Below are 57,274 nucleotides of genomic sequence, written 5' to 3' on the forward strand. Positions count from 1 at the left end.
TGATGACCGTGTACAGGAAGACGGCAGCCTGATTATTGAAACCTGTCACCGTCAGCATGCGCATTTGCCGGAACGTTTCCAGAACTGGCGGCTGAAAGAAATCACCCCGGAAGGTGAGCGCATCTTTTATCAGGACGGTGAACCGTGTGACCTGCCGGAATCCACCCGCCTTGATGTGCGTGTTGAAATGCCGCAGGGCTCTGTGTGGAATGTGAAGCAGCGTGAACTGGCTGAACAGATGGAGCGGGAACGGGCAGAGCGTGAAGCGCAGGAAGCAGCAGAGCAGGCCGGAGACACAGAGGAATAAAACAAAGCCGCGCTGATGGATATCATGCGCGGGTATTCCTGATTTATTATGCTGAATAACATATTCGATTTGACGAATGTGTTATACCGGAGTAGATTAAGCCTCAATAATCATACAGGAGCAGATATGGAATCCTTACAGCTATTTAAAATATTAAGTGATCAGACACGACTGGATATCATATTACTGCTTAAAGCATCAGGTGAATTGTGTGTCTGTGATATTTATACGGCACTAAATTTGTCACAACCAAAAACATCAAGACACCTCGCAATGCTCAGAGAGTCTGGACTACTTCTGGATTCTAAACACGGGAAATGGGTTCATTACAGGTTGTCTCCGGCATTGTTACCATGGATTAAAAATATCATCGAGGTGACATATTCCACCGAGAAAAACAGAGTTTCACAGTTACTCGCTGCCATAAACAACAAAAATACAGCAGGTAACTGTCCGGCATAAAATTTTTTAAATTAACATATTCGATTAATCATATGTGAGGTGTGAATATGAAGAAGCTGGAAGTGTTTGATCCTGCCTTATGTTGCAGTACCGGCGTCTGCGGAACAGATGTCGATCAGGCGTTAGTGGATTTTGCCACTGATTTTGATTGGCTGAAAAAACAGGGTGCAAATGTCCGCCGTTTTAATCTGGGACAAGAGCCGATGGAATTTGTAAATAACGCAAAAGCTAAAGTATTTATCGAAACTGCCGGTGCAGATGCATTGCCATTACTGCTTCTTGATGGTGAGGTTGTTCTGACAGGACGTTACCCGAAACGGCATGAATTAGCCCGCTGGTTTGGTATTAGCATTTCTGATGAAAAATCAGCCCCGTCAGCCGCTTGCTGCGGAAACAATAAGACATGCTGTTGAGGAGATAAAAATGAAATTTCTGGATAACGCACCTGATTACTTATTTTTTACTGGTAAGGGCGGTGTAGGTAAAACATCAATTTCATGCGCAACTGCGATTAAACTGGCGGAAAACGGGAAAAAAGTTCTGTTAGTCAGCACAGATCCGGCGTCCAATGTCGGACAGGTATTTTCACAAACTATTGGTAATACGATTACACTGATTTCTGCCGTACCTAATCTGTCCGCCATCGAGATAGACCCGCAGGCCGCTGCGGAAGAATACCGGAAAAAAATCATAGATCCGATAAAAGACAGTTTACCGGCAGCCGTAATTCAGAGTATCACCGAGCAACTTTCCGGTGCCTGTACAACCGAAATTGCTGCATTTGATGAATTTACCGGCTTACTGACAGATGCAAAAATCACAAACCAGTTTGACCACATTATTTTTGATACGGCACCGACCGGTCATACTATCCGGTTATTACAGTTACCGGGTGCCTGGAGTGATTTCATCAGTGATAATCCGGACGGTGCTTCCTGTCTCGGCCCGATGTCCGGACTTGAAAAGCAACGTGAACAATACAGCATGGCAGTTGACGCACTGAGCAATAAACAATTAACCCGCTTAATGCTGGTTTCCCGCCCTCAGTCAGCCGCATTGCGTGAAGTTGCCCGTACTTATGACGAGCTTTCAGCATTAGGTGTAAAAAATCAGCAGCTGATAATTAATGGTGTGTTCCCTGAATCAGCGGTAACAGCCGGAGACAAATTATCGCAGGCACTCCGTAACCGTGAACAGACTGCAATACAGAATATGCCGGATATACTCCGCAGTCTGCCGGCAGACACGCTGATGTTACGTGTCCGTAATATGGTCGGGATTGATGCACTGAAAGAATTATTATCTGACAAAGAACAAACATTGCCGGCTATTCACAATACTAAGCCCGACATGTCGTTGCTGCCGTTATCGTCTCTTGTTGACGAGATTGCAGTCCAGAAGCACGGACTGGTAATGCTGATGGGTAAAGGCGGTGTCGGGAAAACCACAATTGCTGCATCAATTGCAGTAAAACTCGCAGAACAGGGCGCTGATGTTCACCTGACTACCTCAGATCCGGCTGCACACCTGGAAAATACATTAAACGGGAGTCTGCCTAATCTGCAGGTCAGCAGGATTGATCCTGTTGCAGAAACCGAACGCTACCGCAACTATGTACTTGAGACAAAAGGAAAATCTCTGGATACGGAAGGCCGGGCATTGCTTGAGGAAGATTTGCGTTCTCCATGTACAGAGGAAATTGCTGTATTCCAGGCATTCTCACGCATCATCCGTGAAGCCGGGAATCGTTTTGTTATTATGGATACAGCACCAACCGGGCATACTCTGCTTCTGCTCGATGCTACCGGTGCCTATCACAAAGAAATCGCAAAAAAAATGGGCGAAAAAGGCCATTTCCTGACACCTATGATGCAACTGCAGGATCCGGAAAGAACCAAGGTCATCATTACGACCCTGGCAGAAACAACCCCGGTACTTGAAGCCGAAAACTTACAGAGTGATCTTATGAGAGCTGGTATTCATCCGTGGGCCTGGGTCATTAATAACAGCCTTTCTGTCACTGAAACAACATCTCCGTTATTACTTTCCAGAGCAGAGCATGAAATTCCGCAGATCAAAAAAGTGACATCATCGCTGGCAAAACGAACAGCAATCGTACCGCTGCTTGAAAACGAGCCTGTTGGTATCGTGGCACTGAGCCGGTTGGCTGACTGAGTTTTATCATTAGCAGAAGGTGCTTCCTGCACCTTCTGAAAGAGGTTGCTATGCTTGTTGCTGCATTAATATTTGTTCTGACCATTACCTTTGTTATCTGGCAGCCCAAAGGGCTGAGTATAGGCTGGAGCGCGACCCTGGGTGCGTTAGCTGCACTCTTATCCGGAGTAATTACTGTTCAGGATATCCCTGTTGTCTGGGATATCGTCTGGAATGCGACAGGGACTTTTGTCGCCGTTATTATCATCAGCCTTATTCTGGATGAGAGTGGTTTTTTTGAATGGGCTGCACTCCACGTAGCAAAATGGGGGGGCGGAAAAGGGAAACTATTATTCAGTTATATTATCTTGCTGGGCGCGAGTGTGGCCGCCTTATTTGCCAATGATGGTGCAGCACTCATATTAACACCTATCGTTATTGCAATGTTACTGGCACTGGGATTCAGTAAAGGGACAACATTGGCGTTTGTTATGGCTGCAGGATTCATCGCCGATACAGCCAGTTTGCCGCTGATAGTCTCAAACCTGGTAAATATTGTCTCTGCTGATTTCTTTAATATCGGATTTACAGAATATGCTTCTGTCATGGTGCCGATAGATATTGTTGCTATTATTGCAACACTTTTTATGCTGCACTGGTTTTTCCGCAGGGATATTCCAAAGTACTACGATACGTCAAAGCTGGTTATTCCGGCATCGGCTATCAAAGATCTGAAAACATTTAAGGCGGGATGGTTTGTCCTGATTTTACTGCTCATTGGTTTCTTTGTTCTCGAACCGCTGGGTATTCCGGTCAGTGCTATTGCGGCAGTGGGTGCATCTGTTTTATGGCTTGTTGCGTCACATGGCAAAATAATTAATACACGGAAAGTGTTACGTGGTGCTCCGTGGCAGATTGTTATTTTCTCACTGGGTATGTATCTTGTCGTCTATGGTCTGAGAAATGCCGGGCTCACAAATTACCTGTCAGAAATACTTAATTACCTCGCTGACAAGGGAATATGGGCAGCAACACTGGGAACAGGCTATATCATTGCTTTTTTATCTTCTGTTATGAATAACATGCCAACCGTCCTTGTCGGGGCATTATCGATTGATGGTAGCAATGCAACCGGTCTTATTCAGGAAACCATGGTCTATGCCAATGTTATCGGTGCAGATTTAGGTCCGAAAATTACGCCTATCGGAAGCCTTGCAACATTATTATGGCTTCATGTCTTATCTCAGAAAAATATGACTATCACATGGTGGTATTACTTTAAAACAGGCATTATTATGACTGTTCCGGTCTTAACCATTACTCTAATCACTTTAGTCATAAGGCTTTCGTATCTCAATTAATGGTGACTACATGAGCAATATAACGATTTATCATAATCCGGATTGCGGAACATCCCGGAATACACTTGCTATGATCCGAAGTAGCGGTATTGAACCTAATATTATCCATTATTTGGATATACCACCAGACAGAGATGTTTTGATAAAACTCATTGCAAAAATGAAGATTACAGTAAGAGATCTGCTGCGTAAAAATGTTGAACCTTACAAAAAACTGGAACTTGATAGTGGTCGATTCACAGATACACAGCTTATCTATTTCATGCTGAAGTATCCTCTTCTGATTAACAGACCAATAGTTGTCACTCCATTGGGTGTAAAGCTCTGTCGTCCATCTGAATTAGTGTTGGATATTTTACCGAGTAAATTACAGAGTGAATTTGTGAAAGAGGATGGAGAAGTGATTACTATCAGTACAGTAAAAAAGTAAGGTAACTTAATTATCTGATACTTTATAAATTTAGTAATTATACAACTCTGTATATTTGCCGGAAAGGTGTTGGCAGCGGGTATAAGATGAAGAGCGAAATACTATCACCGGCATACACAACAAATTTTAGTCAGTTACCGGTGGTGAAAAGTTAATGTGGCACCAGTGAGATAAAGAGTTGTTGCAAATATGCAGTTTGTTTAAAAGATGGGTGTATAGCTGTTTGTAGGAGTGGTGGGACATATTTGGGACACAAATGGTTTTAGATGTGCTTTATACCTTTTCAATCTTTTTAATTGTTGGGACGTGAAAGCGTGATTTAATGCGGTATCTAATTGATTAAAAAACAAAACTACTGACTTGTAATCAGTAGGTCACCAGTTCGACTCCGGTAGCCGGCACCATATAAAGACCCGTTAACTCTCAACCAGTTAGCGGGTTTTTTTTGTATATGATGCATAACCAGACTGCCTTTATTAGTGCGCATGCCCTATTAGTGCCATGAATCCCCATGGCATCATGACTCATCTCAGCGTTACCCTTGTCCATTTCTTCTTTTGCCTGATGATCACAGTACAAGATGTACTTTCAGCACCCTACTTTTTACAAAAATGCCCCGTAATGGGGCTATTCATTGATAGCGATATAGCCGGGATATGCGAGTGTATCATTTTCACACGCAGGAGAGTTTAATTATGCCGGTATCAGCATCGCAGCACAGAGTGTCAACCGGGACTTACCAGAATAAGTTTCACAATACTTTCAGACTAAACTCCGCAACACAAACTCAGGGCATCAATCCGGACTGCCCCGGTATTCCGGATGAAATATACCGCTTAGGACGCAGTATTGACAGCGTCGTCAATTCTCGCGGAGAACTGAGCGCACCATCGAACCCGGCCACATCTGCGCGACAAGGCGCAGTTGCACCGCTGTTAATGCTGTTAAGCCAGGTCAGATTTGATGATATTTTACCCGCAGCAACCACCAATATATCGGTATTTACCTCAGAGAGACGTGTATTTCCGTCAGTTTCCCGGGATAGCGCGTATCCGGATAACCGTGATACCGGATTCACTGCTGTGCTAAATCCGGTTATGAATGCACTGCATGAAACAGGCCGGTTTATCGCCCGTCATGATCCACTGCAATTTCCGCCGGCGAATGCATCACCCGTACCACAGGCCGGAACAGAATCGGCAATAACGCCGGCTATCACACGGAATTTGAAAAGCGACAGTTATATCATTACAGGTGAGCAGAAGAAGAATGAACTGATTTCCGGCGTGGTGCAGTATCTGGTATCTGACGGGCAGCTGACTGCAGATGAAGGTAGTAACGTTGAACTGTGGCTGCGGGCGGAAGCTGCCGGCATGCCAATGGTTGCTGCCCGTCTGGATAATAACGGTTCGGGCACAAACCGAACGAAGCGGGCACTGATGCCGGAGTTGGATCCCCGAACCGGAGAACATATAAAAGAACACTGCGCTTTTGAAGAAGAGGTGCTGGATGCGCAGGGTGAAAATCAGGGCAAATTGCTTTTATTCGAGGCCCAGAGAGCCGAAAATCCATTCCGTATGATTTATGATAATCGTCCGGATAGCCGGCCTTCTCCGGAGGAACGGGGAGCGGCTGATGGCCTCAATATAGCGACTGACATTCTTACGCTGGGGATTAAGCCTTTAATCGGGAATCTTATCGCGCATGCCAAACGACGGGCATATTATCAAAATCAGGGGGATAAGATATGTGCTGAACGATTCAGAAGGCTGTTTATAGCGGAGGTGTTAACCTCACTTGATGATGGTAGTTTGTCGTATCAATCTGCATCACGTGCAGCCTCCCGGCGTATAAGGCCCATGGAACTCCTTCATATCTCACCGGCACAGGACAGAGCCGCTTTTTACACCAGAAATCCGCATACCGGCATCAAAAATGAAATTCTGCTGAAGCTGAAAGGCGCGGTAAATGATAATGGACGGGAGGTTTATCTCAAACCGACTGAAAAATCGAATGAATTTTTTACGTATTATCCAGATGCGGTAAAACCGGAACGGCTGGAAAGAAGAGTTATTGTTGATGAGAGTAACCTTTCATGGCGTTATGCCGACAGTTTTGACTCATCAAAACTCAATGTTGAAATCAGTGAGGGAAAACGGCAAATAAGGCTGCATGGTACTAATTTTGATCTTCATCAGAATGGTGCCGGTAAATATGAAATTGTTGTGAATAAAGTCTCAGGGATAAAAGAATTTATCCCGGTTTATATGGAGCCCTTATCACGAACATGGCATCTCAGTACGCATAATGAACATGCTGTCTTCAGTAATCAGCAGATTGATATTATAAAGGAAATAAAAGTAAGTAAAAAAGAGGGATTCTATTATACACCAATGGGAAATAATAATCCGGACTACTATGGAAGTGGTAATATATATTCACAGGAAAAGATAGGTGAATCAGGTCATTATTCCTGGAGACAATATGTTGAAATGAACGGTGAACTGGTTCCGGTTAAAACAGTCGTAACACCAAAACATGGCATCCATTATGAAGTTTATGACCCGGCGTTCTCGAAAAAAAAAGGTTATCCGATTGAATGGGATGGTAATCGCTGGTTATTTGAGCGGGAAACGTCTGTCCATGTATCTAAAGATTTGGAAGTATTGATTGACCCGGCAATGATTGCTGAAAAAATGGATACAAGAAAGCTCTCAGCACCTGACCACCAGGGACTAAGGTATGATGCTGATGATAATCGGTATATAAAAATTAAAAATGAATATATGAAATTAGAACAAAAAGAAGATCGGTTATTTATCAAGGTAGATAATGACAATGAAATACATGTTAATTATGCAGAAGGTAAGTTTATACCTGCAGAAATAAACAAATATAATGGGATTGTATTATTAAGCGCTGATGAAATGCTTAAGGACTCTAAAATAAATTCCCTGACGGGACTGGATGCCCGCGGAGTCGTTAATCTAAACGATGCCTGGTCTCTCAAAAGGGTAAACATCAAAAATAAAAATTTTAATAGTGATAGCGCTATAGGTTCTGGTATTGATGTGAAATTTACAATGGAGTATAACAAATTAAAAAACAACAGATATATAGAAATGCCTCCATTGCAATGGAAAGAAAAAATTGATTTCAGAGAAAGTGATTCTAAATGGCATTTCCAGACCGACATGTACGAACACAATCCAAAAAGTAAGACCTTTTTCCCCTGGGTAAACAGATATACAGAAGCATATCATTTTGCCAAGGCTAAAGATAAAACATTATTTAATGGTAATGTGAAAATTTACAAAAAAAATATGGAGCCAGTTGGTGTGAATGATATAAAGAGTGCGGACACTCCAATTGAAAAAGTCAAAAATATACAAGATTTTCTGTCAAGGAATGGGGGGATTATAGAAATCACCATCACTGACCTCCCACAAATCGTAAAAAGAGATGATGTGAAAAATAAGGAGAGAAAGGTTACCTTTGATATAGGGTTTAATAATAAAGTTGAAGCTCACTTTAACCAGGGAATACGTTTAGACACTAATGGTGAAGCAAATGTATTTGTTACAACCAGTGACAATATTGCATTAGCCAGAGGTGATGCTAACGTTCAACCACCTGAAATAGTGAAAAAAGTCCGGGAGAGGCATTTTTCACCTGGTGAGGTTTATTGATTTTAGCCGGAAGTACCTGTTTTTTGTCTTTGCATGAGAGCGCAGAGGATTATTGCTCAGGATACTATCCTGAGCAATATATCATTATTAAAGTTCGTTTCTGATTATGGTATGTGTGTCTGAAACAAATTTATCGACAGAATGATAGGTCTTGATATATTCCACTGCCTCAACCGATAATTTTTTCCGGTTTTCTTCACCGGTGATCAGTTTATCAATAGCATCAACAAATAAATCAACTTTATCAAATCCATCACCAAGCACTTCACCGACATCAATACCAAATTTAGAGGTTAATTCGTCAGGATTACGGTTGCTGACCAGTAACGTTCCGAATGATAACGCTTCGAGGAAGGAAACCGGCAATGCCTCATGAATCGAGGTATTTACGAGAATTTTTGCCTCACGAAGGTATTTATTTTTCTCTTCACCTTCGACATGACCTGTAAAGTGAAGATTTGGAATATTTTCATATTTCTTCATGATCTCATGATTTTTATCATCATCACGGAATATTTTACCTAAAACAAAAAAGTTGTACTGTGGCATTTTTTTTGCTATTTCACAGAACATCCATCCGCGTTTCACTGATGCAATACGGCCTAAGAAAACGATATTATCCTTTTTATGAAAAGTCGTGACATCGAAATTATAATCAATATCAATAGGGTTTGGTAAAAAAGTAATATCAACATCCGGATCCAGATTGTAGAGGTCAATGGCTTTTTGATTCAGACATCTTGCTTGTGTAACAAATTTAACCCGATCTTGTTTATACCAGTCATGAACAAGATCATAAATACGCTGATTGTAATATGACGTTTCAGAAATAAGCTTAACGGTAAAAATTTCATCCCATTCATACATCGGGCGGGGATCCTGTACCCACAAAATCAGTTTTTTATTCGGATCAGGCTCATTTTTTATCACATGTTCGTATGTCAGCTCCACACTGAAATACAGGTCATAATTTTTTTTCTTTAACCATTGTTTTGCAAACCAATTTCTTCGTGGTAATTTATACAAATTAACCCCGTCCGCAGTATATTTTTCTGCAAAAAAATGGCTTTTACCTTTACCCAGTAAAATGTCAAACTCAAATTCTTCATTCGGAAGGTATTTCGCCATATAGTATCTGGCCAGGTACCCATAACCACCAAACCGGGTATTCAATGCCCCGAAAAATTCGTCAACAATCAATCCAACCTTTATTTTTTTCCCAGTCATGGTGGTGACCTCCGCCATTTAACACTTTTCTGAAAGACAGTCTGAAACTACGTTGTTTTGTGTAAAACTATCGTAACATCATACCATTCTTGTGCTATGTACTTAGATACAAAGCATAATTTGTTACATTATATTGCCAAAACAGGGAGAAATACATTGAAATAAGTAGTGTCAGAACCCTCTCTGTTGTCAGACAACTAAGAGTTGACACTAAGAAATGTAATATATTGATATCATTGATTTTTGTTAACACCAATCTGACCTGAGGCCGGGGAGGGCATTCACCCCGGAACCGAATTGCGGTAAAGGCAGGCTGACCGATGGTATTATTCCGGATACAGACAGCGTCATTTTTACCTTTTTTAATCATCAGATGCGTAACCGGTGAATTTCGCTGCAGGTGAAAATATGATGCCAGAGAAACAGGGTGTAATATTTCTCTCAGGCCGAAGGTGCGGGGGCAATCGTGCGGGTAAAACGCTATAATCGGTGTCCGGTATATTGCAGATAAGGGTAATCTTTTTTATGACTGACAACGACGATATGCGGGAATATTCAGAATTTGATTCTGAAGCTATTGCGCAATGTAATCAAATCAGGGATATGCTGATGGCCGCACTGGAAAGGCGAAATAAAGAGATGCAGCGTCTGCGGATAAAAACACAGCAAATTCAGCGGGAGTTTCCCGGCGATCTGAAAAAACTCCAGGCGCATATGCGGGAAATGAAAGATTCCAATAATGAAGTGATGGCGCTGGTCAGAGAATATAATGTCTGGGCGGAACGGGCCGGGCAGGATAAGCTGGTGCTGGAATAATGCCGGTAATTTTCTGATATGACGGTGCAGAGCCCGGCAGGTGTTTTACCCGGCTATTTTACCCCGCTGCCGGGGGCTGACAGGGTGCTGGCTATTATATTTCTGCAGCGCATGACGGTGTATTTTTCTGTCTTCTTTCTGTTTTTTCTTCTTATTTTTTTTCCGGCACTGAAACCCGTTGCTGCTGAGGCAAGGTGCTGTAGCTTCTCCGGAAAATATTATCTTTTATCCGGCATTACACTGCGGAATTTTTACCGGGAAATGTATTCCGGTAATACGGCGGAACGGAAAGCATTACTAAAGCACACATCTGATGAGCTGATACTACAATATGCCGTAAACCGGCTGGCATTGTTTGACTGTGCTCTGGATAAAGATCCTTCCGGGCTGCGTTATTTCAGTTTTATTTATCCGGCAGAGCCGGATACCGGAACCCGAATTAATCTTTCTCCCGTAAAAAAAACGGCGCCGGATTTATCTCCGGCAGAAACTGACGCATTATATCTCAGCATCTTTCTCCGGTTGCGCTATACCTATGGTCGTTTGCTCGATGCAGAAGAAGCGGAAACGCTGGAAAAAGACGCCATTCTGGCCTGTGAAATAAAAACAGCGCTGTACCAGAGTATATTACAGCTCAGTCCGCAGGATGCTGCCGGGGTATTACGCTATATCTGGGGTAACAACGGGATTTTCTGAGTCATTGCGGAGGAAAGAATGCGCAACACGATTACCGCAGTATGCACGGCTTTGCTGTTTACTGTGATAATACCTGCCGGTTACAGTGCGGAATCCCTGAATCAGGCTGCTCAGCAGCTTGACAGGCTGGTATTGTATGATCCGTCCTATGAAAAAATTGCCTATCCCGGCGGCGATGTTTCCCCCCTGAAAGGGGTCTGTTCGGATGTGGTGATCCGCAGTTACCGGAAAATGGGTATCGATTTGCAAAAAGAGGTTCACGAAGATATCAAAACAGCGTTTTCCCGCTATCCGGGTCGTAAATTATGGGGACAAACACGGCCGGATACCAATATTGATCACCGCCGGGTGCCCAACCTGATGGTTTTTTTCAGCCGGAAAGGGGAAACCAAACCGGTCACACGCAATGCAACGGATTATGTGCCCGGTGATATTGTGACCTGGCAGCTGGATAACGGCCGTCCGCACATTGGCATTGTGACTGATAAAACAGCAGAACGCAGCGGAAACCCGCTGATCATGCACAATATCGGCGGCGGACAGGTCAGTGAGGATGTGTTGTTCAGCTGGAAAATCACCGGGCATTACCGGTATAAAGCAGGGAAGGAATGAAAAAGCCGGCGGTATGCCGGCTCCGGAAACTATTTTTTACCCACCTGGTGGCCGATGAGTCCGCCGATTGCCGCGCCGCCGACGGTTCCCAGCGCACTGCCGTCAGTCAGGACAGCACCACCGACAGCACCGACACCCGCGCCGATAGCCGTATTCCGGTCACGCTTTGACATATTGGCGCAGCCGGCCACAGCAAGCAGCAGAACGGCAGACAACGTCACTGTGCTGACTCTCTTAATATTCATCTTCATCTTATAAACTCCTGAACAATAGGCGTGTTACAACATAGTCCTGTTCGGGATCCGCCTGTATCAGAATAATCGGGAAATACGTAACAATCCCGGTATACCATCTCAGATTTTTATACTGTCAGTGTTTTAAAAGAAAGATGGCAATATAAAATTCCGTAAGTGGAATTTATCGCATTACTGAGATGTTCAATCCGCTCATTATGCGCCGTGATTTCGACTTCATCCGCAATAGCGGCATCCGCGACAGAAACAGCAGCGAAAGGATGTGTCGGCAGCAATGCGATTTGTGCACTATCTTTCAGCAGATACCAGGGGGATGGGGCACCGGCAGGCAGTATTTCATACTTGCGCAACCGCCAGCCGCCCAGCATCTGCTTATCAGTCAGTTCTTTTAGCAGCGGCAGCAGCGCTTCTTCCGCATCGCACTGAATGTGCGCTGTAATGATATGTTCTGCATATGATGACATTGGTTACCTCCGTAAATCAGAAGATACTCTTTTTCATAGTAACCGGTTCATGTGTAAAAAACAGAAAATAAATAACAGTCAATTCCTAATTTTGTTATTTTAAGACGATTATCAGAATAATGTACGGGTGAATAAGATAAACTACGATTGGAATATAATCAGGGGAGTTACCATTATGGGAAACTACGTATACATATCAGGGGTGGTTATTTCGGCGGCTCTGATTATTTATATTTTAATCAGTAAACGGGTGCCGTCAAAACGAAAGGTCGTCTACGGATTTGTATTGTTTACTTTTATTCTCGGATTTAATGATACCCGGCAACAAACTGTTACTGCACAGAAGACCGCAGAGCAGAATAGCCATAACAGTATGACGCTGGCAGAGAATGATCACCAGCCTGCGGTATCAGTCATTACCGGAATGTAATAATTAATTGCCCGGACCGCCAGTTTCGGGTTTTCCGGGCTTAATTCTGTGATGTTGTCCTGAAGTACGTATTCTTCCGTATCCGGATGCCCGGGATGGCGGATAATATTCAGTTCCGGCAGAATATTATTATAGATATCGTAAGTAATATCCTGAAAATCAATACCTGAAAAATCACCGGCAAAAATAATTTTTAAGTAATGGGCATGGCCGGGCGTATAAATAAGATCCTGCGGTGTGGTATTTTTCAGGCAATGTGTTTCGGCCAGGGTGGCATAATACATTGAGAACGTATCCCCTGCCGATTTACTGACACCGTGTATGGCATAAACCGTATCCGGTAATGCAGCAAGCCGCTGTACAAAAGGCTGCCAGTAATATTTGCGCAACTGCGGCAGGCGCATATTCCAGGTATCGGATGCTGCCTGGTAAATATGTGCGGTTCCGGTCAGTACTTTTTCCGGCAGTGTTGTCATTTCAACTGATGAGTGCAGTTTTCCGGCATAGCGTTTCGGCAGAACGAATCCGCCCGGCTGCCAGCCGTTTTTTTTACGGTAGCCTGACGGGGTAATACCAAAATGCTGTTTAAAGGCACGGCAGAATGTTTGCTGTGAATCAAAACGGTATTTCATGGACAAATGCATCAGGTTGAGCGGCAGCAGGCGCAGGGCAATGGCCGCGCAGGACAGGCGCCGGGCACGGACATAACTTGCCAGGGTATAACCGGTCTGCTGTTTGAAAATACGCTGAAAATGCCATTTGGAATACCCGGCTTTCCCGGCAACGGCCTCTAATGAAAGATCAGACTCAAGATTGTTTTCTATCCAGTTTAAAATTTCATCAACAACACATTCGTTAAACATAGCTTTTCCGTGTATTTCTCAGACGAAAGTATTATATCGGCACAAATACTGAAAAACAGCGGATTTACAATAACGAATTATACGCTTCTGAACTGTGCTTTTACCATCAGGGATTATATGACACACCGGGTAAACATATTACCTGATCCCATGAAGATTTAGCATCATTGACTCTTATAGGTCCATGATAAACTGACACAATATCGTCTCCCTTTTTATCGGTAATACGGTAAAAACATTTTTCTGACGAAATGTTTCCCTCCACGGTAAAGTGGTTTTTATATCCTGGTGCCGCCAATCTTTTGAGCTGAAAAATAGGTCTTCAAGGGCATCTCTGGATATTTTCGGGTCAGGATAGCAAAATCCCATAAGGCAGGATATTACATCATCATGATGATTTTCAAAGAAAAAACCCTCCAATCTTTCCCATGGGCTCTGTGACGGGGAAGCATCAGAAAAGTGAGTCTTAATTCTTGTTTGACTACTGATACCCGCGGATAAAGGACTTGAACCAAAACAACCAGCCATAACATTACTCCATTAAATAATTTACCGGCTATTAAAATACGTTTCTGTCATTTCATGAATAAGGTGAAAGGTTGGGTTTCGGATAGTTATCACCAGCCACCATAACACAAATGAATAACGGCACTTTCAGTAACCGGTATCCGGAAGGCATTCTGATACTGAAGGCTGATAAACGATGAACTCCGCCTGTAATAAACATGGTTTTATCTGTACGGCAATGTAAAATACCGCAGATATTATTAACGAGGTGGAAAATGAAAAAATTACTGGCAGTTATCACGCTCTCTTTTGCACTCACCGCTTGCGGCGATGCAACACTGGATATGTCTTCTCAGCAAACAGCGCAGGAATCCATTGCTAAAATGGAAAAAGATTTGAGTCCGGAACAATCCCGTGAACTGAAAGGCGCTATTACTAAAATCAGCTTCCAGGTGGCATTTGCCAGCGGTGGTGATGAAGAAAAAATGATGGCGGGACTGAAAGAGAAATTACAGGGTAAAACAGCAAAAGAAATTATTGAGATGGCGAAATAACCCTATTCAGCCTGCCGGCTTATCTGCTGCCGGCAGGTGCTGTTTTATGGTTAACTGTTTCTGACCGCATCACGGTGGAATTTAAGACGTTCCCGGAACCACGGGCGTAAACGCGCCGGACGCTGTTGCTCGACTTCTCTGTCAATCTTCGGCAGTTTCATTTTATCCCGCATGACCAGACCTTTTGTCAGGGTCTCTATTTCGTCCTCTTCTTCCTGTGTCATACGCGGTTTTTTCATACTCTCTGACATAGATCCTCCTTTTTCTGCCAGTCTACTGTATTTTACGGCCGGGCGTGAGACCGTGCTTTTGCGTAAGTAATTTAACGTATCAGGGGGTGCGGGTGTCCGGATAAACATCCGCCAGCGCATCCTGCACTGCAGTAATAACCCGGTCAGTACTGATCGCTGTCATTTCATGGTTTCCGGGAGGTGTTAACAGCGGGCTGGTAAAACCGGAGATCACCCGGTGAAGCGACGGATCCTGATAAGGACCGGTAGCGTGAGCGGCGGCACTGACAAACAGACTGACCGTCCGGACTTTCAGCGCGATAGCAATATGCATGGTACCCGTATCTCCGGTGACCAGCACATCAATATTATTCACCGCCTGAGTCAGCTCTGTCATGGAGGTTTTGCCGATCAGGGATTCCGTACGGTGATGAAACCCGGCGGGAAGTAACGTCATAAACTGCTCTGAAAGATACACTTCCCCCGGCGCGCCGAACAGGGTTATCCGGATTTTATCATCTGCGGACATCAGGGCGGTGGCAAGCTGCACAAAGTAAGATACCGGCCAGCAGCGTTCTTCACTGGATGCCCCCATCTGAAAGCCCACGTTGTGCCACGGGGAAGGTTCTGCGGTGACCTCACAGGGGACACGCATCTCAATGCTTTTGCCGGTGAACTGACATTGCAGCGGTGCTATCAGATCGAGGCGGGACTGAATAGCATGACGATGACCGGGGCCATTATAATTGGTCAGCCAGGGTTCAATAAGTGAACACGGACTTGCCGGATGGTTACAGCGGAAAACAAACGGTGCGCCGGTCATAACCGCACTCAGATAATCATACGGGTTATGTGAGTGCATAATCAGAATCAGATCCGGTGTTCCGTGTGCTTTCAAATCTCTGACCAGTTTAGTCACTGTATTGACTTTACTGTTCCAGCAGACGACGTCATCCCAGTCTTTACCGATGCCGGTACGAATATAGGCGGCCATTTTATTGCCGGCAACAACGGTAATTCTGGCGTCGGGAAACCGCTTCCGGACTTCATGGATAGCCGGGGTGTTCATCAGAAAATCCCCGAGTGCCGTTGTCGAATAAATGACAATATTGCGGAAGTCGATGGTCTCCAGCTGTTTAAAAGCCGTGACGGAGTGTGAAAAATCACGGCGGCGGGTATAAAGCCGTAAGAATAAATTAACCAGTTTATGTTTAAATTTTTTGGACATCACATTTCCTGACAGGCAACCAATAATAGCATGGCGTTAATTTAGCATATTCCGCCGGAAAGCTGCCGGTTCATTTTTGTGTTATTTCCGGCGGGTGGCGAGCCAGCATAATAAAGAACCGCCGGTGACCATCAGCACGCCCTGCCAGAATGCAAAGGAGAGGGCGGTGCTGAGTAATAATGCGGAAAACGCGGTGGAAAGTACCGGGGTAAAATAAGAGAGTGTGCCTATCAGAGCGACATTACCGCGCAGAACCGCGATGGTCCAGAGTGCATTAGCCGCACAGGACAAGGCAGCGGCGGCAATCAGAAAACCAACGGTCGAAACGGAAAATTCAGCGGGCAGTGTGATGCCGTCAAAGGCGGTCACCACCCATAACATTACGGCGGTGATGATAAAAAACAGAGTAATGCCGTTATTACCGTCCGCCAGCCTGCGTGATAAATTACTGTAGAAGGCCCAGATCACCGCACCGGCAAACGCGAGGCCGTAACTCAGCGGGTTAAGTGCAACGTTTGCGGCGACAGAGCTGAGTGATAACCCGTTCTCACCGCCGATCACCCGGCTGATACCGAGTATTGCCAGCACCAGACCGGCTATCAGCGGCAGACGCAGACGTTGTCCGCCCATGAGTACAGCCAGCCCGACGGTCAGGGAAGGCCAAAGATAGTTCACCATACCCAGTTCAATTGCCTGCTGACGGTTCTGCGAAAAACCGAGCGCCAGAATAAAGCAGATCTCATAACTGACGAACAACAGCGTGCCCCAGATAAGATAGCGGCGCGGCCAGCGGCGGATGGCCGGGAAACCGGTCACCAGCAGTAACATCACTGACCCGAGGGTGTATATCAGCGCCGCACCGAAGGCAGGCCCGAAATCCTCACTGACCCGTTTGATTAATCCGACAATGGTGATCCAGAACAGAATGGCCAGAACGCCGTAGAATGTGGCGGTGTGTGCGGACAGTTTTCCCATGAATATCGGCCTGTGATAAATAATTGACAATATATGCGTTAAACTAATAATGGTTTCCCAGCATACCGTGATATGACCGCCGGGCAAAGGGAGAGATCCTCATGGCCGGACTGATAAGGAGCCTGACGATGGAAGCACAACAGATTCTGGATTTCTGGTTTAATGAAGCCACACCGGAACAATGGTTTAAGAAAGATACACAATTTGATGATCTGATCCGCCGCCGTTTTCTCAGCGTGTGGGAGCAGGCGGCCGCCGGAGAGTGTTTCAGCTGGCGGGCGCATATCGGCGGACGTCTGGCGGAGATCCTCGTGCTGGATCAGTTCTCCCGTAACCTGTGGCGCGGTGACGCGCGGTCGTTTGCACAGGACCCGATGGCACTGGTGCTGGCGCAGGAAGCGGTGAAAACACCGGATTATCTGCAGCTGCCTCCGGTGCAGCGCAAATTTGTGCTGATGCCGTATATGCATTCGGAATCTGCGCTGATCCATCAGCAGGCAGAATTACTGTTTAAAGGGCTCGATGAGAGCACAGAGGATTTTGAGCGGCGGCACAAAGCGATCATTGACCGCTTCGGCCGCTACCCGCACCGCAATGAGATTCTGGGGCGGAACTCCACCCCGGAAGAGGCGGAATTTCTGTTACAACCCGGTTCGGCGTTCTGATTCACACTCACGGGCAAAATGGGCGGCAATCCCGCGCATATCAAAGCCCGTTGGTGTCTGATGCACCCGCAGCCAGAATTGCGGCAGGATCGCGAACAGGTGATCAAAAATATCGGACTGGATTTGCTCATAGCTTATCCACGCCGTCACATTGGTGAACGCGTAGATTTCCACCGGCAGCCCGTCCGGTGTCGGTGCCAGCTGGCGCACCATGGTGGTCATTTTTTTGTGAATATGCGGACTGGCTTTGATGTACGCCTCCGCATAGGCACGGAATGTCCCGATATTGGTCAGCCGCCGCTGGTTGAGCAGCGTGTCATCCGGCTCCTGCGCATTGTATTCTGCGATTTCCTGTAATTTGGCATCGATATAACCGGCAATCAGGTTTGATTTACGCAGCTGACTGATTTCCTCATCCGTCAGAAAGCGGATGCTGGTGGTATCCAGATTCATGCTGCGTTTGATACGCCGTCCGCCGGATGCCGTCATTCCCCGCCAGTTTTTAAAGGAGTCGGAAATCAGGGCGTAAGTCGGAATGGTGGTGATGGTGTTATCCCAGTTCTGCACTTTGACCGTGGTCAGCCCGATATCTGTTACTGCACCGTCCGCGCCGTATTTCGGCATCTCCAGCCAGTCCCCGACATTCAGCATGTCATTGACCGACAACTGAATACCGGCCACCAGCCCCATGATCGGGTCTTTAAAGACCAGCATCAGGACGGCGGTCATGGCACCGAGTCCGCTCAGTAAAATCAGCGGGGATTTTCCGATCAGCAGTGAAATTATCAGGATGCTGAAAAGTACCGCGACAATCAGTTTCAGGCTCTGCATGACACCGCGCAGTGGAAGCCGGCTCAGCGACGGCGTATGGCGGGAGAGGTTCAGAAGAATGTCCATCACTGAAAACAGCAGCAGCATGCCGAACAGCAGGCACCAGGCCTGTGCGCCGGTGGTGAGAATTTCCTGTGCGGCAGAGCCGCGCCCCAGCCAGACCAGTGCCTGAATATTAAAGACAATACCCTGAATCAGAAACGCAAAGCGGTTAAACAGTTTGGTGCGGGTGATCAATGCCCCCCACGGACGCTGATCGCCGCCGGTACGGCGTTCAATATACGGCAGCAGGCCTTTGTGCAGGACAAGATGCAGAATAACAGCGATAGCCAGAATCAGAACAATTACGCCGGTAATGGCTGCCCATGAGGCGTAGTCATTACTGAGTTCAAATTGTTGTTGCAGCCATAGTCGCAGTTGTTGCTCCATAAAAAATATCTCCTGTGACGTGGTTTTACAGACTCCTTCGTGAGCAGCAAAAGGTTAAAAAATAGGATCACATTGAATACTGTACCATTTTTCAGGCACGGGTACTGAAAGGGTATGTAAAGTTGCGATAAAAGCGGAAAAAAAGGAAAAAAGGGGATGTGGCGCGGCAAATTATGTGCCCGCGCCACCGGATGCGGTTAATTATTCTTTTTCAGGACAGAGGCGGCGGCGATCAGCCCGAAAGAACTGAACAGCAGTTCAATACCGACCAGCGTCGCTATCAGGGTGACAGACACAATCGGGCCGTTACCGACCAGCAGATAAGCGATAAACAGATCAAGCAGGCCGATAATAATGTTCAGCCAGCCGCGGGCCTGAGACATCTGACGCAGACCTGAACCCAGGCGCAGGATCCCGCCGGCAATAAACAGGATAGCGAGCAGAATAGCGAGACTGAGCATCCCGGTGAGCGGCTCGGTCAGGAAAACATAGCCAAGAAGGAGATAGGCCACCGCAACCAGAACGGAAAACAGCTTACTGCCGCCGCTGTAAAGCCGGCTGCTGAGTGTCACAAACAACATGGAGAGCCCGTTTATCACGAGCAGTCCCCCGATGATATAGCTGAGTGTGACACCGGAGATCAGCGGATTCATCAGACAGGCCACACCACCGGCCAGCAGAAAAATGGCGACGATCCACAAATAGCCCCGTTGTTTTTTCAGGGCACCGGCTGTCATATGAGTTAAATTCTGACGGTTAAAATCAAGCATGGTTTTTCCTTAGTAAGCCCGTTGTACCGGTATCAGTGCAGGCAAAGCAGTCTGATACCGGATGCGGAATATACCCGAAATGATAAACTTCACTTTACATTATTTGCGATAAGTAAGCATTTGTGAATAGCAAATACGTAAAATCAGTGCTCAATAATCATGACCGCTGTGGTATCGGGCTCCAGCGCTTTGAAAATATGCGGGACATCACCGGGGTAGGAAATATAGTCACCTGGCAGGAGTGTGGCGGGCTCATCAAGGGTACCGACAACGGCGCTGCCGGTCATCAGCAGGATATGTTCAGTGACTTGTGCCATATGCGGCTCGGACACGCGGTCTTTGCCGGGCTGTGCGGTGATGGTGTAGAGGTCGCGCCGGTTAACCGCAGAGGCGGAGGAGAGCAGAAAAGCGTGATAATAGGCATTCTCGGCGCTGACCTGAATACCTTCACCGCGCCGCAGCACGGTCACCCGGCTTTTCGGGGTTTCAAACAGACTGGCAAACGGGATATTCAGTGCCACGCAGAGTGACCACAGTGTTTCGATTCCCGGATTTCCCTGTGCTGACTCCAGCTGCGACAGTGTGGATTTGGCAATACCGGCACTGCGCGCGACATCAGCGATAGAACGCCCCTGACGCTGACGCTCTTCAGTCAGCCTGACAGCCATAATCTGCAGGGGCGGGGTGATAGGTGAATCCATAAAATACACTCTCTGCTGGTTAACGGAAATAACCCGGAATTAACACTTGCGTAATTTAAATCGTTCGACATAATGAACGTATCGTTCAATTTATAAGTCTATCGCAATGAAACTCGCTATTCCACTCGATAATGCCATGATCCGCAATATTTTGCTGGTTTGTGTGGCGGATTTAATTGTCGGCGTTTCCTACGGGGCGCTGGCGCATGCCAACGGTTTTCCGCTCTGGGTACCGCTGACACTGTCCCTGGTTGTATTGGCAGGGGCGTCAGAGTTTCTGTTTATCGGCGTTGTGGCGGCCGGCGGCAGTCCGGTGTCTGCGGCGCTGGCCGGGTTACTGGTCAATGCCCGTCATGTGCCGTTCAGCCTCGCGGTGCATGATCTTGCCGGTCAGGGCCCGAAAAAACTGCTGGGCTTCCATATTCTTAATGATGAGAGTGTGGTGTTCGGTCTGGCGGAAAAACAAAAAGACAAACAGAAAGCCGCCTTCTGGCTGTGCGGGCTGGGGATTTTTCTGTGCTGGCCGCTGGGGACGATTATCGGCGAGTTTCTCGGCACCTTTATTGTCGATACCAAAGCGCTGGGGCTGGATGCCATGTTCCCGGCGATTATCCTGGCATTGTGTCTGCCTGCACTGCGTGAGGCGAAAACACGCCGTGCTGCTCTGCTGGGGGCAATTATTGCTCTGGCGGCCACGCCATTTTTACCGCCGGGGATCCCGGTGCTGTTATCACTGCTGGGGCTGGTGGTCAGCCTGAGGAGAGCGTAATGCCGGATACATTATCCATTCTGACAGGGATCGCGCTGCTGGCGGTCGGTACGTATGCTATGCGGGCTTCCGGGGCGTTGCTCAGCGGGCGTTTCTCGGTGTCATCACACGTTAAAAATCTGCTTTCCATGGGCGCAATTGTCATTCTGTTTGCTGTCGCGGTAACGATGACGATTTTCAGCGGGCAGGAATTATCTGACTGGCCGAAAATGGCCGGTGTGGCAGTCGCAGGGCTGCTGACGTGGTATAAAAAGCCGTTCCTGGTGATTGTGCTGGCTGCCGCGATTGTGACTGCGCTGCTGCGTTATCTGCTGTCGCTGTGGTAAGCAGAGAAAACCGCGCAGCATCACTGCGCGGATTAATGAAACGTTATTGTGCCAGCCAGGCGGCGGATGTGGTGATAGTTGCCATCGGGCGGAGCATCTCCAGGCTTATCTGATGCAGTTCCGCTGTCGGGGCGGCACACAGATCCTCCGCCACCGAGACATAAAACCCGCTGTCGTGGGCATAACGCGCGGTGCTCTGAATGGCCATCACCGTACTGACGCCAGCCAGAACAAGGTGTCCGATTCCGGCTTTACGCAGCCAGACCAGCAAATCATTTCCCGCAAAGGCACTGACACCTTTTTTCACAAAGCAGATATCCTCTTTTTGCACATCGGTACCGTCTGCCCAGTCACAACCGCTGCCGCTCAGTTTCAGGGCACCAATCTCTTTTGCCCGCTGAAACATCGGTGATCCGGCAGGGATATCATGCCAGTCATCCGCAAACCCGACCCGCACCCATACCACGGGGATCGCCCGCTGCCGTGCCTGACGGGCGGTTTCCCGTGTGGCTGCAATCAGGTTACGGGCGGCGGTCTGCTCATGGCAGGCGTTTGACAGCCCGTGTTTCCCGGTAATATCATTAATAAGATCGATAATAATCAGAGCCTGTTTCATCTGTCCCTCCTGTTCCGGCTTTTTTCAGCATAGTCTTATGTTTCAGAACTGTCATGGGAAGCAGCCGGTAATTCACGGTTTTTTACCGGAATGTGGATCACAAACCCGATACCGCGCTGCTGCAATCCTTCCGTTACTGAGAGATAGCCGCCGATTTTTTCCGCCAGATTCTGTGCAATGGCAAGGCCGAGGCCGCTACCGTTTTCACTGCAGCCCGGCACCCGGAAAAAGCGTGAAAACAGGCGGTGACGGTACTGCTCACTGATACCGTTGCCGTTATCGCGGATAATAATCTGCACTTCCTCCGGATTGCCGGTGTCCAGCGAAACTTCTGCCTGACTGTCCGGCGGGCAGTATTTCACCGCATTATTCAGAATATTGTTGATAATGGAGAACAGCGCCTGTTTATCGCTGACAACAATGCAGCTGTCCGGGCCGTCGAAAGAAAACTCAATATTTTTGCGCAGGGCGTAGGGCACCAGCATGGCAATGGCGTGGCTCAGCGCCTGGGTCAGGTCGATCTCTTCCATTTTCAGCGGATAATCTTCCGTTTCCAGCCGGGCGAGATCAATCAGCTGCCGTGACAGCGATACCGCGCGATCCAGACTGATTTCCATATCCGCGGTAATTTCGTTGCGTTCTGCCGGGTCATCAATCTGTTTGAGCAGATGAATTTGTGCCAGTACAGCAGCAATCGGGGTGCGCAGCTCATGGGCGGCATCTGCCATAAACTGTTTTTCCCGCATATTGGCGGCATCCACCCGCTGCATCAGCTGGTTGATGGCATGCAGCACAGGACGCATTTCATTGTACTGATACTTCATACTGATAGGTGTCAGGTTGCCGGGATTACGGGTGGCGATACTGCGGGTGGTTTCACGCAGCGGACGCAGGCTGAGGTAGGTGGTGATAATCGTGGACGAAAGCATAGTGCCGAGAATAAACAGCAGCGGGACAGCGGTGCCGGTTGCCGGGTCGCCGATCAGCATATGGCGGTCAGTGCCGGATTCTCCGATAACTGAAGTGCGCTGCATATCCGGGTCGGTATGGTAAGCGAGATACCAGGTTTCACCGTTCTCGCTGAAACGCTCAATGCCGTCCGGTTTCAGCGGAATATGAACATCCGGCTTATTACTGTATAACACCTCACCGGTTGTGCTGTGCAGAATCGCGACCAGCGGATCATAATTCTCCTCTTCCAGCCCGCTTTTCATCGCGTTGGCGTACATACTCTCCAGGGCGCGGGCAATCTGCGGAAAAGTGGCGGAATCTGTGGGGGTTTCCCGCAGCGTGTCAGATACACCGCGGGCAATCACCATCTGCTGGGCATTAAAATCTTCACTTAAACCGGGCAGATATGCGTATTTCAGCCAGGCTATCCAGACGCCCCACAGCAGGAGCATCGAAAAGGTCTGAAGGAGGACGGTATAAACAAAGAATGAGCGGATTCTCACTTATTCGCTGTCCTTTTTCAGCAGATAGCCGATTCCGCGGACGGTAATCACTTTTTCTTTGCCGATCTTGCGGCGCAGATTATGGATATGCACCTCCAGGGAATTGCTTTCGATTTTATCGTCCAGCCCGAATAATCGTTGTTCCAGCTCATGTTTACGCACCACATTGCCGGTATTGCGCATTAATTCATATAACAGCTGATATTCTTTGCCGGAGAGCAGTAATAACTCGTCGTTCAGTGTCACCTGATGGTTCATCGGGTTCAGGGTGATATTATCCACTTTCCATAACTGCGAGGAAAAACCGGCAATACGCCGGGAAACCGCTTTTACCCGGGAGATTAATTCCGGCAGTTCAACCGGTTTGGAAATAAAATCGTCCGCCCCTGAATCGAGGGAATTCACCAGATGATCGCGCTGATTGCGGGCCGTCATAATAATAATCGGGATTTGTTCTCCGTTGTTACGCCACTCCACCAGAGAGTCAAAACCATCGCCGTCCGGTAATCCCAGATCCAGCAGCATCAGGTCAAAATGCTGTTCTGTCAGTCGCTTACGGGCATCGGCCAGTAAACGCAGCCAGCACACCCGGAAACCGGCCAGTTCCAGTCCCCGGCACAGCGCTTTGCCTAATTGTAAATCGTCTTCGACTAATAGAATTTGCACGTTTTTTTCTCTCTCTGTAAAAGCGGATTGCAGTATAGCATTGACGATTACTGTGACAACGCAGGCAAATTAGTGTGGCAACGGGGCTTAATCTACCCTTAATTAATCCCGGTTACTGTGATATCCGGTTTATAAAATCATCAATCAGATGCCCGGCATATTTTTCGGTCTGCCTTTGCAGAAAATAAAAATAAAAAATGGTACCGAACAATACAGCAGCATAAATAAACACGGCCCAGATATAAGTCAGGCTGTAATCCAGCAGGGCCAGTGAGAAATAGCTGATATCAATATTCAGTGACAGGGTATCAGCAATCTTCTGTGAGAACAGCAGCAGAGAGAAAAATAATACCGGCAGGGCGAGTAACCCGGTCAGAATATTGACCTTTTTACGGCGTGCCGCGAGGGCGGGATAATGTTCATCGTGCATATAGGCGGCGATATCGGTGAGCTGATCATCCAGATCGTCACGGCAGGCTACCGGTGCGTCCTGTTTTTCTATTTGCTGATGCAAAAGGCGTAAGAGCTGGCTGTTATCGATGCTTTTTGCAAAAGCGGTAATAATTCCCATGCGGAACTCCTGAAAGTCTGTGCCGGTGGCTATTATTTAACAATTTTACAGCCCGGTCATGCTGATTTATTAACATTAACTGAATTAAATCATAATCTGCGCTCTGCGGTACAATACTGATACGTTATAGCGGAAAGTACTGTGTTATATATAACGGCAGAATACATTTATCTTTCAGGATTATCATCCATGTTACGTATCACCGCACTGCTGGAAAATACGAATACTGACCCGAAACTGGATTCTCACGCCGGTCTCAGCCTGCTGCTGGAGGACGGGGAAACCTCGCTGCTGTTTGATACCGGAGCGGATGATACCTATATCCGTAACGCGCAGGCACTGGGAATTTCACTGGACAATATTGATGCCGTGGTGTTGTCGCACGGTCATTATGACCACTTCGGCGGATTAACCCGCACAGAACGGCATAATCTGCCGTCACCGCTGAAAGTGATTGCACACCCGCATATTTTCGAGCCGCGCCGGGCGGCATTGTGGCTGGGTAGTTACCCGCTGAAATTTAAGCGGTTATCACCGCCGTTTTGTGAAGAAACATTACGCCGTGACTATCAGTTTGTGCTGACGGAAAAACCGTATGCTATCTCACCGCGTTTTCTGTTCGCCGGAGAAATCACGCAGCGGGCAGTGGTGCGCCGCTACGGGGTTCTGCTCAGTAACGGAGAGGCGGACTATGTCCGTGATGACAGTTTTCTGATCTGGCACGGGGAGGAGGGTATTGTGATTATCACCGGTTGCAGTCATTCAGGCATTGAGTCAGTGATACAGCATGCGCGGGCTCTGACAGATAATGCGCCGGTGCAGGCGGTGGTCGGCGGGCTGCATCTGCGCCGGGCAACACCGGCAGCACTGCGCCGGGCACAGAAGGCAGTGGATCCGCAAACCCGGGTGTACGGCTGTCACTGTACCGGTGCCAGAGGGCGTCATGCCCTGAATGCGGACGATTTTAATACCGGGCAGCAGCTGACATTCCGCTGAATCTGCCCGCCGGTTTTATTCGTGGTGTGCTTCCAGGAAACGGACATAGGCATCTGCCCATTTCTGCACAAACGCACCGGTTTTTTCACTGAATTTACCGTTTTCACCGATCATGCCGTCATACCACTGCAGGTACATTTCCGGCTGATTGAGTGTCGGCATATTCAGGAATGCCAGCACATTGCGCAGATGCTGCTGTGACATTGCAGTACCCATCGCGCCGGCAGAAGTACCGATTACAGCGGCCGGTTTGTTATCCCAGCTGTTTTGTCCCCACGGACGGGAGCCCTGATCCAGTGCGTTTTTCAGCACACCCGGGATAGAACGGTTATATTCCGGTGTAACAAAAATCACACCGTCAGCCTGTGAAATCTGCTGTTTGAATGCCAGCACCTCAGCAGGCGGTTGCGCATCACAGTCCTGATTATAGAGCGGCAGTGAGCCGATACTGACAAATTCACACTGAATGTGTGCAGGGAAAAGAGAGACAAGAGCATGCGCCAGCTGACGGTTGTAACTCTGCTCACGCAGCGAACCGACAACAACAGCAACGCGGTACTGTTTCATTGTAACCTCCTGAACCGGTGATAATCCGGCGATAAATAAGCAATAAAACAAATAAAAACGTTATTATCATAGTGCGGAATCGCAGAACAGAGAGCAACATTTAGTAAATTTTTATGACATCACAACAAAAAAAGATCTTATCAGGAGCCGGAATGACTATCCCGCACGCCCCGGAACGCCCGGTACAGTTCACTGCTCACGGTGAAACCCGGACGGATAACTATTACTGGCTGCGGGATGATACCCGCAGTGATCCGCAGGTGATTCAGTATCTGACGGATGAAAACTGCTATGCACAGCAGAAATTGCAGGCGGCAGCGCCGCTGCGCGAAGCGCTGTATGAGGAGATGGTCGCCCGCATGCCGCAGGCGGATGAATCCGCGCCATACACTTACAATGGCTATATTTACCGCACCCGGTTTGAAGCGGGCAAAGAGTATCCGCTGTATGAGCGGTGCAACATAAACAGCGACCAGTGGGAAGTGCTGGCGGACGGCAATGAACGGGCACAGGGGCTGGCCTATTATGAGCTGGTCTCTCTGGTGGTCAGTGCGGATAACCGCCGCATCGCGATTGCCGAGGATAAAGTCGGCCGCCGTGAATATCAGGTGGCTTATCGTGATCTGACCGATAATCACTGGCAGGAATCCGTGCTGACTGAAGTGGCTGACGATCTGGTCTGGTCTGCTGACGGTTCGGTGCTGTTCTACGTCCGTCAGGATCCGCAGACATTGCTGCCGTTTGAGGTATATCGCCACCGTTTCGGCACAGATAGCACACTGGATGAACTGGTATACCGCGAGGACGATGACCGTTTTTATACCGGGTTATCCCTGTCATCCTCCCGTGAATGGATTTTTATCGGCTGTCACAGCCCGGTAACGTCTGAAGTTCATCTGATCAATGCTAATGACCCGCTACAGTCACCGGTCTGTTTCTCACCGCGTCAGGACGGGCGTGAGTATCACGTCGATCATCTGGATGGTCAGTTTTATATCCGCTCTGATCATGAAAACGAACTGTTTGGTCTCTATCAGACGAATGCACCGGAAAAGCCGTGGCAAACCCTGATTGCGCCGCAGCCGGATACCGATCTGGAAGATTTCACACTGTTCTGTGACTGGCTGGTGTTACAGGAACGGCACGCCGCACTGCCGCAGATCCGCATTATTCACCGGCAGAGCGGGAAAGAAACACACGTTGCATTTGATGATGGTGCTTACTGTGCGTGGCTCGGGCTGAATCCGGAGCCGGACAGTCAGTTGCTGCGCTACGGTTATACCTCGATGACGACACCGGTATCGGTGTATGAGCTGGATATGGTCAGCGGCGAACGGGTACTGCTGAAACAGGCGCAGGTAAACGGTTTTCAGCGGGATAATTATCACAGTGAACGGATTTGGATCACCGCCCGTGATGGCGTACAGGTACCGGTTTCACTGGTCTGGCATAAAGGTCACTATCAGCCGGGATTCAATCCGCTGCTGATTGAAGGTTATGGTGCGTACGGTGCCAGTATGGATCCGGATTTTGACGCTAACCGGCTGAGCCTGCTTGATCGCGGTTTTGTTTATGCTCAGGCGCATATCCGCGGCGGCGGTGAACTGGGTAAACGCTGGTACAATGCCGGAAAGATGCAGCATAAAATCAACAGCTTTAATGATTTTGTTGATGTGACACGCGAACTGATTGCCCGGCGTTACGGCGCGGAAAACCGGATCTACGCCACCGGCGGCAGTGCAGGCGGGTTGCTGATGGGCGCGGTGATTAATCAGGCGCCGGAGCTGTATCGCGGTATCGTGACACAGGTGCCGTTTGTGGATGCACTGACTACCATGTCGGATCCGTCCATTCCTCTGACCACCGGCGAATATGACGAGTGGGGTAATCCGGAAAATGAATCAGCTTACCGCGATATCCGTGCCTACAGCCCCTATGACAACATTGAGGCGAAAGCCTATCCGAATATGCTGGTGACCAGCGGCCTGCATGATTCTCAGGTCCAGTACTGGGAACCGGCAAAATGGGTGGCAAAACTGCGGAAACTGAAGACGGATGACAATCTGCTGCTGCTCTATACCGATATGGAAGCGGGGCACGGTGGTAAGTCAGGGCGGTTCAACTATTTGTGGGATGTGGCACTCGGTTATGTGTTCCTGCTGATGGTGGATGAGCAAGAGCCTTCGTGACACTGTCACCAAATGTGTGACAGTGTCACCGATAAAATCGTATATTACTCAGCGGCTTTCCGTTTACGGGCAGCCGCTTTTTTGTGTACGGCGATAATTTCACTCTCCACACTGCCATCCTGTAACAGCGTGGTGATTTTCTGCCCGACTTTTACCTGACGGGTTTTGTTCAGCACCTCACCGCTGTCCGTCTGGCTGATACTGAAGCCCCGGCTGAGCGTTGCCAGCGGGCTGACACCCTCGAGGGTTGAACAGAGACGGGCAAACCGCTCGCGCTGCTGACTGAGCTGTTCACGCATAGCGGAGGAGAGACGGTACTGCAACTGCTGAACATGGCGCTGCTGCTGTTGCAGTTGCGGGCGCGGATCCCGGCGCATCAGACGCTGTTCAGCGTGTGAAAGCTGACGGGACTTTTGTGTCAGCATAAGCTGTCCGGCCTGAACCAGCCGTTGCTCCAGACGCTGAATCAGCTGTTGCTGCCGCGCCAGACGCAGTTGCGGATGCTGTTGCTGCAACCGGTGATGTAACTGGCTGAACAGCCGCTGTTTTCTGGCAATAAAATAATCCATCGCCATTTCCAGCCGTTGTTGTACGGATTGGATCTGCCGCAGGCGCTCTGTCAGGTCACGGCTGACCAGTTCTGCCGCCGCAGACGGCGTTGGTGCCCGTAAATCCGCGACAAAATCGGCAATAGTGATATCGGTTTCATGACCGACGGCACTGATCACCGGCAGACGGCTGGCAAAAATCGCCCGTGCCACCCGTTCATCATTGAAACTCCATAAATCTTCCAGTGAACCGCCGCCGCGCCCGACAATCAGCACATCACATTCATTACGGCGGTTGGCGGTTTCAATCGCGCGGACAATCTGTGCCGGTGCATCAGCACCCTGAACCTGAGCGGGGTAGATAATCACCGGCAGTGACGGATCACGGCGGCGCAGAATATTCAGAATATCGTGAAGGGCGGCCCCGGTGGCAGATGTCACGACACCGACACAGGTGGCCGGCACCGGCAGCGGTTTTTTCAGATGGGTATCAAACAGTCCTTCGGCTTTCAGTTTCTCTTTCAGCAACTCAAACTGCTGCTGAAGCAGACCTTCACCGGCGGGCTGCATAGATTCAACAATCAGCTGATAATCCCCGCGCGGCTCATAGAGTGTGATCGCGGCGCGTACCAGCACCTGTTGCCCGTTCTGCGGCGCAAATGTCACACGGCTGTTATTGCCGCGGAACATGGCTGCCCGCACCTGGGATTTTTCATCTTTCAGGGTAAAATACCAGTGACCGGAAGACGGACGCGAAAAGTTGGAGATCTCCGCGCTGATCCAAATCCGGCCCATCTCCAGCTCGAGTAACTGCCGGACAGTTGTATTTAACCGGGTAACAGTAAAAATTGCGGTATTTTCAGGTAGCAACATGTGAGCCAGATCAAATAATAAAACAAGGACTTAATTGTCCGATACTACCGCCTTCTGACAGATTAGCAACGAATTTTTGAAAAAAAGGCTAGGCGCAACCGATTACCACCTGTATAATGCCGCGGCAATATTTTATCTTCTTTCAATCCTGCTGCCTGGTGAGATATTGCACATGTTACGTATTAAAAAAGAAGCTTTAACCTTTGATGATGTTCTCTTAGTTCCTGCTCACTCCACTGTTCTGCCCAACACTGCCGATTTATCGACACAACTCACCGCGAAAATCCGTCTGAACGTCCCGATGATCTCGGCGGCGATGGATACCGTAACGGAAGCCCGTCTGGCGATTGCCCTTGCCCAGGAAGGCGGCATCGGTTTTATTCACAAAAATATGTCTGTCGAGCGTCAGGCTGATGAAGTCCGCCGTGTGAAAAAACACGAAAGCGGCGTGGTGTCTGATCCGCAGACGGTGACTCCGTGTACCACACTGCGCGAAGTTCAGACCCTGACTGAACAGAACGGCTTTGCCGGTTATCCGGTGGTCACGACTGATAATGAATTAGTCGGTATCATCACCGGTCGTGATGTGCGTTTTGTGACTGACCTGGATCAGCCGGTGACTGCCGTTATGACGCCGAAAGAGCGCCTGGTGACCGTCCGTGAAGGCGAAGCCCGCGAAGTGGTTCTGAAAAAAATGCACGAGCGCCGCGTGGAAAAAGCGCTGGTGGTGGATGATTCCTTCCATCTGCTCGGCATGATCACCGTAAAAGATTTCCAGAAAGCAGAGCGCAAACCAAACGCCTGTAAAGATGAGCACGGCCGTCTGCGTGTCGGCGCGGCAGTCGGTGCCGGTGCCGGTAACGAAGAGCGTGTTGATGCGCTGGTGGCTGCCGGTGTGGACGTTCTGTTAATCGACTCCTCCCACGGCCATTCCGAAGGCGTGTTACAGCGCATCCGTGAAACCCGTGAAAAATACCCTGAACTTGAAATTATCGGCGGTAACGTCGCCACAGCCGAAGGCGCGAAAGCCCTGGCGGCAGCGGGTGTCAGCGCAGTGAAAGTAGGTATCGGCCCGGGTTCTATCTGTACCACCCGTATCGTAACCGGCGTGGGCGTACCGCAGTTAACCGCTATTTCCGATGCTGTTGAGGCACTGGAAGGCACCGGTATTCCGGTTATCGCTGACGGAGGTATCCGTTTTTCCGGTGATATCGCGAAAGCGCTGGCAGCCGGTGCGGCATGTGTGATGGTCGGTTCGATGTTCGCCGGTACCGAGGAATCTCCGGGTGAAGTGGAACTCTATCAGGGTCGTGCTTACAAATCATACCGTGGTATGGGGTCACTCGGCGCGATGTCCAAAGGCTCTTCTGACCGTTACTTCCAGACCGATAACGCCGCTGACAAACTGGTGCCGGAAGGTATCGAAGGCCGTGTGGCTTACAAAGGCGTGCTGAAAACCATCGTTCACCAGCAAATGGGCGGCCTGCGCTCTTGCATGGGACTGACCGGTTGTGCAACTATTCACGAACTGAATACTAAAGCAGAGTTTGTCCGTATCAGTGGTGCCGGGATTCAGGAAAGTCACGTTCATGATGTGACTATCACCAAAGAAGCACCAAACTACCGTTCAGGTCTCTGATTCATGCGGCGGTCTGCGGACCGCCAGCCTATAATTGTTTGCTTTTGGAACATACTTTAATGACAACGAATATTCATCAGCACCGCATTCTTATCCTCGACTTCGGATCGCAGTACACTCAGCTGATCGCGCGCCGTATCCGTGAAATCGGTGTTTATTGTGAACTGTGGGCATGGGATGTCACTGAAGAACAGATCCGTAATTTCAATCCGAACGGTATTATTCTCTCCGGCGGCCCGGAAAGCACCACTGAACACAACAGCCCGCGCGCACCTGAATATGTCTTCAGCGCCGGCGTACCGGTTCTCGGCATCTGCTACGGCATGCAGACCATGTCTATGCAGCTCGGCGGTGCAGTGGAAACCTCTGACGAGCGCGAGTTCGGTTATGCACAGGTTGAAATCCGCGAAACCTGCGAACTGTTCCGTGACATCCACGACATGCTGGATGACAACGGCAAACCGCTGCTGGATGTGTGGATGAGCCACGGTGACAAAGTCACTGCTATCCCGTCTGATTTCGTGACCGTCGCCAGCACCGAAACCTGTCCGTTTGCGATCATGGCAAATGACGAAAAACGTTTCTACGGTGTACAGTTCCACCCGGAAGTGACCCATACTCACCAGGGCCAGGAAATCCTCAAACGTTTCGTGCTGGATATCTGTCAGTGTGAAGCGCTGTGGACCCCGGAAGCCATTATCGAAGACACCGTTATCCGTCTGCGTGAGCAGATTGGTGACGACCATGTCATCCTGGCGCTCTCCGGCGGTGTGGACTCCTCTGTGACTGCCATGCTGTTAAACCGTGCTATCGGCAAGCGCCTGACCTGTGTATTCGTGGATAACGGCTTACTGCGCCTGAACGAAGCAGAGCAGGTTATGGCGATGTTTGCGGGCAAATTTGACCTCAATATTATCCACGCCAAAGCGGAAGACCGTTTCCTGAATGCCCTGAAAGGCATTGCAGACCCGGAAGCCAAGCGTAAAGCTATCGGCCATACATTCATTGAAATTTTTGATGAAGAAGCGTCAAAACAGAAGCAGGTCAAATGGCTGGCACAGGGCACTATCTATCCGGATGTGATCGAATCTGCCGCCTCTGAAACCGGTAAAGCGCACGTGATCAAATCTCACCATAACGTCGGCGGCCTGCCGGAAGATATGGAACTGGGGCTGGTTGAGCCGCTGCGCGAACTATTTAAAGACGAAGTCCGCCGTATCGGTCTGCAACTGGGTCTGCCGTACGATATGCTGTACCGCCATCCGTTCCCGGGTCCGGGTCTGGGTGTCCGCGTACTGGGCGAAGTGAAAAAAGAGTACTGTGACATCCTGCGCCGCGCCGATGCTATCTTTATCGAAGAGCTGCACAAAGCGGATCTGTACCACAAAGTCAGCCAGGCATTCACTGTCTTCCTGCCGGTACGCTCTGTCGGCGTTATGGGCGACGGCCGTAAATACGACTGGGTTGTCTCACTGCGCGCCGTCGAAACCATCGACTTTATGACCGCTCACTGGGCACATCTGCCATACGACCTGTTAGGCCGCGTCTCCAACCGCATCATCAATGAAGTTGACGGTATTTCCCGCGTCGTGTACGACGTCAGCGGCAAGCCACCGGCGACGATTGAGTGGGAATGATATACCTATAGTTTTTAACTACCGGTAATTATCAGAAAACCGAAAGCCATCAGTAAGTTACTGGTGGCTTTTTTGTTATCCGGATTGAATTGTGTACGAAAAACAAACACTGGAAGTAATAAGTTAAAAAGGCTATAAATAAAGATGATATGAGTAATGACATATAAAAGGAGTTTGTATGGGTATTATTACGCAGGAAAATAAGAAGAAAGAAATAAAAGAACCGATGCTGAGGCAAATAACGCTTGGTGAAATGGCAATGGCTAAAACTATATTCGGAAATTCAATGTCATATAATGTTTGGGTTCATTGCGATAGTTATCTCCCATTCGGCATGCAGTCAGAAAATGTGGCAATGGCACCTAATGGGGATATTTACTTTAGAGCAGCGTTGTATAAGCATGATTTTTCGGAAGAATCAATTATTAACAAACATATGTTTATTCATGAAGTTACGCATGTCTGGCAGCATCAAAATGGGATGTGGGTCAGAACAAGAGGACTGTTTAGTAACTTTGTTGACTACAACTATTCACTTGATAGAAAGAAAAAATTAAGTGATTACGGCATGGAGCAACAAGCCAGTATAGTCGCTGATTATTTTATTCTGAAAACATATGGCGTCGCCAGGTTTATTTATGGTATTCAGGATGGCTATATTCGTATAAGTAATAAAATAGACACTGATACCATACAGGATATCTATAGGTCAGTACTGCCAAGTTCTATTTTATAGGAGCCGGTTATGCATAAGTTTATAATTATCCCTTTGGTTTTTATGCTTGGTGCGTGCTGGCATACTAATGACCCAAGGCCAACAATAGTCAATGGGGATGTTAGTATTGACACAAACAAAATTTGTGTGAAATCACCGACATCTTTTGATGATGAATATATTCAATTTATAGAAATTTTTAGTTTTAAAGAACAAAAAGAAATTGCAAGAGTTGATTACACATCAAGCTTAATAAAATTAGAAAGCAATAAATGTTTGCCGATCCCTGACTTTCAGTATCAGACGGGAAACAGATACAGTTATACGGCTGTTACTGTTTTAAAAGAAAAACAAAAAAGAGGCACTAAACCGGATCACAGAGCTATTGATGTTTCATTTCTTATCGAAGATGTCAATGGGAAAGTAGAGGCGGTAAGTAGTACAAAAAGAAAGTAATGATATGGCAGGCACCGACTTAACCGGTGTCTGATCTTTTTATATTTATGATAGCGCTTAATTTCCACAAATTTATGATTATTCCTTTGGTATTTCTGTTGGGTGTGGGGAGGTGATCAATATTGCTTCATCTTAACGGGTGTTTTGCCGTTTATTCTGAATAAACCAGCATAAAAACCAACATAATCAACAGATAACAAATATCGTTCATTATTTTTGACTTCTAAAGTCAAATTTGGCATCTGGTCATTATCCGGTGCCGGCCTATTATGTTTCCTGTCAGTGAGCAAGATTAATATTTATTTTTATCAATTTAACCAATTGAACAGGAACACATTATGTCTAAATTAGAACTGTTAAATCCGCAAAATTCTGCCGTTATTTTTATTGATCATCAGCCGCAAATGGCTTTCGGTGTGGCTAATATTGACCGCCAGCAACTGAAAAATAATACCGTTGGTCTGGCAAAAGCAGCAAAAATTTTCAATGTGCCGACAATTTATACCTCCGTTGAAACAGAAAGCTTCAGCGGATATATCTGGCCTGAATTACTCGCCGTCCATCCTGAATCAACACCTATCGAACGTACCTCCATGAACTCCTGGGAAGACCCGAAATTTGTCGAAGCGGTTAAAGCCACCGGGCGTAAAAAATTAGTCATGGCGGCATTATGGACAGAAGTCTGCTTAAATTTCCCGACCTTAATGGCGATTGAAGCAGGTTATGAAGTCTATATTGTGACTGATGCCTCCGGCGGTACCTCAGTTGATGCACATGAACGTTCCATTGATCGTATGGTGCAGGCCGGGGCTGTTCCTGTGACCTGGCAGCAGGTATTGCTGGAGTATCAGCGCGACTGGGCCCGCAAAGAAACCTATGACGCAGTGATGGGGCTGGTTCAGGAGTACAGCGGTGCTTACGGCATGGGTGTTGATTATGCCTATACTATGGTTCATAAAGCACCTCAGCGCGTTATTAAGTAACAGCGTTATAACCGGGGAGATTACTCTCCGGTTATTTTTTTCGATACCGCTTGCCGCAACAGTATTTGATAAGCAGTGAATTCCTCATAAACAGGAAACACATCATCATGAATAAACGCGTCGCATCAAAAATATTTATCAACGGTGATATTCATACACTCGATCGTGAAAATCCCGTTGCTCAGGCCGTCGCTGTCCGTGACGGCAAATTTATTGCTGTCGGAACCAACGATGAAGTTATGCAGTTCCGGAATGAAGAAACAGAGATTATTGATCTTAAAGGGCAGGTGATTATTCCCGGCCTGAATGACTCCCACCTTCATCTTATCCGCGGCGGACTGAATTATAACCTCGAATTACGCTGGGAAGGGGTGCCGTCATTATCGGATGCCCTGGCGATGTTAAAAGCACAGGCCGATGTGACACCGGTACCGCAGTGGGTCCGCGTTGTGGGAGGCTGGAGTGAATTCCAGTTTGCCGAAAGACGGATGCCGACATTAGATGAAATCAATGCGGTTTCACCGGATACGCCGGTTTTTGTGCTGCATCTTTATGACAGTGCGTTGCTGAATAAAGCGGCATTGCGGGTGATCGGTTATACCAGAGATACCCCGAATCCGCCGGGCGGCGAAATTCAGCGGGATGAGCACGGTAACCCGACCGGGATGCTGATTGCCAAACCCAATGCCATGCTGCTGTATTCCGCGCTGGCGAAAGGCCCGAAACTGCCGCTGGATTATCAGGTTAACTCAACCCGTCAGTTTATGCGCGAACTTAACCGTCTCGGGGTAACCAGTGCGATTGATGCCGGGGGCGGATTCCAGAACTATCCGGAAGATTATGAGGTGATCGCGGAACTGGCAAAACAGAATCAGCTGACTATCCGTATCGCCTATAACTTATTTACCCAGCGCCCGAAACAGGAGCTGGAGGACTTTCACGAATGGACATCGATGGTATCGCCGGGAGAGGGAACTGATTTTTTCCGTCACAATGGTGCGGGGGAAATGCTGGTATTTTCTGCGGCTGATTTTGAGGATTTTCTGCAACCAAGACCGGATCTGCCGGACAATATGGATGCGGAGCTGGAAGCTGTGATCCGCCACCTCGTTGAGCACCGCTGGCCGTTTCGTTTGCATGCCACTTATGACCAATCCATCAGCCGTATGCTGGATGTGTTTGAAAAAGTAAATAAAGCGATCCCGTTTAACGGCCTGCACTGGTTTTTCGATCATGCGGAAACCATCAGTGAGAAAAATATTGAACGGGTAAAAGCGCTGGGCGGCGGACTGGCAATTCAGCATCGTATGGCCTTCCAGGGGGAATACTTTGCGGATCGGTATGGTCATGAAGCGGTGAAACACACGCCGCCGGTGGCGAAAATGCTGAATGCAGAGGTGCCGGTCGGTCTGGGAACAGATGCGACGCGCGTAGCCAGTTATAACCCGTGGACAGCCCTTTACTGGCTGGTATCAGGCCGGACAGTCGGCGGCATGAAGATGTATGACGACAATAACCGGTTAGACAGAGATACCTCATTGGAGTTATGGACTATCGGCAGCGCCTGGTTCTCTGATGAACAGGGCAAAAAAGGGCAGATTAAATCAGGACAGTTTGCGGATTTTATTGCCTTATCTGATGATTATTTCCGTGTACCGGAAGCGGGAATTAAAGCGATTGAATCCCTGCTGACGGTGGTGAACGGCGAGGTTGTTTACGGTAACGGTATTTTCGGACCGCTGGCACCGCCGTCAATTCCGGTATTACCTGACTGGTCACCGGTTATTAAAGTCCCGGGACATTACTCTTATTTACAGCAGGAAAATAAAGCGGCGATTCTGAATCAGTTACACCAGTGCTGCGGTTCGTGTCATATTCACGGACATCAGCATGATATCGCCCGTAAATCGTCTGTGCCGGTTGCGGATGATAATGCCTTCTGGGGGGCGCTGGGCTGTTCCTGTTTTGCATTTTAATTATCGCTGTACATGTTAATACTGTGGCTGGTGGTAAAACACCGGCCATATTAAACCGGAGATCATATTCACATGACTAATCCGCAATCATCAGCCTGGTCGCCGCTGCGTAACCGTATATTTTTTGTGTTATGGATGGCGACATTATTTTCTAACATCGGAACATGGATGAATGATGTCGGTGCGGGATGGCTGATGACAAATCTGAGTCCTGATCCTGTCATGATTGCCGCCATTCAGGCGATGACAACCTTACCTGTCTTTTTATTAGCCTTACCGGCCGGGGCGATTGCCGATATTTTTGATAAGCGTAAGCTGCTTATTGTTGTCAATATCATGATGTTTTTTGCCGCTGCATTACTGGCTGTTCTGGTTTATTTCAATGTGGTCAGTATCGGCTGGTTATTATTAATTACCTTTATTCTCGGATCCGGTGCTGCCTTTTTAGGCCCGGCGTGGCAGGCGATTGTCCCGGGGATTGTGGCACCGCAAGAATTAAAAGCGGGGATCGCACTGAACAGCATGGGGATTAATATCAGCCGTGCCATCGGTCCCGCACTGGCCGGTGTGCTGATTTCACAGGTGGGGCTTTATCTTCCCTTTATGCTTAATGCACTCAGCTTTATTGCCATTATTGTGGCGGTATGGTGGTGGAAAGGGGAGAAATACAAAGAAAATACCTTACCGGCGGAATCTGTTGTCGCCGCGATGATTTCCGGGCTGCGCTATGCCCGTTACAGTCCGGCATTGATTAAAACCATTATCAGAGCCGCTGCCTTCTTTGTGTTCGCCAGTGCGTACTGGGCGATGCTGCCGCTGGTTGCCAGAGTGTCGCTTCAGGGGGATGCCACGTTATACGGGATTTTAACCACCAGTATCGGTATCGGGGCGGTCGCCGGGGCATTCAGTTTATCTGCGCTGCGGGCCCGGTTCAGTAGCGGAATATTAGTGACTGCAGGGACTGCCGGAACGGTCATTGTGCTGGTGATATTTGCCGTGACCACATCAAAATACCCGGCAATCGCCGGCAGTATTATTGCCGGGTTCAGCTGGCTGATCACACTTTCCACCCTGATGGTATCAGCGCAGACAGCACTGCCGGACTGGGTCAGAGCAAGAGGACTGGCGCTGTATCTGACCGTATTCTCGGGGTCAATGGCATTGGGGTCATTAATCTGGGGGCAGATTGCCTCACACACATCAATAACGATCGCGCTGCTTGCGGCGGCAGCCGGAATTATTGTTGTCTGGTTATGTGTGCTGAAAGTGAAAATTGACCACGACACTATCAATTTATCACCGTCGGAACATCTGACAATGCCGGAGGAATTACCGTTTTATTCTGAGGAAGATAAAAAACCGGTGATGGTGTGTATTCAGTATAAAGTGGATGCGGAACATCAGGCGCAATTCTTTGCACTGATGGAGCAATTAAAACGGATCCGGTTACGGGATGGCGGTTATTCCAGAGGGCTGTTTTCGGTTCCCGGCACGCAGGATGAATTTATGGAGACATTTATGGTGTCATCCCCGGCAGAACATCACCGTCAGCATAAACGGGCAACCGTGGATGATCGCCGGATTGACAGTCAGTTAAATGCGATTATCCGGAGTAAAACGGTTGTGCATTATCTCTCATATTCAGTGACTGCCGGAAAACAGAAATAAAACGGGAGGTACTGATAACAAAAATAATGAAGGGCACTATCCTGCTGATAAGGTGAAAGACACTAACAGTCATCAAAAAAAGAGTCCGGTAACAGTATATTTATTGACTAAACAGCCAAGTAATATCATTATGATGCGATGGTTTTCACATAACTAAAATGTAATGAGCAACGTGATGGATTCTGAGCAGTATGGGTAACAAACACGGACTGGTATTTCTTGAGCAGACAGTTAAGGGGATATTCAGAATATTACTCTCATTGATTGTAATTGCGTTTTTATTGCCGGTTATTCTCTTTTCTGTGCTGTGAATGGCACCGGCAGCATCTTTTTTCGGGCTGTCTGTGAGTGTTTAATGCTGTTTTTATTATAAGGTGGCGGTATTTTAAATTTTATATTTCACCGGGGTGTCGTTGTCCGCTATTGATTACCGGATTGCGGTTGGTTTTTCCGGGGAAATAAATCCGTCTGCCGGTAAGCATTATCATAGCCGGCTTTTGCCACCAGTCACTTTGGCGTATTTATCCGGCTGAACGTCAGTCATATCATGTTCATGGTAAGCAGCGTTGAGAGGAAAAAACGGAACGGGATGAGAAAATAAAACAGCACGGCGGACCGTACTGTTTTAGTGAATAAATAAGAAATAGTGTGTTATTTTTTACTTCGTTCGTTGTTATCTTTCTCGACTTCCGCTTTCCATTCGGAAGTAATCGGTTTTGATTGCTGTTTTACTTCAACGGCTTTGTTGACGGCATCATATGCTTTACCGTAACCGGCTTTATCCTGCACATAACCGGTGGCGTTATCACTTTTAATCCCGATATTACCGGCTTCTGCAATAGCATCAATATTGGCACCGAGGAAAATAAAGTCCCACTTATCTTCTTTTTCCGCAGAATTAATCATTGATTTAATTTTGTCCCGGCTGTATTTACGGCTGCTGTTTTCTTCACCGTCAGTAATAATCACAAATAACACATTATTATTCTTGGTGATTTTGCGGTTTTCACGGATTTTTTCAATAGTGATACCGACAGCGTCCAGTAATGCGGTATTACCACCGACAGAATAATCATCCAATGTCAGGTTTTTGACTTTGCTGATAGGCTCGCGGTTATGCAGCGTGCTGTTTTCGTGGTTGAATAAAACGGTGGTGACGTAAATATTGCCTTCTTTTTTACGGTTTTCGGCAAGAACGGCGTTATAACCACCGATGGTGTCCTGTTCAAAACCGGACATGGAACCGCTTTTATCCAGAACAAAGACCAGATCCAAATCTGCCGGTGCCGCAGGTTTGGTTTCTGTGGCCGCAAACAGCGAGGCGGAAAATAACAGCAGGAGTGGTGCAATAAAGGTGCGGGAGAGTCTGAACATAGATATTCCTTATACTATTTTCTGACGGGATAACACGACGGATAATGATGTATTCTGAGGTGAACAAAAAATATTCACAGCAGATTTATCCGATTAGCGGGTCACTTTGTTTCTTCCGTCCGCTGCAAAATAGCGGTGAGATATCCGGTGTCCTGATGCAGGCGCAGGTAACGGGAAACAGCCTCTTCCCATAAATGACCGTCACCCAGTATTGCCCGGCTGCGGGTGGAATGGCGTCCGTAGCGGTTCTGATACAGGCTGATTAATGTCTGGTTGACCTTGCGGACGTCCGGGCGCGGGGTTTTATCCATCTGATGCGCTATTGCCCGTTGTACTTTTTCAATCGCGGCAGGATCCGGCTCATAGCTGCATTCATGGTACTGGCTGAGCACAATAAAGGCTGGCGGAATATTTTCATCATACGCTGCCTGCAACCGCAGATGACCATCCAGTATAATGTAGGATGCCAGACCGCTGATATACCAGAGCAGCACCGGCGGCAGTTTTCCTTCGCGGGCCACTTTGCGCCAGTATTTCAGGCGGCTGCTCTGCGGTTCAACGGTATAGCGCGGCAGCAGCCGGTAACCGCCGAACCACCAGTCCACAAACATAACCCGTTCGGGGGATTGCAGATCAGGTAAATCACCGGGGTATAACTGCCAGTCCGCATTACTGATATCTTTGGTGAACGGCGAACGGAAGCACCATTTTTCGCGGGGATGCGGTGCGCTGACAATATAAGGGGCGGATGGCGGTGTAATATTCATCGGGCGCAGTAACCACTCTCCGGCGGTGAGCAGCGGGGAAGACCGTTCCTGCAAATCCCGGGCGAAGTAACGGCACCACTGCGGGGTTTGCTGCTCTGCCGGCAGAGCAGCAATTTTCTCAGTCTGTTGTGAGCGAAGCGGCGATAACAGATTCTGCTGAGCCGGATGATCCTGATTATAAATCAGCCAGACATCACTGTGATCTTTCAGAACGGTTGCCCAGAACAGCGGATTGCCGCTCAGCTGCAACTGCATCCGGCTGTTATGGCCGCTGAGCAGCGCAGGAGCATCGTCATTTACCGTTTCAGGATTAACCCTGACAAGCAGGCTGTGCCATTGCTGATAATCATCAATTTTATCCTGCCACCAGTAGGTTTTCATGGTATGGTTTCGCCTCAGATTTTCCGTCACCGGCACAGGCCGTTGCCGGTTGCACCCTTACATTATTTCACAGTGAATGATTATGTCTTACCAATGTCCGCTTTGCCAGCACCCGCTGACGCACCGCCCCGGCAGTTACAGCTGCGAAAACCATCATCAGTTTGATCTCGCGAAAGAGGGGTATATCAACCTCCTGCCTGTTCAGTTCAAACGCTCAAAAGAACCGGGCGACAGTAAAGAGATGATGCAGGCGCGCCGGGCATTTCTGGATAATCACCATTACCGCCCGATGCGGGAGCAGGTAATCGCGGCATTTGAACAGCATTTACCGGCACAGACGGAGCAGGTACTGGATATCGGCTGCGGTGAGGGTTACTACACCGGCGCACTGGCGGAAAGCCTTGCAGCACGGCAGGTGACGGTGTACGGGCTGGATGTGGCGAAGGTTGCTGTCCGTTACGGCGCAAAACGCTATCCGCAGGTCAGCTTCAGTGTGGCATCCAGCCAGCGGCTGCCGTTTGAGGATAACAGTCTGGACGGTGTGCTGCGGATCTATGCACCATGTAATCCGGATGAGTTAACCCGTGTGGTGAAACCGGGCGGCATTGTGATAACCGTAACTCCGGGCCCGCGTCATTTGTATCAGCTGAAATCCCTTATTTATGATGAAGTGCATCTGCATCCGCTGAAGGAAGAGCATTTCCCCGGATTCGGTCCGGCGCAGGAGCAGCAGGTGGCTTACCCGATGGTGCTGAACGGCGCGGATGCACTGGCGCTGTTGTCAATGACACCGTTTGCGTGGAAAGCGACAGAGGCAGTTAAACATCAGCTGGCGGCAGAAACGGCGTTTTCCTGTGAAACGGATTTTCTGATCCGGGTATACCGCCGGGAAGCATAATTCAGACGTAAAAAAAGACCCGCCGCAGCGGGTCATCAGAACGGATTAACCAATGTGTTCATACAGAATGGTAAATCCGATCAGGATCAGGACAATCCCGCCGATAATTTCTGCCCGTTTGCCCAGCAGCGGGCCGATATAGCGCCCGAGGATCATTCCGGTGGTGGCCATAATCATAGTCATCAGCCCGATAGTCATCGCAGTATGGACAATATTGACTTCCAGGAATGCAAGACCGACACCAATCGCCATCGCATCCAGGCTGGTGGCAACAGCTGTGGTGGCAAGATGTAATGCGCTGTGACGCTGTGGTTTTTCATGACGTTCGCAGCAGTCATCACCGGCGGTGATACTGTTATAGATCATACGTGCGCCGAGGATAAACAGCAGTGCGAAGGCAATCCAGTGATCCCATTCAATAACATACTGACTAGCAAAAATACCGATGGCCCAGCCGATAAGCGGGGTGACTGCTTCGATTATACCGAAGATAAAACCGGTGCGCAGGGCTTCACGTAAAGGTGGTTTGTGCAGGGTAGCGCCTTTGCAGACGGCAACGGCGAAGGCATCCATAGACAGGGCCAGGGCAAGGACGAGGGTGGCGTAAAAACTCATAAACTCAGTCTCGGTCGGATAGCTTATCCATATACACACAATCCAACCCCGACCTCCGGTGAACTGCGTGTCTATGGTCTTGCCAACCGAAACGGCATCCGTACCATGCTGATATAATAACACGCAAGTATGTTGACACGGATTTTCTGTTATTTCTCTGAGAGGTTAATAACAGAACAGGCTACTCCCCAATGACGTGACCGGAAAGATATCACAGAAAATAAAAAAGGCAAGAATATATATTCTGATTTCAAAAGATGCTAATGAGAATGATTTTCATTACATGGTATTTTAATAAGATAATAAAGACTAATATTATTATTAGTCTTTATTTTTGTAGGGGGATAAAAAGGAGGAGTTATTATTTATTATTAATCATAAAATTATAAATTTTTTGTAAATCATCAAGATGCGTTACCTTGATGTAAATTTTACGATTTTCCAAACCCACAAGAAGAATACCGTCTTCTGATAAATTCATGGTTTTAATTCGGTCATATTTAATATAGGCATTGGCGTAAAAAAATCCGTCCTGTTTAAAATATAACTTCGGTGAACGAATAAAAGCCAGATAAATAGCAATGATAATACAGCCGGAAAGTAAATAGGTTGTTAACGGACTACCGTGCCCGGTTATATTATTATAAATAACAATACCGATAAGAAGGATAAAGATCACGGCATCCGCACGGTGATTACGGCGCAGTTTTATCCGCAGCTGTGTTTTGCCTTTCAGTGTGCTGACAATAAATTCGTCGTAGACGGCAAACAGCAGCATCAGCACAATCACAGCCAGCAGAACAATATCATTTACACTCATTGTGGTTCTTTTCCCCTGAAATGAAACAGAAAACGGGAGGCAAGCCTCCCGTTTAAACTATCATACTCTTTCTGAAAATACGCGTTCGTCAGAACGTGTTTTTTACCGGTTACAGTCCGAGGAAACCAAAGACATAACCCGCAATACCCAGTATAAAGAAGCCGATGATAATCAGCAGGGCATTCACTTTATGTCGCAGCAGCCACATACAGCCGAATGTCAGCAGCAGCGGCATCAGGCCCGGCATCAGCTGATTGAGGATGGTCTGGACAGTGGTGATTTCCATCTCACCGGTGGTTGGGTTTTTAATTTCCGACACCACCAGCGGGATATTCACTTTTGTCCATTTGTTCACCAGTGCCCCCATGACAAACAGGCCGAGGATTGACGCCCCCTCGGTCAGTTTCTGCAGGAAGCCGCCGCCCATATCCTGAACAATATCCAGGCCTTTTTTGTAGCCGTAAGCCACGCCGTAGTAACGGGTCGCCAGGCGGACCAGGTTAAACAGGAAGAAGAACAGTAACGGCCCGAGCAGGCTGCCGGTCATGGCAATCCCCGCACCGAGGGCGGCAAAGACCGGACGCACGGTACCCCAGAAAATCGGGTCACCGACACCGGCCAGCGGCCCCATCAGACCGACTTTGATACCGTTGATGGCACCATCGTCGATAGCCGCACCGTTAGCGCGCTGTTCTTCCATCGCACAGGTCACACCGAGGATAGGTGCAGCCATATACGGGTGGGTGTTAAAGAACTCCATATGGCGTTTGATAGCCTGTCTGCGTTCTTCATTATTTTCCGGATAAAGACGGCGGATCACCGGTACCATGGAGAAGGCGTAGCCCATTGCCTGCATACGTTCAAAGTTCCATGAACCCTGAAACAGGTTTGAGCGGATGAAGACACCCCGGATGTCGCTCTTTCTTAACTGTTTTCTGCCGGTTACGTTGCTTGTAGTATCAACCATGTTGCTCACCTTCTTAGTCTAACTCGTTATCCAGGTCGTTTTTGCTGCCGGCAGCGACAACGACTTCCGATTTGTTGTATTTCGGACTGAGCTGGATATACAGCACAGCCATCACCGCACCGATCACACCCAGCGCAACCAGGTTGAACTCAGTAAATGCGGCGGTAACGAAACCCAGATAGAAGAATGGCATCAGGTAGCCGGCACGCATCATGTTGATAACCATGGCGTAACCGACCACAACAATCATGCCGCCGGCGATATTCAGGCCGCTGGTGACCCAGACCGGAATCGAGTCAAGCATTTCGCGGACAATATCTGTCCCGACGGACACGGCCACGATAACTGCCGGAATCGCGATACGCATTGCCTGTAACAGCAGAGCTCCGACGTGGATCATCCCCAGAGCGGTGAGATTGCCCTTGTCAGCAGCACGGTCACCCCAGTGCTGGAAGGCCACGGTGATGGTACGGACGATGATAGTCAGCACCTGTCCGGCGGCTGCCAGCGGAATAGCCAGCGCGATACCGGCACCGATATTCTGACCTCCGGCGATAACCAGGATGGTGGAAATGATGGATGCCAGCGCGGCATCCGGTGCCACTGCGGCACCGATGTTCATCCAGCCGAGTGCGATCATTTCCAGCGTACCGCCGATCATGATCCCGGTTTTCATGTCACCCAGTACGATCCCCATCAGCGTACAGGCGACCAGAGGGCGGTGGAACTGGAATTCATCGAGGATTGACCCCATACCCGCGATACAGGCAACGATGAAGACCAGGACGATTTGTACAACGGAAAGTTCCATTGTGTTTCTCCTTTAACCAGTCATTTTGCAGACAACAAATTTTGTATTGAGTAATGGGTCAAATTAACTTTCAGCTTTGCTGATTAAATCCATCATTTTTATTTTTGAATCGGTGGAGACTTTGCGGACTTCCAGCTCGATGTTGCGGTCATTCAGCGCTTTGAATGCCACGATATCGTTTTCATCGATAGAAACCGCATTGTTAACCTGTTTTTTACCTTCGTGGAAGGCCATCCCGCCGATATTGACCGATTTGATCTCCACGCCGTCTTCCACCAGGCGCAGAACATCCGCCGGGTTGGTGAACAGGAGCATGCAGCGGTCATTGGCGTATTTCGGGTTATTCCAGACGCGCACCATTTTCGCCACATCCACCACGTGTGCGGTCACACCCGGAGGCGCAACCTGCTTGAGCAGTGTTGAGCGGACGGTATCGTTGGCAACTTCGTCACTGACGACAATAATGCGTTTGACGTTGGTTTCTTTGGTCCAGCGGGTGGCGACCTGGCCGTGGATCAGACGGTCATCGATACGGGCGAGGGCGATAGTCATGTGTCCGCCCGGGCCTGCCGGTGCCGCCGGCTGTGCGGCCGGTTTAGGTGCAGGAGCCGCTTTTGGTGCCGGTTCGTCCTGTGCTTTCAGGGCGCGGATCCCTTCACGGCCGGTTTCCAGCGCCACCGCAACCAGTTCCTGCAATGACGGATTATCATCACGGCACATAAAGGTTTCGACCAGCATCGGTACGTTAACGCCTGTGACTATCTCATAATTGCTGTTGCCGCCTGCGCTCTGATCCTGCTCAGTCACGATGCGGTTTGCTGCGTTGAACGGGCTGCCGCCCCAAGTATCAACGAGGAATAATACCCCGTCAGCGGTTGATAAACCGGGCAGCTTCTCATTGTACTTCGCATATAGTGTATCGGCATTTTCCCCCGGTACGAAATCGATGAAGGAGACGTTCTCCTGTTCACCGATCAGCATTTCCGTTGTGCGCAGTAACTGCTCAGCGGCTTTGCCGTGGGTGCCAATCATAATGGCTATACTCACCTCTGTTCCCCCTTAACATCAGTCAGGATGGTTCTTGTGTATTACACAGAATCTTTTATGGGTCAGAAAAAAACCGTAAGACTCCGGTGTAAAGATAGTCTCAGGCCCGTGTTACCGCTAATTATTTACGTTTAAACAGCGATAATTAATTTCGGGGCACTAATTAAATCAGAGGGTAACATTCTATGAAGGTAAAAAAACTTGCTTTCTGTCAGAAAACAACAAAACAGAAACATTGAAGACGCAATTATAGTTAATTATTGTGTTGAATGTATTATTTGCCAGAATGATAGGATGATTTTTATTTATTTGGCAGCGTGATATATCGGAGTGTTTTACATGTTGTTAGCATCTTTACCTGAAAATGGCACAAGCAGATTAAAAAACAACCCGTGCTGATGCGCTTCAGGTAAAAAATATCCCTGCAATGTTGCAGGGATATTAATGTTATCGAATTATGTTTTGTGAGTTAACTCACAAAATCAGTCGCACTGAACCTTGATTGCAAGACCGCCGCGTGATGTTTCACGGTATTTGGCGTTCATGTCTTTCCCGGTTTCATACATGGTTTCGATGACTTTATCGAGAGAAACGCGCGGTGCGCTGGTACGGCGCATGGCCATACGGGCGGCGTTGATCGCTTTCACAGAAGCAATGGCGTTACGCTCGATGCACGGCACCTGAACCTGACCGGCAACCGGGTCACAGGTTAAGCCCAGGTTGTGTTCCATGCCGATTTCAGCTGCCACACAGACCTGGTCCGGGCTGCCGCCGAGGATTTCAGTCAGACCGGCTGCCGCCATTGAGCAGGCCACACCGACTTCGCCCTGACAGCCGACTTCCGCACCGGAGATAGAGGCGTTCATTTTGTACAGAATGCCGACCGCGCCGCAGGCGAGGAAGTAGCGAAGATAGGTATCCGGGGTGACTTTTTCGATGCAGTGATCATAATATGCCAGCACCGCAGGGACGATACCGCAGGCACCGTTGGTCGGTGCGGTGACCACACGGCCGCCCGCGGCGTTTTCTTCGTTGACAGCCAGAGCAAACATATTAACCAGGTCAACCACGTTCATCGGGTCTTTGGAGAGTTTACCGGCGGAGTTGATCAGGCGGTTCAGTGCAGCGGCGCGGCGCGGGACACGCAGCGGCCCCGGCAGAATGCCTTCGGTTTCCAGACCGTGAGCGATACAGTCCGTCATGGTTTTGTAGACATCGGCGAAATAGGCGTCGATCTCTTCACGGCTGTGCATATCGAGTTCATTTTTCAGCATCAGCGAGGAGATGGAAAGCCCGGTCTGATGGCAGTGATTCAGCAGTTCTTCGGCTGAGGCATACGGATAGGACACCGGGGTTTCGTTGGCGTTGTCCTGACCGAAATGCTCTGCATCGACGATAAACCCGCCGCCGATGGAGTAATAGGTTTTGGTGTATAACTCGTCATCACCGGCAAATGCAGTGATGCTCATGCCGTTTTCGTGCAGCGGCAGGTTACCGGTGTGGAAATTCATGCCGCCTTCACGCGGGAAATCCACGGTCTGCTGACCATTGGCCAGTGACAGACGCTCAGTCTCTTCCACATTGCGGATAAAACCGTCAATGGCATCGATATCCACGGTTGCCGGTAAGTTACCGGCCAGGCCCATAATGATGGCGATATCGGTATGGTGACCTTTCCCGGTTAAGGAGAGTGATCCGTAGACATCAACAGAAACGCGGGTCACACGGGAAATCAGACCTTTCTCAACCAACTCATCAGCAAACTGCTTCCCGGCTTTCATCGGCCCTACGGTGTGGGAACTGGAAGGACCAATACCCACTTTAAACATGTCAAAAACGCTAATCACGTCAGACTCCTTAAAAAAACAATGTAATAGTGATTTATCGTAAAGCGCGTTACTTTACTGTTATTTGCTCACACGGATAAAGTAGTTTATCGCATTTTTCACTGCGTAACAGCGATTTTAGATAAAATTCAGGCATACCTGATGAAAAAAAACAGGGGGAAATAGGGCAGAAGTGTGAAATTGGTTACAAATCAATCATTTTTCACTTGCGTTGCGAGGCGATATAAAATACCCGCTGTTAATCCCCAAATCATCCGTCCTTCATATAAGTAAAAATAGAGACGGCGTTCAACGGTATTGCGGGTCATATCAATGTAGCGGTAGCGGCTCAGATCAAGGGCAGCATCCAGCGGCAGCTCAAAGATATCCGCCACTTCCTGCGGGTTACCCGCCAGCGGCAGAGACGGCGGGATGATCCCGACGACCGGGGTGACCCGGAAACCGGTCACACTGTCCACCGGGGCCATTTGTCCCAGCACCTGCACGGCCTGCGGCGGAATACCCACTTCCTCACGGGCTTCGCGCAATGCGGTGGCGATGGGGGAAATTTCGCCCGGATCCGCCGCGCCGCCGGGCAGGGCAATCTGTCCCGGATGGGAGCGCAGCGACGCTGCCCGTTGTGTCAGCAGGATCCCGGGCCGGGCTTTATTGGTGATAGGCAGCAAAACCGCCGCCCGGCGATCCCGCTCACCGGCAATCTCCGCTTCGGAAGGGCGGGTTAACTGAAACCGGGGAATAAAGCGCTCAAGCGGGCTCATGATATTTTCTCCGGCAGAACGGTCAGTATGCGGCCCAGTTTATCAAATGTTTCCTGATATTCCTCTGCGGCGCGGCTGTCTGCGACGATCCCGCCGCCCGCCCGGCAATAGAGGTGATTATTTTCCGCAATCAGGGTCCGGATTGCGATATTGGTGTCCATGGTGCCGCAGGCACTGATATAGCCGACAGAACCGCAATAGGCGTGGCGGCGGACAGGCTCGAGCTCTTCAATGATTTCCATTGCACGGATTTTCGGGGCGCCGGTAATGGAGCCGCCGGGGAAACAGGCGCGCAGCAACTGTGCCGCCCGGCATGCAGCCGGTAATTGTGCGGTAATGGTGCTGACCAGATGCCAGACCGCCGGGAATGGCTCGACCGCAAACAGTGATGGCACACTGACAGAGCCCGGAAGTGCCACCCGGCCGATATCATTGCGCATCAGATCCACAATCATCAGGTTTTCCGAGCGATCTTTCTCTGATGCCGCCAGTGCCTGTTTTTCAGCATCGTCGGCCTGAAGGTCATCCAAATGACGCGGACGGGTACCTTTAATAGGCCGGGTTTCTGCGCTGCCGTCTTTCAGCCACAGGAAACGTTCCGGCGAAACAGACAGAATGGCGGCCTCCGGCAGACGGAGAAACGCGGAAAACGGTGCCCGGTTTTCGTCATTCAGCCGCAGAAATGCCAGCCATTCATCCCCTTCATACGGGGCGGAAAATCCCTGGGACAGGTTGACCTGATAACAGTCGCCAGCCTGCAGATAGTCATGAATACGGGCAATTTTTTCGTGGTATTCCGCTTCGGTCATATCGGACTGCCAGTGTCCGGTCAGAGCAAATGGCCTGCTGTCCGGTGCTTTCTGGCTCTCCAGCCAGAGCAGACGTTCGGCGGGATCAGCATAGGTGATTAATGTGGCGCAGCGACGCCGGTGGTCAACGATCACCGCCCAGTCGTAAATACCAATGGCCATATCCGGCACAGACAGCTCATTACGTGCCAGTGACGGCAGGGATTCAGTGCGCCGCCCGAGGTCATATCCCCATAATCCTATCGCGCCGCCTGCAAACGGATAGTCATCGTGCGGTTGCGGATCCAGCCCGCACTGTGCCAGCGCCGCATCCAGTAACTGAAACGGGTCATCACTTTGACGGACGCGCTGCCCCCGGCTATCTTCAGTTAAGGTCTCATCGCCCCGGGTAGTCAGTGTCATCAGGGGATCGGCGGTCAGAATATCAAAACGGTTATGCTGGTGCTGAGCACTGCCGGAGTGCAGCAGCATGGCCCACGGCTGATGTGACAGCGGGGCAAACAGGGTCAGGGCGAGACCGGGATGATAGTCAAGTGGTGTCAGTACAGGTACGGAATGTGATGTCATAATTCAGTCTGTCAGTAATCTGTGTCCGGAAACTGCCGGTTATCTTATCGGAAAACAGGCGGATGCGTCCCGCCATCTTTATGAGTATAATGTGTTTTTTACTGAAATGTTATAGAAGGTGATTATGTTTACCGGAATGCCCGCGTTAAGTCATGAAGAACAGCAGGCCGCTGTTGAGCGGATCCACACCCTGATGCAGGAAGGAATGAGCAGTGGTGAGGCTATCGCGCAGGTCGCGGCAGAGTTACGCGAACGGCATCACGGCGGTGAGCAGATCCGCGCGCTGTTTGATGAAGAAGATGACGACAGTGAATAATAGAAACAAATATTTAACAAGTGTCACAATTTCCTGATAATAAATATGTTACTTTGCAGCAATAAGCATTAAGTGAAATTTGATTAAGCGCTATTGTATAAAAATGACATTTAGTCTCTTTCGGGATTAAAACAGGAGGTTTTATGAAGGCAATGAATCTGTTCACCCGTACCGGATTGGCAGGTGCAGGTATTCTGCTGGCATTCACCGTCAGCGCACAGGCTCCGGCCACGGCGGAAGTCAAAAATGAGCGTATGGTGACTTTCCCGGCGTGTGAATCGCTGAACAAAGATCAGATAGCGGCCCAGGTAAAATATGACTTTGTGCAGAGCCGCTACCCGCGCTGGCAGGATGACAAAGCGCTGCTGGGCAGCAAGCCGGTTGCCTGGGTGAATGTGGCGGAAGTGACTGAGAAAGACGGTAATTACAGCGTACCGCTGGTTGTGCGCGGCGCGAAAAAACAGGTCAGTTACACCGTGGATGTTAATTGTGCGGCGAAGACCATGACCTACAGTCTGCCGCAGTAATGACACTGACGGTTAAACTGTAAAAAGGCGTGCAGCAGCACGCCTTTTCTGTATTCAGCGTTTGGCGTTCGGCTCATACGGCAGGCGGGATAATCCGGCACTGCGCTGACGGTAAAACACCAGACGTTCGGCAAAATAGGCGCGCAGGGATTCCGGCAGAGTCTGCTGCACCTGCTCGGCAATTACCGGCATATTATAGCGCTCTTTAAACGCGACACCGGATGCGGCTAAATCCGCATTGATTTTATCCATCTCTTCCTGGCTGAGTTCGGCAAGATTATAACCCACGATATGCTCCTGTAACGGCTGACGGCCTTAACTTAACTGAGCTGCCGCCTGACTGCAAGCCCGGATTGAGGGGTATTCAGTCTTCTCATAAAGAGAATACGATTAATTCTGATTATCTTTACAAAATCATTTTGTTTTCAATATGTTGTGAATTTATTAAATAGCACTTTTCTTCCCGGCAGGAGTGTGCATAATGACCGCAGATGATGAAATAAACGACTGCACAGGAGCCTGTATATGTTAAAGCCGGATATGGTTGACCAACTGAATGCCCAGCTGAATCTCGAATTTTATTCCTCAAATTTATATTTACAGATGAGCGCATGGTGTGCTGATAAAGGCTACGAAGGTGCTGCCGCATTTTTAAAAGCGCATGCAGCAGAAGAAATGGAGCATATGCAGCGCTTGTTTAATTATCTCAGCGATACCGGGGCAATGCCGCTGCTGGGGGCCATTGATGCACCACCGACTGAATTCGGTTCAGTGAGTGAGGTTTTCACCCTGACGCTGAAACATGAAAAATTAATTACTGATGAAATTAATAAACTGGTGCATGCCGCGCTGACCTCACAGGATTACTCCACGTTTAACTTCCTGCAGTGGTATGTGGCTGAACAGCACGAAGAAGAAAAACTGTTTAAATCTGTCCTCGATAAATTTGCGATGGTGGGTGACAGTGGTAAATCGATGTTTCTGCTGGATAAAGATCTGGGCCGTATGGCAAGTGAACCATCAGCAAGCTAATCATTTTTAACAGCACTGTTATTTATAATATAACCACACAATTATCATAATAGACTGATATTTGTGTGGTTTTTATTTGTGTTACCGATCACAAAAAACACTCTCCGGCCTGTGAAGGTTTCCGCAATGCCCCCGGTTGCGCTAGTATATCCCGCATAATTACATCACCTGCAAAAATGAGGCATACCATTATGTTAACCAACCTGACCGCGCACTGGCGCAAATTATCTGCTGTTGTTGTTTTATTTGTCGGTTTATCCGGCCAGCAGGCATTCGCTCACGCTCATGTCAAAACCCTGGTTCCGGCGGCAGATACTGCGGTGACCGGTTCACCGGAAAATATCTCTCTGGACTTTTCCGAAGGGATTGAACTGAAATTCAGTAAAATCAGTGTGAAAGATGCACAGAATAAACCGGTTGCTGCCGGAAAACCGGAACTGGCCGAAGGGAATGATACCCGTCTGATCCTGCCGCTGACAGAAACGCTGCCGGCCGGTATCTATCACGTTGAATGGAAAGTGGTTTCTGTTGACGGGCACAAAACTAATGGTGACTATCAGTTTACGGTGAAATAAGCCGGTTATGGAACTGACACCGGAAGCGCTGCTGATTATCTGCCGCTTCATTCATTTTACGGCCGTAATGCTCCTTGCGGGCTGCGGCCTGTTTACTGTTCTGCTGTCCGGTAACCGGGCGGCACTGCTGCTGCGGGCCCGTCTGCGTCATACTGCCCGCAGTGCAGCCGTGTTTACCGTCCTGACAACGTTCCTCTGGCTGCTGTTACAGGCGGCACTGATGGGGGACGGCTGGGCGGATATGCGGGACCCGGAGATTATCCTCGCGGTGCTTTCCACCTCTTTCGGGGAGATCTGGCGCTGGCAGCTGGTGCTTGCCGTTATTCTCTGCAGCGGGCTGCTGCTGCCGTCCGGACGGGCGCAAAGCGGTCTGTTTCTTAGCTGTGCCGCAGTGATGCTGGTGCTGCATGCGTTTACCGGCCACGGCATGCTGTACAGCGGCTGGACAGGGCGGCTCTATCAGCTTAATCAGGTTGTTCATCTGCTCAGTGCCGCTTACTGGTTCGGCGGGTTGTGGCCGTTCCTGGTCTGCCTGCTTATATTGTTGCGGCGTGATACCCTCGCAGAGGGACTGCCGAAAGACGTGGTGGCAACCCTGATCCGTTTTTCAAACCTGGGGCATCTCGCTGTCTTTCTGGTACTGGTAACCGGCCTTATCAGCACTATGCTGCTGTTGCCGGACTGGCCGCAGTGGAGCGGCAGTGATTATCAGGCACTGTTATGGCTGAAAACCGGGCTGGTGCTGACGATGGTGCTGCTGGCGGTGATAAACCGTTATGCGGTGGTACCGAAAATCGCACAATCAGGCCGCTTCCGCCTGTTGATGATTAACAGCTGGGTTGAGATAATTCTCGGCACACTGGCCATTTTAATGGTGGCGATTTTTGCAACTTATCAGCCTGCATAACGCCGGGCAGGCTGACAACCGGGACACACTATGAAGAAAGCTCTGGCATTAATTCCTCTTTTACTGGCAGGTGCGGCACAGGCTGCGCCGCTGAAAACCATCAGCAAGTTTGAGTTTGGTGAAAAGTGGCCGTTTACCCGTGAGGAAGTGATGATCAACTGCCGGGACGGAAATGCACTGTGGGTGATTAATCCGTCCACACTGATGTCGTATCCGCTGAATGATGTGGCAGCACAACAGGCAAAAGAGCAAAAAATAAAGGTGACTGATCTCTCAGTTATCACATTAAAACAAACCGGAGACGCGGAAAAATGCATGGATCTTACCCCGATCATTGAAGCTGCCGGTGCGCTGTGTGGTGATAAATAACACATATTAATTATGAAATTTAACGATTAATATTCGGTTATTAATTAACCAACTGAAATATAAGCCATTTAAATCAGATACATGCTAACGATTTGATAAATAAATATTTTGCATATGTAACCAAACCGACTAATCTTAATCATGTAGGTTGTACGATATTTTCAATGGCAATTTTAGCGCACGGCTCGCTATGAGCCTTTTTCCCTGGACCGGATAGAGGACTTTATCCGGTCTCTTTTTTATCCCCGCCGTTTTTTCCCTCATTTTCACGAAAAATGCGCAAGGATTTGTAATAATCCTATAGGGCAGCCCCGTTATTTGATATAAATTAAACATTACTTTAACCGGATAATTAACCCGTAACTGTAGTGTGACACATGAATAAACTCGCGTTTTATCAGGATTTAACCCGCCGTTTAACATCGCTTATCAGTGATGAGAAAGATGTCATCGCGACACTGTCTAATGTCAGTGCCGTCCTTTTTGACGAGCTGGAACAGATAAACTGGGCCGGATTTTATCTCCTTCAGGGGGATACTCTCGTACTGGGGCCGTTCCAGGGAAAAGTGGCCTGTGTCCGTATTCCGGTTGGCCGTGGTGTCTGCGGAACGGCGGTTGCTCAGGGGCAGGTTATCCGGGTGGATGATGTGCATGATTTTGCCGGACATATTGCCTGTGATTCGGCCAGTAACTCAGAAATTGTGTTGCCGCTTATCGTAAATGGTCAGATTATCGGCGTGCTGGATATCGACAGCCCGGTTTTTAATCGTTTTGATAATAATGATGAAATTGGTCTTAAAGCCTTGAATGACGCGCTCTGCGTACATCTGGCAACGTGCTTTATGCCGAAATATCGTGAAATGATCGCAAGTTAGGCCTCCGGGAGCATAGCATTTGTCTGTAACACTATTATAATGACGCCTGTTCATGCCTGCTGGTTGGCAAAGCACCGTTGTAATCAGGAAAATTCATGGAAAATCAACCCAAGTTGAATAGCAGTAAAGAAATTATTTCATTTTTGGCTCAGCGCTTCCCGCAATGCTTTGTGGCAGAAGGCGAGGCCCGTCCGCTGAAAATCGGCATCTTCCGCGATATCGTCAGTCGTATCACTGAAGAAGATGGTATCAGTAAAACACAGTTACGTACCGCACTGCGGATGTACACCTCCAGCTGGCGCTATCTGTACGGCGTCAAAGAAGGGGCCAAACGTGTTGATCTGGATGGTAACGATTGCGGCGATCTGGAAGCGGAACATGTTGAACATGCCCGCACTCAGTTAACGGAAGCGAAAGCCAGAGTCCAGGCGCAGCGTGCGCAGAAACGTGAGCAGGAGGGTGAGAAAAAACCGCGCCCGGCAGACAAAGCCGCCGCTGACTCCCGCCGCAGCCGTACGGATAAGCCTAAAGCGCCGCGTACCGGTAAAGCTCCGTCGCCGAAATCCGCCGATGCACCACGTAAACCACGGGCACCCCGTCCCGAATCTCAGTCTGCACTGACACCAATTACTGATATTCAGGCACTGAAGGTGGGGCAGCAACTGAAGGTGACAGTCGGTTCCGGCGTTATGGATGCGCAGGTTCTCGAGATCACAAAAGATGGTGTACGTGTTCAGCTGCCTTCAGGGTTGGCAATGATCGTGCGTGCGGAACACTTAAAATTCTGATACGGAGTCAACCGAGGCATGAACAAATTTTTACCCCTGGCGTTGCTCATCGGATTCAGTTTAACCGGCAATGCGATGGCAAGAACCGGCACCACAGCGCTGCCGGATGTCAAAATCAGCCAGCTGCCGGATACTCAGCAGGCACCGGAGCACTCCACGGTCAGTGAACGTGTGACATCCCGGTTTCTGCATTCCCATTACCGCCAGTTTCAGCTGGACCCGGAATTTTCAGCGAAAATTCTGGAACGCTATCTGAATCTGCTGGATTACAGCCATAACGTCTTTTTGGCGTCTGATGTGGCGAAATTCAGTAAAAACAAAGCAGATGTCGGCAACTATCTCCGCAAAGGGGAGTTACAGCCGTTATACGACCTGTTTAACCTGTCACAAAAACGCCGTTTTGAGCGCTTTCAGTACGCATTGAACCGCCTGAAACAGCCGATGAATTTTGACGGCGACGATGTCATTGATGTGGACCGCAGCAAAGCACCGTGGCCGCAGACAGAAGCCGAGCTGGACAAACTGTGGGATGCCAAAGTCAAATATGACTGGCTGACCCTGAAACTGTCCGGCAAAGATGACAATGAAATCAAAGAAACCCTCACCAAGCGCTATACCTATGCGCTTAAACGTCTGACGCAGACGAAAAGTGAGGATGTTTTCCAGCTGATCATGACCGCGTTTGCCCGTGAGATTGATCCGCACACCAGTTATCTCTCTCCGCGCAATACCGAGCAGTTTAACTCTGAAATGAGCCTGTCTCTGGAAGGCATCGGTGCTGTGCTGCGGATGGATGATGATTACACCGTGATTAATTCACTGGTCGCCGGTGGTCCTGCGCTGAAGAGCAAGGAACTGGCGGTCGGGGATAAAATTCTGGCTGTCGGTCAGGCAGGCAAGCCGATGGTGGATGTGGTCGG

General features: G+C 48.9%; 60 protein-coding genes, 1 pseudogene and 1 riboswitch (1 of these 62 cut by a window edge). Of the genes and pseudogenes, 34 read left to right on the forward strand and 27 right to left on the reverse strand.

What is annotated here, in order from left to right:
- The 8 genes and pseudogenes from N7387_RS14110 to N7387_RS14145 form a co-directional block, all read left to right on the forward strand.
- A pseudogene (locus N7387_RS14110) lies at positions 1–307 on the forward strand (hypothetical protein); the annotation flags it as partial.
- A 126-nt stretch (positions 308–433) separates the two neighbouring features.
- Positions 434–769 carry a metalloregulator ArsR/SmtB family transcription factor gene (locus N7387_RS14115; protein ID WP_186749070.1) on the forward strand — a complete coding sequence of 112 codons (336 nt, stop codon included), beginning with the start codon at positions 434–436 and terminating at the stop codon, positions 767–769.
- 47 nt (positions 770–816) lie between these two features.
- The gene (gene arsD, locus N7387_RS14120; protein ID WP_279799761.1) at positions 817–1,182 is read left to right on the forward strand and encodes an arsenite efflux transporter metallochaperone ArsD; all 366 of its coding nucleotides are present in this window, start codon (positions 817–819) and stop codon (positions 1,180–1,182) included.
- 10 nt (positions 1,183–1,192) lie between these two features.
- The gene (arsA, locus tag N7387_RS14125) at positions 1,193–2,944 is read left to right on the forward strand and encodes an arsenical pump-driving ATPase (protein WP_218455453.1); all 1,752 of its coding nucleotides are present in this window, start codon (positions 1,193–1,195) and stop codon (positions 2,942–2,944) included.
- A 50-nt stretch (positions 2,945–2,994) separates the two neighbouring features.
- Positions 2,995–4,284, forward strand: coding sequence for an arsenic transporter (locus N7387_RS14130; RefSeq protein ID WP_279799765.1), 1,290 nt, complete (start codon positions 2,995–2,997; stop codon positions 4,282–4,284).
- A gap of 10 nt (positions 4,285–4,294) precedes the next feature.
- A complete protein-coding gene (gene arsC, locus N7387_RS14135) occupies positions 4,295–4,714 on the forward strand; it encodes an arsenate reductase (glutaredoxin) (RefSeq protein ID WP_279799767.1) in 420 nt (139 codons plus the stop codon).
- Between the two features lie 53 nt (positions 4,715–4,767).
- Positions 4,768–4,869 carry a DUF4113 domain-containing protein gene (locus N7387_RS14140; RefSeq protein ID WP_279799851.1) on the forward strand — a complete coding sequence of 34 codons (102 nt, stop codon included), beginning with the start codon at positions 4,768–4,770 and terminating at the stop codon, positions 4,867–4,869.
- A gap of 540 nt (positions 4,870–5,409) precedes the next feature.
- On the forward strand, positions 5,410–8,403 hold the full coding sequence (locus N7387_RS14145; RefSeq protein ID WP_279799769.1) for a hypothetical protein: 2,994 nt from the start codon (positions 5,410–5,412) through the stop codon (positions 8,401–8,403).
- 87 nt (positions 8,404–8,490) lie between these two features.
- On the opposite strand, the gene N7387_RS14150 is transcribed toward N7387_RS14145, so the two are convergent.
- Positions 8,491–9,648, reverse strand: coding sequence for a glycosyltransferase family 4 protein (locus tag N7387_RS14150; protein WP_279799771.1), 1,158 nt, complete (start codon positions 9,646–9,648; stop codon positions 8,491–8,493).
- 507 nt (positions 9,649–10,155) lie between these two features.
- Between N7387_RS14150 and N7387_RS14155 the strand changes: the two genes are divergently transcribed.
- The 3 genes from N7387_RS14155 to N7387_RS14165 are packed head-to-tail and all read left to right on the forward strand — an operon-like array spanning position 10,156 to position 11,754.
- Positions 10,156–10,446: a hypothetical protein gene (locus N7387_RS14155; RefSeq protein ID WP_262861297.1), complete on the forward strand. Its 291-nt coding sequence runs from the start codon at positions 10,156–10,158 to the stop codon at positions 10,444–10,446.
- A gap of 18 nt (positions 10,447–10,464) precedes the next feature.
- Positions 10,465–11,142, forward strand: a complete 678-nt coding sequence (locus tag N7387_RS14160) for a hypothetical protein (RefSeq protein WP_279799774.1) — start codon at positions 10,465–10,467, stop codon at positions 11,140–11,142.
- Between the two features lie 18 nt (positions 11,143–11,160).
- On the forward strand, positions 11,161–11,754 hold the full coding sequence (locus tag N7387_RS14165) for a DUF1287 domain-containing protein (RefSeq protein WP_279799776.1): 594 nt from the start codon (positions 11,161–11,163) through the stop codon (positions 11,752–11,754).
- A gap of 29 nt (positions 11,755–11,783) precedes the next feature.
- Here the strand turns inward: N7387_RS14165 and osmB are convergent, their stop codons facing one another.
- From osmB to N7387_RS14180, 3 genes are all read right to left on the reverse strand, one after another.
- Positions 11,784–11,999, reverse strand: a complete 216-nt coding sequence (gene osmB, locus N7387_RS14170) for an osmotically-inducible lipoprotein OsmB (protein WP_262861322.1) — start codon at positions 11,997–11,999, stop codon at positions 11,784–11,786.
- Between the two features lie 116 nt (positions 12,000–12,115).
- The gene (locus N7387_RS14175; RefSeq protein ID WP_279799778.1) at positions 12,116–12,472 is read right to left on the reverse strand and encodes a hypothetical protein; all 357 of its coding nucleotides are present in this window, start codon (positions 12,470–12,472) and stop codon (positions 12,116–12,118) included.
- Between the two features lie 393 nt (positions 12,473–12,865).
- Positions 12,866–13,765 (reverse strand): helix-turn-helix domain-containing protein, encoded by a 900-nt coding sequence (locus N7387_RS14180; protein ID WP_279799780.1) that lies wholly within the window; start codon positions 13,763–13,765, stop codon positions 12,866–12,868.
- 782 nt (positions 13,766–14,547) lie between these two features.
- Between N7387_RS14180 and N7387_RS14185 the strand changes: the two genes are divergently transcribed.
- Entirely contained in the window at positions 14,548–14,826 is a 279-nt protein-coding gene (locus tag N7387_RS14185) for a DUF6694 family lipoprotein (protein WP_262883040.1), read from the forward strand.
- 50 nt (positions 14,827–14,876) lie between these two features.
- Here the strand turns inward: N7387_RS14185 and N7387_RS14190 are convergent, their stop codons facing one another.
- The 3 genes from N7387_RS14190 to yddG all read right to left on the reverse strand — a co-directional run bounded on the left by N7387_RS14190 (position 14,877) and on the right by yddG (position 17,259).
- Entirely contained in the window at positions 14,877–15,077 is a 201-nt protein-coding gene (locus N7387_RS14190) for a DNA polymerase III subunit theta (RefSeq protein ID WP_262861326.1), read from the reverse strand.
- Between the two features lie 79 nt (positions 15,078–15,156).
- Complete coding sequence (locus tag N7387_RS14195) at positions 15,157–16,284, reverse strand: glycosyltransferase family 9 protein (RefSeq protein ID WP_279799785.1); 1,128 nt, start codon at positions 16,282–16,284, stop codon at positions 15,157–15,159.
- A gap of 81 nt (positions 16,285–16,365) precedes the next feature.
- Positions 16,366–17,259 carry an aromatic amino acid DMT transporter YddG gene (yddG, locus tag N7387_RS14200; protein WP_279799786.1) on the reverse strand — a complete coding sequence of 298 codons (894 nt, stop codon included), beginning with the start codon at positions 17,257–17,259 and terminating at the stop codon, positions 16,366–16,368.
- A 128-nt stretch (positions 17,260–17,387) separates the two neighbouring features.
- On the opposite strand from yddG, the gene N7387_RS14205 reads away from it, so the two are divergent.
- A complete protein-coding gene (locus tag N7387_RS14205; RefSeq protein WP_262861349.1) occupies positions 17,388–17,924 on the forward strand; it encodes a DUF924 family protein in 537 nt (178 codons plus the stop codon).
- On the opposite strand, the gene N7387_RS14210 is transcribed toward N7387_RS14205, so the two are convergent.
- The 3 genes from N7387_RS14210 to N7387_RS14220 all read right to left on the reverse strand — a co-directional run bounded on the left by N7387_RS14210 (position 17,901) and on the right by N7387_RS14220 (position 20,655).
- Positions 17,901–19,184 carry a mechanosensitive ion channel domain-containing protein gene (locus N7387_RS14210; protein ID WP_279799790.1) on the reverse strand — a complete coding sequence of 428 codons (1,284 nt, stop codon included), beginning with the start codon at positions 19,182–19,184 and terminating at the stop codon, positions 17,901–17,903. The genes N7387_RS14205 and N7387_RS14210 overlap by 24 nt on opposite strands.
- A gap of 197 nt (positions 19,185–19,381) precedes the next feature.
- Complete coding sequence (locus N7387_RS14215; RefSeq protein WP_279799792.1) at positions 19,382–19,954, reverse strand: HdeD family acid-resistance protein; 573 nt, start codon at positions 19,952–19,954, stop codon at positions 19,382–19,384.
- A gap of 143 nt (positions 19,955–20,097) precedes the next feature.
- Positions 20,098–20,655, reverse strand: a complete 558-nt coding sequence (locus N7387_RS14220) for an XRE family transcriptional regulator (protein WP_015422664.1) — start codon at positions 20,653–20,655, stop codon at positions 20,098–20,100.
- Between the two features lie 106 nt (positions 20,656–20,761).
- On the opposite strand from N7387_RS14220, the gene N7387_RS14225 reads away from it, so the two are divergent.
- Together N7387_RS14225 and N7387_RS14230 are read left to right on the forward strand one after the other, a co-directional pair.
- Entirely contained in the window at positions 20,762–21,424 is a 663-nt protein-coding gene (locus N7387_RS14225) for an AzlC family ABC transporter permease (RefSeq protein WP_262883036.1), read from the forward strand.
- Complete coding sequence (locus N7387_RS14230; protein ID WP_262861330.1) at positions 21,424–21,750, forward strand: AzlD domain-containing protein; 327 nt, start codon at positions 21,424–21,426, stop codon at positions 21,748–21,750. The genes N7387_RS14225 and N7387_RS14230 overlap by 1 nt, the downstream gene beginning before the upstream one ends.
- Positions 21,751–21,793: 43 nt before the next feature.
- Here N7387_RS14230 and N7387_RS14235 read toward each other — a convergent pair whose 3' ends face one another.
- From N7387_RS14235 to N7387_RS14250, 4 genes are all read right to left on the reverse strand, one after another.
- Positions 21,794–22,366 (reverse strand): cysteine hydrolase, encoded by a 573-nt coding sequence (locus tag N7387_RS14235; RefSeq protein WP_279799797.1) that lies wholly within the window; start codon positions 22,364–22,366, stop codon positions 21,794–21,796.
- Positions 22,367–22,401: 35 nt separating this feature from the next.
- Positions 22,402–23,820 (reverse strand): ATP-binding protein, encoded by a 1,419-nt coding sequence (locus N7387_RS14240; RefSeq protein ID WP_262861875.1) that lies wholly within the window; start codon positions 23,818–23,820, stop codon positions 22,402–22,404.
- Positions 23,821–24,486, reverse strand: coding sequence for a response regulator (locus N7387_RS14245; protein ID WP_025154421.1), 666 nt, complete (start codon positions 24,484–24,486; stop codon positions 23,821–23,823). It lies immediately after the preceding gene.
- Between the two features lie 112 nt (positions 24,487–24,598).
- Positions 24,599–25,057, reverse strand: a complete 459-nt coding sequence (locus N7387_RS14250) for a DUF6097 family protein (protein ID WP_279799801.1) — start codon at positions 25,055–25,057, stop codon at positions 24,599–24,601.
- A gap of 189 nt (positions 25,058–25,246) precedes the next feature.
- On the opposite strand from N7387_RS14250, the gene N7387_RS14255 reads away from it, so the two are divergent.
- The gene (locus tag N7387_RS14255; protein ID WP_279799803.1) at positions 25,247–26,053 is read left to right on the forward strand and encodes an MBL fold metallo-hydrolase; all 807 of its coding nucleotides are present in this window, start codon (positions 25,247–25,249) and stop codon (positions 26,051–26,053) included.
- A 15-nt stretch (positions 26,054–26,068) separates the two neighbouring features.
- On the opposite strand, the gene N7387_RS14260 is transcribed toward N7387_RS14255, so the two are convergent.
- Positions 26,069–26,620 carry an NAD(P)H-dependent oxidoreductase gene (locus N7387_RS14260; protein ID WP_072867666.1) on the reverse strand — a complete coding sequence of 184 codons (552 nt, stop codon included), beginning with the start codon at positions 26,618–26,620 and terminating at the stop codon, positions 26,069–26,071.
- A gap of 152 nt (positions 26,621–26,772) precedes the next feature.
- Between N7387_RS14260 and N7387_RS14265 the strand changes: the two genes are divergently transcribed.
- The gene (locus N7387_RS14265) at positions 26,773–28,809 is read left to right on the forward strand and encodes a S9 family peptidase (RefSeq protein ID WP_279799806.1); all 2,037 of its coding nucleotides are present in this window, start codon (positions 26,773–26,775) and stop codon (positions 28,807–28,809) included.
- Positions 28,810–28,853: 44 nt separating this feature from the next.
- Here N7387_RS14265 and xseA read toward each other — a convergent pair whose 3' ends face one another.
- A complete protein-coding gene (gene xseA / locus N7387_RS14270; RefSeq protein WP_279799809.1) occupies positions 28,854–30,230 on the reverse strand; it encodes an exodeoxyribonuclease VII large subunit in 1,377 nt (458 codons plus the stop codon).
- Positions 30,231–30,402: 172 nt separating this feature from the next.
- Here xseA and guaB point away from each other — a divergent pair, with 172 nt between their 5' ends.
- The 7 genes from guaB to N7387_RS14305 all read left to right on the forward strand — a co-directional run bounded on the left by guaB (position 30,403) and on the right by N7387_RS14305 (position 39,304).
- Positions 30,403–31,869, forward strand: coding sequence for an IMP dehydrogenase (gene guaB / locus N7387_RS14275; protein WP_279799810.1), 1,467 nt, complete (start codon positions 30,403–30,405; stop codon positions 31,867–31,869).
- A gap of 59 nt (positions 31,870–31,928) precedes the next feature.
- A complete protein-coding gene (gene guaA, locus N7387_RS14280; RefSeq protein ID WP_279799812.1) occupies positions 31,929–33,506 on the forward strand; it encodes a glutamine-hydrolyzing GMP synthase in 1,578 nt (525 codons plus the stop codon).
- 178 nt (positions 33,507–33,684) lie between these two features.
- Positions 33,685–34,242: a type IV secretion protein Rhs gene (locus N7387_RS14285; RefSeq protein ID WP_279799814.1), complete on the forward strand. Its 558-nt coding sequence runs from the start codon at positions 33,685–33,687 to the stop codon at positions 34,240–34,242.
- Between the two features lie 9 nt (positions 34,243–34,251).
- Positions 34,252–34,677, forward strand: a complete 426-nt coding sequence (locus N7387_RS14290) for a putative T6SS immunity periplasmic lipoprotein (RefSeq protein WP_279799815.1) — start codon at positions 34,252–34,254, stop codon at positions 34,675–34,677.
- 338 nt (positions 34,678–35,015) lie between these two features.
- Entirely contained in the window at positions 35,016–35,660 is a 645-nt protein-coding gene (locus N7387_RS14295; RefSeq protein WP_279799816.1) for a hydrolase, read from the forward strand.
- A 107-nt stretch (positions 35,661–35,767) separates the two neighbouring features.
- Complete coding sequence (locus N7387_RS14300) at positions 35,768–37,636, forward strand: amidohydrolase (RefSeq protein WP_279799817.1); 1,869 nt, start codon at positions 35,768–35,770, stop codon at positions 37,634–37,636.
- 72 nt (positions 37,637–37,708) lie between these two features.
- Positions 37,709–39,304 (forward strand): MFS transporter, encoded by a 1,596-nt coding sequence (locus N7387_RS14305; protein ID WP_279799819.1) that lies wholly within the window; start codon positions 37,709–37,711, stop codon positions 39,302–39,304.
- Positions 39,305–39,955: 651 nt separating this feature from the next.
- Here the strand turns inward: N7387_RS14305 and N7387_RS14310 are convergent.
- Together N7387_RS14310 and N7387_RS14315 are read right to left on the reverse strand one after the other, a co-directional pair.
- Entirely contained in the window at positions 39,956–40,678 is a 723-nt protein-coding gene (locus N7387_RS14310; protein ID WP_274370101.1) for a vWA domain-containing protein, read from the reverse strand.
- Between the two features lie 101 nt (positions 40,679–40,779).
- Positions 40,780–41,826: a hypothetical protein gene (locus tag N7387_RS14315; protein WP_279799822.1), complete on the reverse strand. Its 1,047-nt coding sequence runs from the start codon at positions 41,824–41,826 to the stop codon at positions 40,780–40,782.
- A gap of 82 nt (positions 41,827–41,908) precedes the next feature.
- Between N7387_RS14315 and rlmA the strand changes: the two genes are divergently transcribed.
- Positions 41,909–42,724 (forward strand): 23S rRNA (guanine(745)-N(1))-methyltransferase, encoded by an 816-nt coding sequence (gene rlmA, locus N7387_RS14320; protein ID WP_279799824.1) that lies wholly within the window; start codon positions 41,909–41,911, stop codon positions 42,722–42,724.
- A gap of 45 nt (positions 42,725–42,769) precedes the next feature.
- On the opposite strand, the gene mntP is transcribed toward rlmA, so the two are convergent.
- From mntP to pabB, 8 genes are all read right to left on the reverse strand, one after another.
- Positions 42,770–43,339, reverse strand: coding sequence for a manganese efflux pump MntP (gene mntP, locus N7387_RS14325; RefSeq protein ID WP_262861347.1), 570 nt, complete (start codon positions 43,337–43,339; stop codon positions 42,770–42,772).
- 45 nt (positions 43,340–43,384) lie between these two features.
- A riboswitch (yybP-ykoY riboswitch) is annotated at positions 43,385–43,543 on the reverse strand.
- A 157-nt stretch (positions 43,544–43,700) separates the two neighbouring features.
- Entirely contained in the window at positions 43,701–44,159 is a 459-nt protein-coding gene (locus N7387_RS14330) for a DUF986 family protein (RefSeq protein WP_262861883.1), read from the reverse strand.
- Positions 44,160–44,268: 109 nt separating this feature from the next.
- Positions 44,269–45,126 (reverse strand): PTS mannose transporter subunit IID, encoded by an 858-nt coding sequence (gene manZ, locus N7387_RS14335; RefSeq protein WP_025154114.1) that lies wholly within the window; start codon positions 45,124–45,126, stop codon positions 44,269–44,271.
- Positions 45,127–45,139: 13 nt separating this feature from the next.
- Positions 45,140–45,937 carry a PTS mannose/fructose/sorbose transporter subunit IIC gene (locus N7387_RS14340; RefSeq protein WP_025154115.1) on the reverse strand — a complete coding sequence of 266 codons (798 nt, stop codon included), beginning with the start codon at positions 45,935–45,937 and terminating at the stop codon, positions 45,140–45,142.
- Between the two features lie 63 nt (positions 45,938–46,000).
- The gene (gene manX, locus N7387_RS14345) at positions 46,001–46,984 is read right to left on the reverse strand and encodes a PTS mannose transporter subunit IIAB (RefSeq protein ID WP_262861659.1); all 984 of its coding nucleotides are present in this window, start codon (positions 46,982–46,984) and stop codon (positions 46,001–46,003) included.
- A gap of 482 nt (positions 46,985–47,466) precedes the next feature.
- Entirely contained in the window at positions 47,467–48,831 is a 1,365-nt protein-coding gene (locus N7387_RS14350) for an L-serine ammonia-lyase (RefSeq protein ID WP_262861658.1), read from the reverse strand.
- Between the two features lie 191 nt (positions 48,832–49,022).
- The gene (locus tag N7387_RS14355; protein WP_262861657.1) at positions 49,023–49,589 is read right to left on the reverse strand and encodes a CoA pyrophosphatase; all 567 of its coding nucleotides are present in this window, start codon (positions 49,587–49,589) and stop codon (positions 49,023–49,025) included.
- The gene (gene pabB / locus N7387_RS14360; RefSeq protein ID WP_279799830.1) at positions 49,586–50,965 is read right to left on the reverse strand and encodes an aminodeoxychorismate synthase component 1; all 1,380 of its coding nucleotides are present in this window, start codon (positions 50,963–50,965) and stop codon (positions 49,586–49,588) included. The genes N7387_RS14355 and pabB overlap by 4 nt, the downstream gene beginning before the upstream one ends.
- Positions 50,966–51,089: 124 nt before the next feature.
- On the opposite strand from pabB, the gene N7387_RS14365 reads away from it, so the two are divergent.
- Together N7387_RS14365 and yebF are read left to right on the forward strand one after the other, a co-directional pair.
- Positions 51,090–51,281 carry a YoaH family protein gene (locus N7387_RS14365; RefSeq protein WP_262861655.1) on the forward strand — a complete coding sequence of 64 codons (192 nt, stop codon included), beginning with the start codon at positions 51,090–51,092 and terminating at the stop codon, positions 51,279–51,281.
- A 143-nt stretch (positions 51,282–51,424) separates the two neighbouring features.
- Positions 51,425–51,808, forward strand: coding sequence for a protein YebF (gene yebF / locus N7387_RS14370; RefSeq protein ID WP_262861654.1), 384 nt, complete (start codon positions 51,425–51,427; stop codon positions 51,806–51,808).
- A 54-nt stretch (positions 51,809–51,862) separates the two neighbouring features.
- Here the strand turns inward: yebF and N7387_RS14375 are convergent, their stop codons facing one another.
- Complete coding sequence (locus N7387_RS14375) at positions 51,863–52,096, reverse strand: DNA polymerase III subunit theta (protein WP_025154120.1); 234 nt, start codon at positions 52,094–52,096, stop codon at positions 51,863–51,865.
- Between the two features lie 237 nt (positions 52,097–52,333).
- Here N7387_RS14375 and ftnA point away from each other — a divergent pair, with 237 nt between their 5' ends.
- From ftnA to prc, 7 genes are all read left to right on the forward strand, one after another.
- Positions 52,334–52,840, forward strand: a complete 507-nt coding sequence (gene ftnA, locus N7387_RS14380; RefSeq protein ID WP_262861653.1) for a non-heme ferritin — start codon at positions 52,334–52,336, stop codon at positions 52,838–52,840.
- Positions 52,841–53,031: 191 nt separating this feature from the next.
- Positions 53,032–53,415 carry a copper homeostasis periplasmic binding protein CopC gene (gene copC / locus N7387_RS14385; protein ID WP_262883018.1) on the forward strand — a complete coding sequence of 128 codons (384 nt, stop codon included), beginning with the start codon at positions 53,032–53,034 and terminating at the stop codon, positions 53,413–53,415.
- Positions 53,416–53,422: 7 nt separating this feature from the next.
- Positions 53,423–54,322, forward strand: a complete 900-nt coding sequence (gene copD / locus N7387_RS14390; RefSeq protein ID WP_279799835.1) for a copper homeostasis membrane protein CopD — start codon at positions 53,423–53,425, stop codon at positions 54,320–54,322.
- A gap of 30 nt (positions 54,323–54,352) precedes the next feature.
- Positions 54,353–54,691, forward strand: coding sequence for a YebY family protein (locus tag N7387_RS14395; protein ID WP_279799837.1), 339 nt, complete (start codon positions 54,353–54,355; stop codon positions 54,689–54,691).
- Positions 54,692–55,068: 377 nt separating this feature from the next.
- Positions 55,069–55,566 (forward strand): GAF domain-containing protein, encoded by a 498-nt coding sequence (locus N7387_RS14400; protein WP_025154126.1) that lies wholly within the window; start codon positions 55,069–55,071, stop codon positions 55,564–55,566.
- Positions 55,567–55,661: 95 nt separating this feature from the next.
- Entirely contained in the window at positions 55,662–56,354 is a 693-nt protein-coding gene (gene proQ, locus N7387_RS14405; RefSeq protein WP_262861235.1) for an RNA chaperone ProQ, read from the forward strand.
- A gap of 18 nt (positions 56,355–56,372) precedes the next feature.
- Positions 56,373–57,274, forward strand: the beginning of a protein-coding gene (gene prc / locus N7387_RS14410) for a carboxy terminal-processing peptidase (RefSeq protein ID WP_262861234.1). 1,144 nt of this gene lie beyond the right edge of the window; only the first 902 of its 2,046 coding nucleotides appear in the window; the start codon lies at positions 56,373–56,375; the stop codon falls past the right edge of the window.

Origin of the sequence: Morganella sp. GD04133 (assembly GCF_029835375.1) — a bacterium.
Taxonomy (GTDB): Bacteria; Pseudomonadota; Gammaproteobacteria; order Enterobacterales; family Enterobacteriaceae; genus Morganella; species Morganella morganii_B.

Excerpts from the sequence above, each read along its gene's own strand:
- N7387_RS14115 (WP_186749070.1), top strand. The coding sequence starts at position 434 with ATGGAATCCTTACAGCTATTTAAAATATTAAGTGATCAGACACGACTG.
- arsD (WP_279799761.1), top strand. The coding sequence starts at position 817 with ATGAAGAAGCTGGAAGTGTTTGATCCTGCCTTATGTTGCAGTACCGGC.
- arsA (WP_218455453.1), top strand. The coding sequence starts at position 1,193 with ATGAAATTTCTGGATAACGCACCTGATTACTTATTTTTTACTGGTAAG.
- N7387_RS14130 (WP_279799765.1), top strand. The coding sequence starts at position 2,995 with ATGCTTGTTGCTGCATTAATATTTGTTCTGACCATTACCTTTGTTATC.
- arsC (WP_279799767.1), top strand. The coding sequence starts at position 4,295 with ATGAGCAATATAACGATTTATCATAATCCGGATTGCGGAACATCCCGG.
- N7387_RS14145 (WP_279799769.1), top strand. The coding sequence starts at position 5,410 with ATGCCGGTATCAGCATCGCAGCACAGAGTGTCAACCGGGACTTACCAG.
- N7387_RS14150 (WP_279799771.1), bottom strand. The coding sequence starts at position 9,648 with ATGGCGGAGGTCACCACCATGACTGGGAAAAAAATAAAGGTTGGATTG.
- N7387_RS14155 (WP_262861297.1), top strand. The coding sequence starts at position 10,156 with ATGACTGACAACGACGATATGCGGGAATATTCAGAATTTGATTCTGAA.
- N7387_RS14160 (WP_279799774.1), top strand. The coding sequence starts at position 10,465 with ATGACGGTGCAGAGCCCGGCAGGTGTTTTACCCGGCTATTTTACCCCG.
- N7387_RS14165 (WP_279799776.1), top strand. The coding sequence starts at position 11,161 with ATGCGCAACACGATTACCGCAGTATGCACGGCTTTGCTGTTTACTGTG.
- osmB (WP_262861322.1), bottom strand. The coding sequence starts at position 11,999 with ATGAATATTAAGAGAGTCAGCACAGTGACGTTGTCTGCCGTTCTGCTG.
- N7387_RS14175 (WP_279799778.1), bottom strand. The coding sequence starts at position 12,472 with ATGTCATCATATGCAGAACATATCATTACAGCGCACATTCAGTGCGAT.
- N7387_RS14180 (WP_279799780.1), bottom strand. The coding sequence starts at position 13,765 with ATGTTTAACGAATGTGTTGTTGATGAAATTTTAAACTGGATAGAAAAC.
- N7387_RS14185 (WP_262883040.1), top strand. The coding sequence starts at position 14,548 with ATGAAAAAATTACTGGCAGTTATCACGCTCTCTTTTGCACTCACCGCT.
- N7387_RS14190 (WP_262861326.1), bottom strand. The coding sequence starts at position 15,077 with ATGTCAGAGAGTATGAAAAAACCGCGTATGACACAGGAAGAAGAGGAC.
- N7387_RS14195 (WP_279799785.1), bottom strand. The coding sequence starts at position 16,284 with ATGTCCAAAAAATTTAAACATAAACTGGTTAATTTATTCTTACGGCTT.
- yddG (WP_279799786.1), bottom strand. The coding sequence starts at position 17,259 with ATGGGAAAACTGTCCGCACACACCGCCACATTCTACGGCGTTCTGGCC.
- N7387_RS14205 (WP_262861349.1), top strand. The coding sequence starts at position 17,388 with ATGGAAGCACAACAGATTCTGGATTTCTGGTTTAATGAAGCCACACCG.
- N7387_RS14210 (WP_279799790.1), bottom strand. The coding sequence starts at position 19,184 with ATGGAGCAACAACTGCGACTATGGCTGCAACAACAATTTGAACTCAGT.
- N7387_RS14215 (WP_279799792.1), bottom strand. The coding sequence starts at position 19,954 with ATGCTTGATTTTAACCGTCAGAATTTAACTCATATGACAGCCGGTGCC.
- N7387_RS14220 (WP_015422664.1), bottom strand. The coding sequence starts at position 20,655 with ATGGATTCACCTATCACCCCGCCCCTGCAGATTATGGCTGTCAGGCTG.
- N7387_RS14225 (WP_262883036.1), top strand. The coding sequence starts at position 20,762 with ATGAAACTCGCTATTCCACTCGATAATGCCATGATCCGCAATATTTTG.
- N7387_RS14230 (WP_262861330.1), top strand. The coding sequence starts at position 21,424 with ATGCCGGATACATTATCCATTCTGACAGGGATCGCGCTGCTGGCGGTC.
- N7387_RS14235 (WP_279799797.1), bottom strand. The coding sequence starts at position 22,366 with ATGAAACAGGCTCTGATTATTATCGATCTTATTAATGATATTACCGGG.
- N7387_RS14250 (WP_279799801.1), bottom strand. The coding sequence starts at position 25,057 with ATGGGAATTATTACCGCTTTTGCAAAAAGCATCGATAACAGCCAGCTC.
- N7387_RS14255 (WP_279799803.1), top strand. The coding sequence starts at position 25,247 with ATGTTACGTATCACCGCACTGCTGGAAAATACGAATACTGACCCGAAA.
- N7387_RS14260 (WP_072867666.1), bottom strand. The coding sequence starts at position 26,620 with ATGAAACAGTACCGCGTTGCTGTTGTTGTCGGTTCGCTGCGTGAGCAG.
- N7387_RS14265 (WP_279799806.1), top strand. The coding sequence starts at position 26,773 with ATGACTATCCCGCACGCCCCGGAACGCCCGGTACAGTTCACTGCTCAC.
- xseA (WP_279799809.1), bottom strand. The coding sequence starts at position 30,230 with ATGTTGCTACCTGAAAATACCGCAATTTTTACTGTTACCCGGTTAAAT.
- guaB (WP_279799810.1), top strand. The coding sequence starts at position 30,403 with ATGTTACGTATTAAAAAAGAAGCTTTAACCTTTGATGATGTTCTCTTA.
- guaA (WP_279799812.1), top strand. The coding sequence starts at position 31,929 with ATGACAACGAATATTCATCAGCACCGCATTCTTATCCTCGACTTCGGA.
- N7387_RS14285 (WP_279799814.1), top strand. The coding sequence starts at position 33,685 with ATGGGTATTATTACGCAGGAAAATAAGAAGAAAGAAATAAAAGAACCG.
- N7387_RS14290 (WP_279799815.1), top strand. The coding sequence starts at position 34,252 with ATGCATAAGTTTATAATTATCCCTTTGGTTTTTATGCTTGGTGCGTGC.
- N7387_RS14295 (WP_279799816.1), top strand. The coding sequence starts at position 35,016 with ATGTCTAAATTAGAACTGTTAAATCCGCAAAATTCTGCCGTTATTTTT.
- N7387_RS14300 (WP_279799817.1), top strand. The coding sequence starts at position 35,768 with ATGAATAAACGCGTCGCATCAAAAATATTTATCAACGGTGATATTCAT.
- N7387_RS14305 (WP_279799819.1), top strand. The coding sequence starts at position 37,709 with ATGACTAATCCGCAATCATCAGCCTGGTCGCCGCTGCGTAACCGTATA.
- N7387_RS14310 (WP_274370101.1), bottom strand. The coding sequence starts at position 40,678 with ATGTTCAGACTCTCCCGCACCTTTATTGCACCACTCCTGCTGTTATTT.
- N7387_RS14315 (WP_279799822.1), bottom strand. The coding sequence starts at position 41,826 with ATGAAAACCTACTGGTGGCAGGATAAAATTGATGATTATCAGCAATGG.
- rlmA (WP_279799824.1), top strand. The coding sequence starts at position 41,909 with ATGTCTTACCAATGTCCGCTTTGCCAGCACCCGCTGACGCACCGCCCC.
- mntP (WP_262861347.1), bottom strand. The coding sequence starts at position 43,339 with ATGAGTTTTTACGCCACCCTCGTCCTTGCCCTGGCCCTGTCTATGGAT.
- N7387_RS14330 (WP_262861883.1), bottom strand. The coding sequence starts at position 44,159 with ATGAGTGTAAATGATATTGTTCTGCTGGCTGTGATTGTGCTGATGCTG.
- manZ (WP_025154114.1), bottom strand. The coding sequence starts at position 45,126 with ATGGTTGATACTACAAGCAACGTAACCGGCAGAAAACAGTTAAGAAAG.
- N7387_RS14340 (WP_025154115.1), bottom strand. The coding sequence starts at position 45,937 with ATGGAACTTTCCGTTGTACAAATCGTCCTGGTCTTCATCGTTGCCTGT.
- N7387_RS14355 (WP_262861657.1), bottom strand. The coding sequence starts at position 49,589 with ATGAGCCCGCTTGAGCGCTTTATTCCCCGGTTTCAGTTAACCCGCCCT.
- pabB (WP_279799830.1), bottom strand. The coding sequence starts at position 50,965 with ATGACATCACATTCCGTACCTGTACTGACACCACTTGACTATCATCCC.
- N7387_RS14365 (WP_262861655.1), top strand. The coding sequence starts at position 51,090 with ATGTTTACCGGAATGCCCGCGTTAAGTCATGAAGAACAGCAGGCCGCT.
- yebF (WP_262861654.1), top strand. The coding sequence starts at position 51,425 with ATGAAGGCAATGAATCTGTTCACCCGTACCGGATTGGCAGGTGCAGGT.
- ftnA (WP_262861653.1), top strand. The coding sequence starts at position 52,334 with ATGTTAAAGCCGGATATGGTTGACCAACTGAATGCCCAGCTGAATCTC.
- copC (WP_262883018.1), top strand. The coding sequence starts at position 53,032 with ATGTTAACCAACCTGACCGCGCACTGGCGCAAATTATCTGCTGTTGTT.
- copD (WP_279799835.1), top strand. The coding sequence starts at position 53,423 with ATGGAACTGACACCGGAAGCGCTGCTGATTATCTGCCGCTTCATTCAT.
- N7387_RS14395 (WP_279799837.1), top strand. The coding sequence starts at position 54,353 with ATGAAGAAAGCTCTGGCATTAATTCCTCTTTTACTGGCAGGTGCGGCA.
- N7387_RS14400 (WP_025154126.1), top strand. The coding sequence starts at position 55,069 with ATGAATAAACTCGCGTTTTATCAGGATTTAACCCGCCGTTTAACATCG.
- proQ (WP_262861235.1), top strand. The coding sequence starts at position 55,662 with ATGGAAAATCAACCCAAGTTGAATAGCAGTAAAGAAATTATTTCATTT.